Origin of the sequence: Paenarthrobacter sp. NyZ202, assembly GCF_049860755.1 — a bacterium.
Classification (GTDB): Bacteria; Actinomycetota; Actinomycetes; order Actinomycetales; family Micrococcaceae; genus Arthrobacter.
In genome coordinates this window covers 1,421,586-1,479,256 of sequence record NZ_CP187556.1, presented here as the reverse complement: position 1 = coordinate 1,479,256, position 57,671 = coordinate 1,421,586, and the positions used below count along the sequence as shown (strand labels likewise).

Annotated in this window: 48 protein-coding genes and 1 pseudogene (2 of these 49 cut by a window edge); 26 read left to right on the top strand and 23 right to left on the bottom strand. The window is 65.7% G+C overall.

The genetic code is table 11. The annotated features are described in order from the left end of the window. Positions 1 to 154 carry the end of a purine-nucleoside phosphorylase gene (locus ACPFL9_RS06960; protein ID WP_426006628.1) on the top strand. 647 nt of this gene lie to the left of the window's left edge, so only the last 154 of its 801 coding nucleotides appear in the window; its start codon lies off the left edge, out of view; the stop codon is at positions 152 to 154. On the opposite strand, the gene ACPFL9_RS06955 is transcribed toward ACPFL9_RS06960, so the two are convergent. Together ACPFL9_RS06955 and ACPFL9_RS06950 are read right to left on the bottom strand one after the other, a co-directional pair. Next, entirely contained in the window at positions 155 to 1,444 is a 1,290-nt protein-coding gene (locus tag ACPFL9_RS06955; protein ID WP_426006627.1) for an Ig-like domain-containing protein, read from the bottom strand. Next, the gene (locus tag ACPFL9_RS06950) at positions 1,441 to 2,136 is read right to left on the bottom strand and encodes a hypothetical protein (RefSeq protein WP_426006626.1); all 696 of its coding nucleotides are present in this window, start codon (positions 2,134 to 2,136) and stop codon (positions 1,441 to 1,443) included. The genes ACPFL9_RS06955 and ACPFL9_RS06950 overlap by 4 nt, the downstream gene beginning before the upstream one ends. 576 nt (positions 2,137 to 2,712) lie before the next feature. Between ACPFL9_RS06950 and ACPFL9_RS06945 the strand changes: the two genes are divergently transcribed. The 3 genes from ACPFL9_RS06945 (at position 2,713) to ACPFL9_RS06935 (ending at position 7,889) form a co-directional block, all read left to right on the top strand. Further along, positions 2,713 to 4,314 (top strand): glycoside hydrolase family 68 protein, encoded by a 1,602-nt coding sequence (locus ACPFL9_RS06945; protein WP_426006625.1) that lies wholly within the window; start codon positions 2,713 to 2,715, stop codon positions 4,312 to 4,314. Positions 4,315 to 4,397: 83 nt separating this feature from the next. Beyond that, a complete protein-coding gene (locus tag ACPFL9_RS06940) occupies positions 4,398 to 6,044 on the top strand; it encodes a glycoside hydrolase family 32 protein (protein ID WP_426006623.1) in 1,647 nt (548 codons plus the stop codon). A 96-nt stretch (positions 6,045 to 6,140) separates the two neighbouring features. After that, positions 6,141 to 7,889: a phospho-sugar mutase gene (locus tag ACPFL9_RS06935; protein WP_426006622.1), complete on the top strand. Its 1,749-nt coding sequence runs from the start codon at positions 6,141 to 6,143 to the stop codon at positions 7,887 to 7,889. Here the strand turns inward: ACPFL9_RS06935 and nirD are convergent. Further along, positions 7,886 to 8,248, bottom strand: coding sequence for a nitrite reductase small subunit NirD (nirD, locus tag ACPFL9_RS06930; protein WP_426006621.1), 363 nt, complete (start codon positions 8,246 to 8,248; stop codon positions 7,886 to 7,888). The genes ACPFL9_RS06935 and nirD overlap by 4 nt on opposite strands. Before the next feature lie 281 nt (positions 8,249 to 8,529). On the opposite strand from nirD, the gene nirB reads away from it, so the two are divergent. The 3 genes from nirB to ACPFL9_RS06915 are packed head-to-tail and all read left to right on the top strand — an operon-like array spanning position 8,530 to position 13,369. After that, positions 8,530 to 11,157: a nitrite reductase large subunit NirB gene (nirB, locus tag ACPFL9_RS06925; protein ID WP_426006620.1), complete on the top strand. Its 2,628-nt coding sequence runs from the start codon at positions 8,530 to 8,532 to the stop codon at positions 11,155 to 11,157. A gap of 9 nt (positions 11,158 to 11,166) precedes the next feature. Then, a complete protein-coding gene (cobA, locus tag ACPFL9_RS06920) occupies positions 11,167 to 12,201 on the top strand; it encodes a uroporphyrinogen-III C-methyltransferase (protein WP_426006619.1) in 1,035 nt (344 codons plus the stop codon). 10 nt (positions 12,202 to 12,211) lie between these two features. Further along, positions 12,212 to 13,369: a uroporphyrinogen-III synthase gene (locus ACPFL9_RS06915; protein WP_426006618.1), complete on the top strand. Its 1,158-nt coding sequence runs from the start codon at positions 12,212 to 12,214 to the stop codon at positions 13,367 to 13,369. Between the two features lie 16 nt (positions 13,370 to 13,385). On the opposite strand, the gene ACPFL9_RS06910 is transcribed toward ACPFL9_RS06915, so the two are convergent. The 5 genes from ACPFL9_RS06910 to ACPFL9_RS06890 all read right to left on the bottom strand — a co-directional run bounded on the left by ACPFL9_RS06910 (position 13,386) and on the right by ACPFL9_RS06890 (position 17,340). Continuing rightward, positions 13,386 to 14,666 carry a Y-family DNA polymerase gene (locus tag ACPFL9_RS06910; RefSeq protein WP_426007507.1) on the bottom strand — a complete coding sequence of 427 codons (1,281 nt, stop codon included), beginning with the start codon at positions 14,664 to 14,666 and terminating at the stop codon, positions 13,386 to 13,388. A gap of 173 nt (positions 14,667 to 14,839) precedes the next feature. Next, entirely contained in the window at positions 14,840 to 15,463 is a 624-nt protein-coding gene (locus ACPFL9_RS06905; protein ID WP_426006617.1) for a DUF305 domain-containing protein, read from the bottom strand. Between the two features lie 158 nt (positions 15,464 to 15,621). Next, entirely contained in the window at positions 15,622 to 16,089 is a 468-nt protein-coding gene (locus ACPFL9_RS06900) for a hypothetical protein (RefSeq protein WP_426006616.1), read from the bottom strand. A 77-nt stretch (positions 16,090 to 16,166) separates the two neighbouring features. Next, positions 16,167 to 16,517, bottom strand: a complete 351-nt coding sequence (locus tag ACPFL9_RS06895) for an ArsR/SmtB family transcription factor (protein ID WP_426006615.1) — start codon at positions 16,515 to 16,517, stop codon at positions 16,167 to 16,169. 82 nt (positions 16,518 to 16,599) lie between these two features. Then, entirely contained in the window at positions 16,600 to 17,340 is a 741-nt protein-coding gene (locus ACPFL9_RS06890) for an aquaporin (RefSeq protein ID WP_426006614.1), read from the bottom strand. A 46-nt stretch (positions 17,341 to 17,386) separates the two neighbouring features. On the opposite strand from ACPFL9_RS06890, the gene ACPFL9_RS06885 reads away from it, so the two are divergent. The 3 genes from ACPFL9_RS06885 (at position 17,387) to ACPFL9_RS06875 (ending at position 20,081) form a co-directional block, all read left to right on the top strand. Then, the gene (locus ACPFL9_RS06885) at positions 17,387 to 18,061 is read left to right on the top strand and encodes a metalloregulator ArsR/SmtB family transcription factor (protein ID WP_426006613.1); all 675 of its coding nucleotides are present in this window, start codon (positions 17,387 to 17,389) and stop codon (positions 18,059 to 18,061) included. Between the two features lie 155 nt (positions 18,062 to 18,216). Next, positions 18,217 to 18,639 carry an arsenate reductase ArsC gene (locus ACPFL9_RS06880; RefSeq protein WP_426006612.1) on the top strand — a complete coding sequence of 141 codons (423 nt, stop codon included), beginning with the start codon at positions 18,217 to 18,219 and terminating at the stop codon, positions 18,637 to 18,639. A gap of 44 nt (positions 18,640 to 18,683) precedes the next feature. Continuing rightward, complete coding sequence (locus ACPFL9_RS06875) at positions 18,684 to 20,081, top strand: FAD-dependent oxidoreductase (protein ID WP_426006611.1); 1,398 nt, start codon at positions 18,684 to 18,686, stop codon at positions 20,079 to 20,081. Between the two features lie 65 nt (positions 20,082 to 20,146). Here ACPFL9_RS06875 and ACPFL9_RS06870 read toward each other — a convergent pair whose 3' ends face one another. Then, positions 20,147 to 21,610, bottom strand: coding sequence for a sugar porter family MFS transporter (locus tag ACPFL9_RS06870; RefSeq protein WP_426006610.1), 1,464 nt, complete (start codon positions 21,608 to 21,610; stop codon positions 20,147 to 20,149). Between the two features lie 135 nt (positions 21,611 to 21,745). Between ACPFL9_RS06870 and ACPFL9_RS06865 the strand changes: the two genes are divergently transcribed. Next, positions 21,746 to 22,756 (top strand): LacI family DNA-binding transcriptional regulator, encoded by a 1,011-nt coding sequence (locus ACPFL9_RS06865; RefSeq protein ID WP_426006609.1) that lies wholly within the window; start codon positions 21,746 to 21,748, stop codon positions 22,754 to 22,756. On the opposite strand, the gene ACPFL9_RS06860 is transcribed toward ACPFL9_RS06865, so the two are convergent. Beyond that, positions 22,753 to 23,184 carry a LexA family protein gene (locus tag ACPFL9_RS06860; protein WP_426006608.1) on the bottom strand — a complete coding sequence of 144 codons (432 nt, stop codon included), beginning with the start codon at positions 23,182 to 23,184 and terminating at the stop codon, positions 22,753 to 22,755. The genes ACPFL9_RS06865 and ACPFL9_RS06860 overlap by 4 nt on opposite strands. A gap of 71 nt (positions 23,185 to 23,255) precedes the next feature. Next, on the bottom strand, positions 23,256 to 23,849 hold the full coding sequence (locus tag ACPFL9_RS06855; RefSeq protein ID WP_426006607.1) for a dihydrofolate reductase family protein: 594 nt from the start codon (positions 23,847 to 23,849) through the stop codon (positions 23,256 to 23,258). 123 nt (positions 23,850 to 23,972) lie between these two features. Between ACPFL9_RS06855 and ACPFL9_RS06850 the strand changes: the two genes are divergently transcribed. The 11 genes from ACPFL9_RS06850 (at position 23,973) to ACPFL9_RS06800 (ending at position 35,696) form a co-directional block, all read left to right on the top strand. After that, positions 23,973 to 24,440, top strand: a complete 468-nt coding sequence (locus tag ACPFL9_RS06850) for a hypothetical protein (RefSeq protein WP_426006606.1) — start codon at positions 23,973 to 23,975, stop codon at positions 24,438 to 24,440. A 78-nt stretch (positions 24,441 to 24,518) separates the two neighbouring features. After that, positions 24,519 to 27,278 carry a GMC oxidoreductase gene (locus ACPFL9_RS06845; RefSeq protein ID WP_426006605.1) on the top strand — a complete coding sequence of 920 codons (2,760 nt, stop codon included), beginning with the start codon at positions 24,519 to 24,521 and terminating at the stop codon, positions 27,276 to 27,278. A gap of 6 nt (positions 27,279 to 27,284) precedes the next feature. Beyond that, positions 27,285 to 29,306, top strand: a complete 2,022-nt coding sequence (locus ACPFL9_RS06840; protein ID WP_426006604.1) for a hypothetical protein — start codon at positions 27,285 to 27,287, stop codon at positions 29,304 to 29,306. After that, positions 29,303 to 30,340 (top strand): alpha/beta hydrolase, encoded by a 1,038-nt coding sequence (locus ACPFL9_RS06835; protein WP_426006603.1) that lies wholly within the window; start codon positions 29,303 to 29,305, stop codon positions 30,338 to 30,340. The genes ACPFL9_RS06840 and ACPFL9_RS06835 overlap by 4 nt, the downstream gene beginning before the upstream one ends. Then, positions 30,337 to 31,308, top strand: a complete 972-nt coding sequence (locus ACPFL9_RS06830; RefSeq protein ID WP_426006602.1) for an acetoacetate decarboxylase family protein — start codon at positions 30,337 to 30,339, stop codon at positions 31,306 to 31,308. The genes ACPFL9_RS06835 and ACPFL9_RS06830 overlap by 4 nt, the downstream gene beginning before the upstream one ends. Next, a complete protein-coding gene (locus ACPFL9_RS06825; protein ID WP_426006601.1) occupies positions 31,305 to 31,787 on the top strand; it encodes a hypothetical protein in 483 nt (160 codons plus the stop codon). The genes ACPFL9_RS06830 and ACPFL9_RS06825 overlap by 4 nt, the downstream gene beginning before the upstream one ends. Then, positions 31,784 to 32,245, top strand: a complete 462-nt coding sequence (locus tag ACPFL9_RS06820) for a hypothetical protein (protein ID WP_426006599.1) — start codon at positions 31,784 to 31,786, stop codon at positions 32,243 to 32,245. The genes ACPFL9_RS06825 and ACPFL9_RS06820 overlap by 4 nt, the downstream gene beginning before the upstream one ends. Next, a complete protein-coding gene (locus tag ACPFL9_RS06815) occupies positions 32,242 to 33,588 on the top strand; it encodes a patatin-like phospholipase family protein (protein WP_426006598.1) in 1,347 nt (448 codons plus the stop codon). The genes ACPFL9_RS06820 and ACPFL9_RS06815 overlap by 4 nt, the downstream gene beginning before the upstream one ends. A gap of 166 nt (positions 33,589 to 33,754) precedes the next feature. Continuing rightward, positions 33,755 to 34,630: an FAD-dependent oxidoreductase gene (locus ACPFL9_RS06810; RefSeq protein WP_426006597.1), complete on the top strand. Its 876-nt coding sequence runs from the start codon at positions 33,755 to 33,757 to the stop codon at positions 34,628 to 34,630. A gap of 104 nt (positions 34,631 to 34,734) precedes the next feature. Continuing rightward, a complete protein-coding gene (gene deoC, locus ACPFL9_RS06805; protein ID WP_426006596.1) occupies positions 34,735 to 35,415 on the top strand; it encodes a deoxyribose-phosphate aldolase in 681 nt (226 codons plus the stop codon). Between the two features lie 53 nt (positions 35,416 to 35,468). Beyond that, the gene (locus tag ACPFL9_RS06800; protein ID WP_426006595.1) at positions 35,469 to 35,696 is read left to right on the top strand and encodes a hypothetical protein; all 228 of its coding nucleotides are present in this window, start codon (positions 35,469 to 35,471) and stop codon (positions 35,694 to 35,696) included. 347 nt (positions 35,697 to 36,043) lie between these two features. Here ACPFL9_RS06800 and ACPFL9_RS06795 read toward each other — a convergent pair. The 8 genes and pseudogenes from ACPFL9_RS06795 to mfd form a co-directional block, all read right to left on the bottom strand. After that, a pseudogene (locus ACPFL9_RS06795) lies at positions 36,044 to 36,460 on the bottom strand (PIG-L family deacetylase); the annotation flags it as partial. 103 nt (positions 36,461 to 36,563) lie between these two features. Beyond that, complete coding sequence (locus ACPFL9_RS06790; protein WP_426006594.1) at positions 36,564 to 37,658, bottom strand: glycosyltransferase family 4 protein; 1,095 nt, start codon at positions 37,656 to 37,658, stop codon at positions 36,564 to 36,566. Between the two features lie 4 nt (positions 37,659 to 37,662). Next, the gene (locus ACPFL9_RS06785) at positions 37,663 to 38,955 is read right to left on the bottom strand and encodes a hypothetical protein (RefSeq protein ID WP_426006593.1); all 1,293 of its coding nucleotides are present in this window, start codon (positions 38,953 to 38,955) and stop codon (positions 37,663 to 37,665) included. Then, entirely contained in the window at positions 38,952 to 40,394 is a 1,443-nt protein-coding gene (locus ACPFL9_RS06780) for a lipopolysaccharide biosynthesis protein (RefSeq protein ID WP_426006592.1), read from the bottom strand. The genes ACPFL9_RS06785 and ACPFL9_RS06780 overlap by 4 nt, the downstream gene beginning before the upstream one ends. Beyond that, positions 40,384 to 41,814 (bottom strand): glycosyltransferase family 4 protein, encoded by a 1,431-nt coding sequence (locus ACPFL9_RS06775; RefSeq protein WP_426006591.1) that lies wholly within the window; start codon positions 41,812 to 41,814, stop codon positions 40,384 to 40,386. The genes ACPFL9_RS06780 and ACPFL9_RS06775 overlap by 11 nt, the downstream gene beginning before the upstream one ends. Next, positions 41,811 to 42,608 carry a glycosyltransferase gene (locus ACPFL9_RS06770; RefSeq protein WP_426006590.1) on the bottom strand — a complete coding sequence of 266 codons (798 nt, stop codon included), beginning with the start codon at positions 42,606 to 42,608 and terminating at the stop codon, positions 41,811 to 41,813. The genes ACPFL9_RS06775 and ACPFL9_RS06770 overlap by 4 nt, the downstream gene beginning before the upstream one ends. Before the next feature lie 113 nt (positions 42,609 to 42,721). Next, positions 42,722 to 43,528 carry a metal-dependent hydrolase gene (locus tag ACPFL9_RS06765; RefSeq protein ID WP_426006589.1) on the bottom strand — a complete coding sequence of 269 codons (807 nt, stop codon included), beginning with the start codon at positions 43,526 to 43,528 and terminating at the stop codon, positions 42,722 to 42,724. Positions 43,529 to 43,533: 5 nt separating this feature from the next. After that, on the bottom strand, positions 43,534 to 47,166 hold the full coding sequence (gene mfd, locus ACPFL9_RS06760; protein ID WP_426006588.1) for a transcription-repair coupling factor: 3,633 nt from the start codon (positions 47,164 to 47,166) through the stop codon (positions 43,534 to 43,536). A gap of 41 nt (positions 47,167 to 47,207) precedes the next feature. Here mfd and ACPFL9_RS06755 point away from each other — a divergent pair, with 41 nt between their 5' ends. From ACPFL9_RS06755 to nhaA, 4 genes are all read left to right on the top strand, one after another. Continuing rightward, positions 47,208 to 48,806, top strand: coding sequence for an SDR family oxidoreductase (locus tag ACPFL9_RS06755; protein WP_426006587.1), 1,599 nt, complete (start codon positions 47,208 to 47,210; stop codon positions 48,804 to 48,806). Between the two features lie 48 nt (positions 48,807 to 48,854). Beyond that, a complete protein-coding gene (locus ACPFL9_RS06750; RefSeq protein WP_426006586.1) occupies positions 48,855 to 49,352 on the top strand; it encodes a DUF2505 domain-containing protein in 498 nt (165 codons plus the stop codon). Between the two features lies 1 nt (position 49,353). Next, positions 49,354 to 49,575 carry an SCO4848 family membrane protein gene (locus ACPFL9_RS06745; RefSeq protein ID WP_426006584.1) on the top strand — a complete coding sequence of 74 codons (222 nt, stop codon included), beginning with the start codon at positions 49,354 to 49,356 and terminating at the stop codon, positions 49,573 to 49,575. A 149-nt stretch (positions 49,576 to 49,724) separates the two neighbouring features. Then, positions 49,725 to 51,023 (top strand): Na+/H+ antiporter NhaA, encoded by a 1,299-nt coding sequence (nhaA, locus tag ACPFL9_RS06740; protein WP_426006583.1) that lies wholly within the window; start codon positions 49,725 to 49,727, stop codon positions 51,021 to 51,023. Positions 51,024 to 51,042: 19 nt separating this feature from the next. Here nhaA and sufU read toward each other — a convergent pair whose 3' ends face one another. From sufU to ACPFL9_RS06720, 4 genes are all read right to left on the bottom strand, one after another. Then, positions 51,043 to 51,495 (bottom strand): Fe-S cluster assembly sulfur transfer protein SufU, encoded by a 453-nt coding sequence (sufU, locus tag ACPFL9_RS06735; protein WP_426006581.1) that lies wholly within the window; start codon positions 51,493 to 51,495, stop codon positions 51,043 to 51,045. Between the two features lie 13 nt (positions 51,496 to 51,508). Further along, positions 51,509 to 52,834, bottom strand: coding sequence for a cysteine desulfurase (locus ACPFL9_RS06730; RefSeq protein ID WP_426006579.1), 1,326 nt, complete (start codon positions 52,832 to 52,834; stop codon positions 51,509 to 51,511). A gap of 79 nt (positions 52,835 to 52,913) precedes the next feature. After that, positions 52,914 to 55,457 (bottom strand): AAA family ATPase, encoded by a 2,544-nt coding sequence (locus ACPFL9_RS06725; protein WP_426006577.1) that lies wholly within the window; start codon positions 55,455 to 55,457, stop codon positions 52,914 to 52,916. Between the two features lie 452 nt (positions 55,458 to 55,909). After that, on the bottom strand, positions 55,910 to 57,671 hold the 3' portion of the coding sequence (locus ACPFL9_RS06720; protein ID WP_426006575.1) for an AAA family ATPase. 899 nt of this gene lie beyond the right edge of the window; 1,762 of the gene's 2,661 nt are visible here — the last part of the coding sequence; the start codon falls outside the window, past its right edge; it ends in the stop codon at positions 55,910 to 55,912.

Genomic DNA, 57,671 nt, shown 5'->3' with positions numbered 1-57,671 from the left:
CGCCGGCATGGAGGTATTCGGAATCTCGCTGGTCACCAACCTGGCAGCCGGGATCAGTCCGGTTCCGCTGAGCCACGCCGAGGTCCTGGAGGCCGGGGAGGCCGCCGGACCGCGGATTTCCACATTGCTCGCGGAGATCATCGCCAAGCTCTAGCTATTCGGCAGGACCCGGATCAGGTGCAGGGATACCCACCCGGATAAACACCGGCACACTGGAAACCCCGTCCACCGTGGCCGTGATACTGGCCTCGCCTTGCCCGCCGGCCCGGACCAGCCCGGAAGAACTGACCGATACGAAGACCGGTCGGCTGGATGCCCAGGAGATTACGGGTTTGCCGGGCCTTCCGTCGCTGTACCGCACTGCCGCGGTCAGTTGGAGGCTGGCTCCCGGTTGGAGCGCGTGCGGCCCTGCGGGACTCACGACGACGGCCACCGCCACGTGCTCGACCGTCACCTTGGACTGGGCCCGCCATTCACGGCCATCCTGGTCCACATGGACGGCTTCCACCAAGGTTTGTCCGACGCTCCGGCCAGCCAGGAGTCCGGTGGCACTGACGGTAGCGACCTGCGGGTTGCTGCTGGACCAGGCCACGTCGGTTGCGGGCGCCGAGGTGCCGTCAGAGGATGCGGCGATGGCTGTCAGTTGGACACTCTGCCCTTGTTTGACGGTGACCTCGGCCGGGTCCACGGAGAAGCCGGTCACCGCAACCGGTGGCGGGGTGGTCACGGTGATGCGCGCCGTGGCCTCAAAGCCGTCGTGGGCGGCGATGATGTCCGTGGCCCCGGGCCGTCCACCGGTCACCAGGCCGTTCCCGTCCACCCTGGCTGTTCCCGGGTCCGCCGACGACCAGAAGGCTTCAGCGTTGAGTTGCCCCAAGGCCCCGTTGCTGTAGTTTCCCTCGGCCGTCAGCTGCACCTTGCCGCCCACGTCCACGGACGCTTCCCCGGGACGGATGGCCAAACCGGTCAGCGCAGCACCATCGGGCGTGGTGACAGTGAGCTCGAAACGTCCGGAGACGCCGTCGAACGTTGCCGTTACGGCAGCCGAGCCGGGCGCAACCGCCGTGACCTCCCCTGTAGCTGCCACTGCCGCTACGGCCGGATTCTCCGAGGCCCAGGCGAGCCCCTCCGTTATTGACCTGCGGGTGCCGTCGCTGTAAGCCGCCTCCGCCTCAAGTTGTGCGGATGCTCCCGGGAGCAGGGTGTTGGATGGACCGGTCACGGTCAACGACTCTGCGGCGGCAGCACCCGAAACCAGGATGCGGGCCGTCACCAGGCCGGCAGCCAGCACCAGCGCCGACACGATGACCACCACCCAAGTCCGTATCAGCCTGCGGCGGACCCGCGCCATGCCTTCGGACAGGGCGCCGTCCATGTCTGCGGGGTAGGTGCGGACATGGCTTGCAGCCTCGGCCAGCAGAAGTTCCCTAAGCTCGCCTCTCATGGCGTGCCGGTCTCCAGCGCCAGGTGCCTGGTCCGGGCACCGGCTTCGGCCAGTTCCTTGCCAACCTCTGCCGGTTTCCGTCCGGTGATGCCTGCGATTTCGGTAACGGTCAGCTTGGCGAATTCGTGAAGGACGACGGCGACCCGCTGGTCGTGCGTCAGGCCCGCCAGCAGGCTACGGTCCCGTTTGGGGTGTTTCGTCCTGCCCTCCGCCGTGAGCAGCCACTTGCGGTAGTTCCCCAGGATTTCCACGTACAGGCACAGGGTATAGACGCGCAGCTGCGGGGTGACCGGCCCCTTCCACGCACCCGAAGCCTGGGACCAGGCCGCTTCCAGCATCCGGCGTGCCTGCTCCGGGTCGCCGCACAGCAGATGTGCACAGTATTCAAGGTCGCCTTTTTGTTGCTCGAAGACGCTGCGGAATTCGGCGTGCCTGTCCTTCAACGCCGGACCCAGTTTCACGGTGGGCGTCAGCCCGAGCTCCACCTCACGGATGACGGGCATGAAGACGGCGACGGCAAGGGCAAGGAACCCGGCCCCGATGAGGACGCCTGCCTGGATGCCCACCGGAAAGCCCCAGGGATAGGCGGGCGCCAGCCAGCCGAAGGCTATGACGCCAAGGGCAAGTACTCCGATCACCAGCCGCAAGGGAGTGATCGAGGAGCGCCATCTCCGCTTGGGAACTTCACACATGGGCACCAGCCATCCGGAAGTACCGGGCCTGCCATAGCACCGGGACTGCTACTAAATTGTACGTCCATCGATTGGAGTTGAGCACCCAACTAGGTCGCATTAGTGCGCGTTTTGAGCCTCCAAAACGCGCACTAATGCGACCTAGTTGGGATGGCGGATACGGGAAGGACCACCGCGCCGTCAAGTCACATGGGCACGAAGTAAACGGACTGTAAATTCCGGGAATCCCAAGGCTCTTCGAAGAAATATTTGACCGGCCATTGCCGGTTCTGGCACGCGCGCGTGTTGGCAGTGTAAGCGCTTGCATATAGATGTCAGACAACCTCGGAAAGCTGCCGAAACACGCTTTGAGTTTGAACCTCACACGTGTTTAGCGTGGAGTGCCTCCGGTAAGTCGACGTGCCGGAGCACCGGCTGCGGGCATCAATCGGATCCCGCCGCACCCTCGAAACGATGGCGTCCCTCGAAGACGCCACCAGCGGCTCGGGCGGACACCTGACTGGAGAGCCCCCTTCACGGGGAACCAGGGCATGCGCCCCACTCCACGAAGTCCAACACTCCGCGAGAAGAGCAAGCATGAACACGCACTCAACCCCTCAACGGCCACGCCGCCGGCTGCGCAAGGCGACCGCCTTGGCAGCGGCCGCAGGCGTAGCCGGCAGCATCCTGCTGGTGACACCTGCTGCGCAGGCCAACCTGCCGGCCGACCCGCCGTCGAACACCATGCCGGCACCCACGCCCGGCTTCCCGCTGCCGACCAAGCACACGCAACAGGCCTACGATCCGGCAGCAAGCTTCACCTCCAAGTGGACCCGCGCCGACGCCAAGCAGATCATGGCGCAAAGCGACTCCACCGTGGCTCCCGGTGAGAACTCCATGAGCCCCAACGTCACCATGCCGGAGATCCCCAAGGACTTCCCGGCCATGAACGACGACGTGTGGGTCTGGGACACCTGGTCCCTGACCGACGAGCACGCCAACCAGATCAGCTACAAGGGCTGGGATGTCATCTTCGCCCTGGTCGCCGACCGCCACGCAGGCTACGGCTTCGACCAGCGGCACTGGAACGCCCGGATCGGCTACTTCTTCCGCAAGACCAACGCCGACCCCAACAAAGACAAGTGGAACTACGGCGGGCACCTGTTCCTGCCCAACTCCTCGATCGGCAACACCGAATGGTCGGGCTCCACGCGCCTCATGCAGGGCAACAAGATCAACGTCTTCTACACCGCCACCACCTTCTACGACGTGGCCGAGCGGAATGCCGGCGGCGGCGGTATTGCCCCGGACGCGGTGATCGCCAAGGCGCTGGGCAACATCCACGCCACCAAGGACGGCGTGACATTCGACGGCTTCCAGCACACCAAGCTCCTGGAGCCCGACGGCAAGTGGTACCAGACCAAGGCCCAGAACCCGGGCTTCGCCTTCCGCGACCCGTACACGTTCGAGGACCCGGCCCACCCCGGCAAGACCTTCATGGTCTTCGAGGGCAACACCGGCGGAACCCGCGGCCAGTACAAGTGCAAGCAGGAAGACCTGGGTTACCGCCCCGGCGACCCCAACGCTGAGACCCTGGACCAGGTGAACAACACCACCGGAGCCTGGTACCAGACCGCCAACGTCGGTCTCGCTGTGGCAGACAACAAGGATCTGACCAAGTGGAGCTTCCTGACCCCGATCCTGTCCGCCAACTGCGTCAACGACCAGACTGAGCGTCCGCAGATCTACATCCAGAACGAGGACGGCAAGAACAAGTACTACCTGTTCACCATCAGCCACCAGTTCACCTACGCAGATGGCATGCGCGGCCCGGACGGCGTTTATGGCTTTGTGGGTAACGGCATCCGTTCCGACTACCAGCCCGTGAACAACAGCGGACTGGCCCTCGGTTCGCCGACGGACCTGAACATGCCCGCCAACGCCCCGGAAGGTCCGGACCCGCGCCAGAACGGCCGCCAGTTCCAGGCCTACTCGCACTACGTGCAGCCCGGCGGCCTGGTCCAGTCGTTCATCGACAACGTGGACGGCGTCCGCGGCGGCTCCCTCTCCCCCACCGTGAAGATGAACTTCAAGGCCGGCGTGACCCAGGTTGACCGCAGCTTCGGCAAGAACGGCCTTGGTCCGTTCGGCTACCTCCCCACCAACGTCCGCGTCGGCGGCGAGGGTCTCTACAAGTAATACCCGGCCCACAAGGCCCGGCGGGGGTTCGCCGGTCACCAGCCGGCGCACCCCCGCCATCCCCCCAACCCCAGGATTTACCCATGACTTTCCCCAGCCACCGCCTGTCCCGCCGCCAACTGCTCGCAGCAAGTGCCGCCGTCGTGGTTTCCTTCACGGCCGCCTCCTGCACCGCGCCACGCACCAGTGAAAGCACGACGCCGGTACCCGCCTTGGGCGGGCCGCAGTCTTCCGCGTCGGATCCCTGGCGGCCTGCCGTCCACCTGACGGCCTCGAAGAACTGGCTCAACGACCCCAACGGCCTCGTGTTCCACGACGGTACATACCACGCGTTCTACCAGTACAACCCGCGCGGAAACTCGTGGGGCAACATGTCCTGGGGGCACTCCATCAGCAAAGACCTGGTGCACTGGGAGGAACGTCCCGTGGCCATGGAAGCGGGACCGGAAGAAGAGATCTTCTCCGGCTGCATCGTGGTGGACAAAGACAACGCATCGGGCCTGGGATCCGCGGAAAATCCGCCCATGGTGGCCCTGTATACGAGCGCCTACGGCAGGAACGGCAGGCTTCCCCAGGGTGCGCAGGCGCAATCGGTGGCGTTCAGCCTGGACAACGGGACCACGTGGAAGAAGTACCACGGCAACCCGGTCCTGAACCTCCAGCCCACCAACAACAACTTCCGCGATCCCAAGATCACCTGGTATGAACCGGGCCGCTACTGGGTCATGACCACGGTGGTGGCCGACGCCCAGGTGGTGAAGATGTTCAAGTCCACGGATCTGCTGCAGTGGGACTTCCTCAGCGACTTCTCCGGCGTCGGCGCCCAGGGCGGACTGTGGGAAGTACCTGAACTGCTCCAGATGCGGGTCGAAGGCTCCACGGCCAGGAAGTGGGTGATGCTGCTCAGCATCAATCCCGGTGGCATCGCGGGAGGGTCGGGGATGCAGTACTTCGTGGGTGAGTTCGACGGCACCACGTTCACCGCGGAAAATGCCGCCGCACCCGATGCACCCCTGACCGAATCCCAATGGCTGGACCATGGTGCCGACTACTACGCCGCCAACTCGATCACCGGCGCTCCCGGCGGCAAGCCCATACTGCTGGGCTGGATGGGCAACTGGGACTATGCCCAGCACGTTCCCACCACGCCCTGGCGCGGATCCATGGCGATTCCACGTGAGCTCACCCTGGTCCGCGGGGAGCAAAGGCTTGAACTGCGCTCGGCGATTGCCGCGGCAGCCGTCAGTGCGCTGGAAGCCAAGGGCGGGGCCGACGTCAAGGACCTCACCGTCGATTCCGAGGTGCGGGAGCTGCCGCTCACGGCACGGAGCCAGCTCCTGGATGTGGAACTTGACCTGGGTACCGCCACCGAAGCCGGGATACTCCTCCGGCGTGCATCCCATGATGGCCCGGGGGAAGGCGCAGATGGAGGGCTGAGGATTTCCTGGAATGCCGGGTCCCGCACGTTGAAGGTGGACCGCTCGCAAGCCGGCACCACCAATTTTTCGGAGAATTTCAGTCCCTGGCACGAGGTCCGCCTCCCAGCCTCGGAGCGCACAGTCCGCCTCCGGATCCTGCTGGATTCTTCGTCCGTTGAGGTATTTGCGGAGGACGGCCAGGCCGTGGTTTCGGACACCTTCTTCCCAGGCTGGGACAACCTGGGCACGGCCGTCTTCAGCATGGACGGCGCCGCCTCCTTCAGCGTCAGGTCGCGGACACTCCAGCCCTGACGTGGGACGGCACCGTGCCCGCGGGCAACCCGACTTCCCCCTTTTGCGACCGGAGGGGGAGGCAGGACCCCCATGCGTCGTTGTAGTTTGGTGCTTATGACATCGAGCGATGCCACCCTTGACCAGCTGATCGACCAGGCCCGTGAGTGGGCCGCACAGGACCCGGACCCCGTCACCGCCGCGGCCCTCCGCGATCTGGCCCACGCCGCCGGAGCCGGTGACGCCGGTGCAGCCCAGGAACTGGGTGACAGCTTCAGCGGCACCCTGCAGTTCGGCACGGCCGGGCTCCGTGCAGCCCTCGGCCCCGGCCCCAACCGGATGAACCGCGTGGTAGTGCGCCGGGCAGCGGCGGGTCTGGCGGCTTTCCTGGCCGAAACGGTCGGGGCGGCTTCACCCGGAACCCGGCCGCGCGCCGTCGTGGGCTTTGATGCACGCTACAACTCCGATGTCTTTGCCCGCGAGACGGCGGCAATTTTCACGGCCGCCGGGATCGAGGTGTTCCTCATGCCGGACGCCCTGCCGACGCCGGTACTCGCCTATGCGGTCCGTGCACTGGACTGCGACGGCGGCGTGATGGTGACCGCCAGCCACAACCCACCGCAGGACAACGGATACAAGGTGTACCTCGGCCGGCACGCCGTGAGCGAGAGTGGCCGCGGGGCCCAGATCGTGGCTCCGTACGACTCCGGGATCGCGGCAAAGATCGATGCCGTAGGAACACTGGATTCCATCGCGCTGGCAGATGAAGGCTGGACCGTGCTGCCGGATTCGATCGTCAATGACTACCGGTCAGCCATGGCGGACCTGGTGGACAGGGAGCACTTCCCCGCCCGCGACCTCAAGATTGTGCTGACTCCCATGCACGGCGTAGGCGGTGACACTGCTGTGTCTGTCCTGCGCGCTGCGGGCTTCACCGATGTGACCCTGGTGGCAGAGCAAGCCCAACCGGATCCGGACTTCCCCACCGTCGCGTTCCCCAATCCCGAAGAGCCAGGCGCGCTGGACCTGGCGCTGGCCACAGCGGCGGACCTTGGCGCGGATATCGTCCTGGCCAATGATCCCGACGCCGACCGGGCGGCCGTTGCTGCGCTGGACCCGGCGACAGGTGCGTGGCGGATGTTGCGCGGTGATGAGGCAGGTGCCCTTCTGGGCGCCCACATCGCGGCACGGCTGGCTGCGAACGCCACAGGTGACGAAGCCCCCGAAGGTGTCTTCGCGAACTCCATTGTGTCCTCACGGCTGCTGTCCCGGATCGCCGCCACCGCAGGCTACGCCCATGTGGAAACCCTGACGGGCTTCAAGTGGATCTCCCGCGTTCCCGGACTGATTTACGGCTATGAAGAAGCCTTGGGCTATTGCGTGGCACCGGACCTGGTGCGCGACAAGGACGGCATCTCCGCGGCCGTCCTGATCGCTGAACTGGCTGCCGCTGCCAAGGCCGGGGGCAGGACGATCTTCGACACCCTTGACGAGCTGTATTTGGTCCATGGGCTCCACGCCAGCGACCAACTGAGCATCCGGGTGGCAGACCTTGGGTTGCTGGATGCCATGATGAACCGCCTGCGGGTCACCCCGCCCGAAGCGTTCGGAGGGTCCGCCGTCGAGGTATTCACGGACCTCGCCGAAGGCAGCGCGGACCTGCCGCCCACCGACGGTTTGCTGTACCAGACCCGCGACCAGAGCCGCGTGATCATCCGGCCCAGCGGCACCGAGCCCAAACTGAAGTGCTACCTGGAAGTCATCCAGCCCGTGGAATCCGCCGCCGAACTTCCGGCGGCACGCCAAGCAGCGCGGACATCCCTGGACGATGTCCTCCGGGATGTCCGCGAAGCGCTGGGGCTCTAGAGCCCGATCTCGATGAACCCGTCCACCAGGCGCGTGGCATAGGTCGCGAGCTTGAGCTCCGGGTTGGTGAAGCACTCGCCCGTTTCGAGGTCGTAGACCTCCTTGTGCAGCGGCGAGGCGATGGTCGGGCGGCTGCCGCGCGATCCGATGATGCCCCGCGCCATGACGTTGGCCAAGGTTGCAGGGTCCTGCTGGGCGACGGCGAAGACCTCACCCGGGGCGGTCAGGAACAGGGCCACTTGCGTGCCCTGGATCAGTGCCGCCTCGCCCCAGGCCGGTTCGAGCTCGTCCACCGGGCACACGCGGTGCCAGGTTGCTGTGGCGGACAGGTTCTCTGCGCGGTCAAGAATTACGGTCATTTCAGCCCCTCTCGCTGTGTCCGGACGCCGGCATCTTCCACCTGCACTCCCCCGGACGGGCCACGTTCGCGGCCACTCCTTCACGCTAGGACGCGGGTGTTTCATCAGGTGTCCGCGTATGTGTCCAGCGCGTAAAAGAGACCTCACGCGGCCGGAAACGCGTTCGTGATGCAGAAGTTAAGATCACGAAACAAACGGGAAACTGAAGCGAAACTGCCCCTCCCTAGGCTGGTTCCACAAGTTGCGGAGATCCGTCTGCGACCTTTGCGAAAGGCCCACCAGTGACCGGACACACTTCAAGTACAGAAAACCTGCGCCGCATCGTGGTTGTCGGAGGCGGCCCTGCAGCCCACCGTTTCACCGATGCCATGGTCAACCGTGGGCTTGAAGGTTGGCAGGTAACAGTGCTCACGGAGGAAGCCCACCTTCCCTACGACCGTGTGGCCTTGAGCAAGGCCCTCACCGAGACCGGCGTGGACCTCACCCTGGGTGCGGCGTCCATGTGGGACCACGAGGCAGTGACGCTCAAGACCGGCGAGCGCGCCGTCAAGATCGACACCGTAGCCAAGAGTGTCCTCACCGCTTCCGGCAACAAGTATGAGTACGACCAACTGGTGGTCGCTTCCGGCTCGGACGCAGCCCGGCTCCCCATTCCCGGTGCGGAGCACACGCATGTTTACCGCACGCTTGAAGACGTGTGGGCCATTAATAAGGCCATTGCGGAACTCGGTGCAAAGCTCGGCCGCAAGGTCAACGCCGTCACCATCGGCGGCGGCCTGCTGGGCCTGGAGTCCGCCGCCGGAACCGAACAGCTCGGCGCCAACCCTGTGGTGATCAACGGCTCACCGTGGCTCATGAACACCCAGCTGGACGAGGGCGCAGGCCAGGCGCTGGGGCGCCTGATCGAGGCAAAGGGCTTCGAGGTCCACGGCGGCGTCTTCCCTTCCGAAGTCGTAACGGACGACGACGGCCAGGTCACCGGCGTGCTGATGGCGGACGGCCGCACCATCCCCGCTGACCTGGTGATCGTGGCCATCGGTGTGAAGCCGCGCGACGAGCTTTTCCGTGCCGCCGAAGGCGAAGAGCAGCTCTTCAGCCTCGGCCAGCGCGGCGGTGTAGTCATCAATGACTTCTGCGCCACCGAAGTGGAGAGCATCTGGGCGATCGGCGAGGTAGCGAACTTCGGGGGCATGTGCCTGGGCCTCGTGGCCCCGGCCAACACGATGGCAGAGATCGTGGCTGACCGGCTGCACGGCGGCCAGGCAACGTTCCCTGGTTTCGATACCGCCACCAAACTGAAGCTCTCGGGTGTGGACGTTGCCAGCTTCGGCGACGCTTTCGCCCGCACGGAACATTCCCTGGAAATCGTCTACGCCGACCCTGCCCGCGGTGTCTACCAGAAGATTGTCACCACCGATGATGCCAAGACGCTTCTGGGTGGCATCTTCGTGGGCGACGCTTCCCCTTACATGAGCCTCCGCCCGTTGCTGGGCCGTGAACTTCCGGCTGAACCGGGTGCCTTCCTGAGCGCTGCCGGTGGTGGCGAGGCTCCGGAAACCGAACTTCCGGACGACGCGATCCTCTGCTCGTGCAACAACGTGGCGGCCGGTTCGATCCGCGACGCCATCAACGGCTGCGGCACCTGCGAAGGAAACGCTCCGGTGCAGGAACTCGGTGGCCTCAAGGGCTGTACCCGGGCCGGCACCCAGTGTGGATCGTGTGTTCCCATGCTCAAGAAGCTCCTTGAAGGCGAACTCAAGAAGTCCGGGATCGAGGTTTCCAAGGCTCTTTGTGAGCACATCAGCCTCTCCCGCCAGGAACTCTTCGACGCCATCCGGGTCCTGGAGCTCACGTCTTTCGAAGACATCATGGCCAAGTACGGTACCGGCGCCGGCTGCGACATCTGCAAGCCGACCATCGCCTCCATCCTCGCCAGCCAGCACTCCGCCTACGTCCTTGATGCCGGCCGTGGCACCCTGCAGGACACCAACGACCGGGCTTTGGCGAACATGCAAAAGGACGGCACCTACTCGGTTGTCCCCCGGATTGCCGGCGGTGAGATCACGCCCAAGGGCCTCGGTGTCATTGCCGCCGTGGCCGAAAAGTACGGCCTCTACACAAAGATCACCGGTGGGCAGCGCATTGACATGTTCGGGGCACGCCTTGAGCAATTGCCCGAGATCTGGAAGGAACTGGTGGACGCGGGCTTCGAGTCGGGCCAGGCCTATGGCAAGAGCCTGCGCACCGTGAAGTCCTGTGTCGGTTCCACGTGGTGCCGCTTCGGTGTCCAGGATTCCGTGCAGATGGCCATCGCCCTCGAACTGCGCTACCGCGGCCTGCGCAGCCCGCACAAGCTGAAGATGGGTGTTTCCGGTTGCGCCCGGGAATGCGCAGAGGCCCGCGGCAAGGACGTGGGAGTCATCGCCACGGCCGACGGCTGGAACCTCTATGTGGGTGGTAATGGCGGCGCCACTCCGGCCCACGCCCAGTTGCTTGCCAAGGACCTGGATGACGAAACCCTCATCAAGTACATCGACCGTTACCTCATGTACTACATCCGCACGGCAGACCGCCTGCAGCGCACCGCCCGGTGGCAGGAAGAACTCGACGGCGGGCTGAAGCACGTTGAGGACGTGGTGGTGAACGATTCCCTGGGTATTGCCGAGGAACTTGAAACCGCCATGGCCAAGCACATCGACACCTACGAGGACGAGTGGGCCGAGACCCTGAAGGACCCGGAACGCCTCCGCCGTTTCCGTTCGTTCGTCAACGCTCCCAACCAGAAGGACGACTCCATCGCGTTCGTTCCCGAGCGTGGCCAGATCCGACCCGCCACCAACGAGGAAAAGGGCAGCGTGCTGATCGCTTCCAGCATCCCCGTCCGCAGCACCGCCGGCGCAGAAAATTAGGGGTAACCAATGCAGCTCACCATCGACCTGACCGACCGGGACGTCCTTGTTGCCGGTTCCGACACCATGGCCCGCCAGGCCGTCCGCCGCTACCGGAACGCCGGCGCCGTGGTGCACAGGATCAGTGTGCCCTCCGCCGCCGCCTGTGACGGTCTGCTCGCCCGCCGTCCGTTCCTGGTTGCCGTGGTGGACGACGGCGATGCCGGCTGGCTGCCGCTGGTGGAAGGCTGCAAGGAAGCCGGCATTCCCGTGGCCTTTGAACCGGCAGCCGGCGAAGAAGGGCACGTGACCCTGGTGGGCGGAGGCCCCGGCGCACTGGACCTCCTGACGGTGGGGGCGCTGGATGCCCTGCGGGATGCCGACGTGGTGTTCTATGACCGGCTGGCGCCCTATCAGGAACTGGCCGACCTCACCTCCGCAGAGCTGGTAGACGTCGGCAAGCAGCCGGGCCACCACAAGGTGACTCAGCGTGACATCGAAAAGCTGATGGTCGAGGCCGCGCTTCTGGGCAAGAACGTGGTGCGACTCAAGGGCGGCGATCCCTACGTCTTCGGGCGCGGCGGCGAGGAAGTGGCAGCCTGCGTTGCCGCCGGCGTCCCCGTGCGGGTGGTCTCCGGCGTTACCAGTGCGATCTCCGTTCCGGCGGCGGCCGGGATCCCCGTGACGCACCGCGAGGTCAGCCACATGTTCACCGTGGTCTCCGGCCACGCACCACTCACTGACAAGGAGCACCTCCACTTGGCAGGCCTTGGCGGGACCATCGTGGTCCTGATGGGCATCGGAACCCTCCCCCAACTGGCCGCCGGGCTCCGCCGGGCCGGTATGAATGCCGATATGCCCATGGCTGTGGTGGAGCGCGGATACCGCCCCGGCCAGCGCACCACAATCGCGGACCTGGGTACCATCGAGACGGCTGCAACCGGCTGCAGCAACCCGGCCGTGCTGGTCATTGGCGAGGTGGTCAGGGTGGCTGAAGCCAACCGCAATCATGCCCAAGCCTCTGCCGAACTGAGCCGACTCGCCGCTTCCCTCCTTGAAGCCTGAAGGTAAAACCATGACTGTTACCCGTGCCCCTGAAGCACAGGATGCCGTAGCTTCACCTGATGCTGCCGAATCAGCCGAATCTCCCTTGGACGGTTTCCGCATCGGCGTCACCTCGCACCGCCGTTCCCGGGACCTTATCGAGGCCCTCGAACGCCGCGGTGCGAGCGTGCTGCATGCCCCTGCCCTGAAGATCGCTCCAGTCCAGGAGGACCTGGTGTTGATCGAGGACACCCGGACCATCATTGAGGCCAGGCCGGACATCTGCATCGCCACCACCGCCTACGGCATGCGCCGCTGGTGTGAAGCCGCCGACTCGTTCGGCATCGGCGAACAACTGCTGGAGGCACTTTCCGCCTGCCGTATGTTTGTCCGGGGACCCAAAGCCCGCGGTGCCGTGCGCGCGGCCGGGCTTGCCGACGTCGGAATCAGCAGCGACGAAACCACGGCTACCCTGGTGGATATGCTGCTTGCTGAAGGCGTCCGCGGCAAGACTGTTGCGGTGCAGCTGCACGGCTACACCGACGTCCGGCAGCTGGAACGACTGCGCATGTCCGGAGCCAACGTCCTGACCGTGACGCCGTACCGCTGGGTCAAACCGGACGGGGAAGACAAACTCCCGCGCTTGATCGAGGCCGTGGTCAGCGGAAACCTGGATGTGCTGACCTTCACCAGCGCACCGGCTGTGGATGCCCTGTGGAGCACCGCCCATGAGATGGGCCTGTACAGGCAGGTCATCGAGGCCCTGAAAGGACCGGTGACCGTAGCCGCCGTCGGGCCTGTGACCGCGCAGCCGCTGGTTGATGCGGGCCTGACGCCCCTGATCCCGGACCGGTTCCGCATGGGAGCCTTGATCCGGCTGGTCACCGAGCACTTGTCCCTGAACCATGTGCGCCGCGTGGAAACGCCCTCGGCCACCATCGAGCTGCGCGGACGGTGCCTGCGGATCAACGGCGATGTGGTGGACCTGGCTCCTGCTCCCCTGCTTCTCCTGCGGGCTTTGCTGGGGGCCGGCGGCGCTGTGCTCTCCCGTGAGGCGTTGTCCGACCTTCTTGATCTTCGCGGTTCCGTCCACGCTTTGGACATGACGGTCAGCCGGCTGCGGTCCTCGCTGCCGGACGGGAAGCTGGTGGAAACCGTGGTGAAGCGCGGGTACCGGCTCCGCATCTAACTGGTGGTGCACCCCGCTACGCCGCCTTCACCAGGGGAAGCTCATCCCAGTTGGTGGTGTAGCGGGGGCTCAGCATGCCCCGTTTCATGGACCAGTCCGGCCCGCCCCTGATGCCGGCATGGCCCAGGCCAATGGAGCCGCGCCCGTAGCGCTTGCTGACAGTTTCCAGCAGCGTTCCGATTCCACGTTCCTCGTGGCGGTTCTCGAAGACCTCCAGCGGCTTTTGGTTGCCGCTGGGACGGAGGTCCGTGACCATGATGCCCGCCTTCGCGTAGCGGACGCCGTCCTGGATCCTGGGCAGCAAGGCGTGCGCGGCCTTGGTCAGGAGTACCGGGTCCGCGGTGGGCATGGGCAGCCGCACATTGACGCTGGGGAACGATGTGTCCCGGGGGTTGTACACGGATGTGGCAGCAAAAGCGGTGAGGAGTTTGGCTTGCAGATCGTGTTTGGCAAGCCGGGCACTGGCCATTTGGCCATAAACGCTCAGCACCTGCCGCAACTCCGCCGCACTGGTGATGGGCGTTGAAAACGAGCGAGAGAAAATCAGTTGGTCGCGTCCTATCCGTTCCTCCTCCATGGGGATGCACGGGGTGCCCTGCAGTTCCAGGACGGTCCGCATCATGACGATCGAGAATTTGTCCCTGAGGGCAACCGGATCCGCCCTGACCAAATCCAGGATCGAGAAGATGCCCATCGCATTCAACCGCTTGGTCAGCCGGGTAGCCACACCCCAGATTTCAATCACGGACAGCCGCGCCATCAGGGCTTCCCGCTGCTCTGCGGGTACCGATTCCCAACGGCACACACCGTCGAACGCCGGGTTGTGCTTGGCCCACTTGTTGGCGAGCTTGGCGAGCGTCTTGGTGGGAGCAATCCCCACGCACACAGGGACTCCCACGTGCCTGCGGCAGGCGTCCTTGATGGTCCGGCCGAGTTCCAGGAGTTGGTTTGGGCCACCCTTGACCCCGAGGAAGGCCTCGTCAATGGAATAGATCTCCTGCCATGCCGAGTACCGGCCCAGCAACTCCATCACCCGCGAGCTGATGTCCCCATACAGCTCGTAATTGCTGGACAGTGCAACGAGTCCCCACTCCCTGGCCCTGGGTGCCAGCTTGAACCACGGGTCCCCGAGCCCGATCCCCAGCTTCTTGGCTTCCGGGGATCGGGTGACGGCGCATCCGTCGTTATTGGAGAGCACAATGACGGGTTTGCCTTCCAGCGCCGGGTTGAACGCGCGTTCGGCAGAGGCATAAAAGCAGTTGATATCCACATGGGCGATCTCCTGCATCCGGTGCATGATGGTTGGCTTGGACACTTTCCCTCCCGGCTCTACCAGATGAACGTTCGCGCGGTGAAGCGCGACACGGCTCAACTCGAACAAATATTCGAATACTTCCACTGTAGATCGGGGCACCGACAAAAAGGGAGCACCCGGCTGCCGGCCATGGTCGGACGGCAGCCGGGTACGGCCTAGAGGTTGGCCAGCAGCTGCTGCATTTCCTTGATTTCAGCTTCCTGGGCGGCCACGATGTCCCTGGCCAGTTGCACCGCCTCGGCGTTCTTGCCATCGGCGGTTTCGGCCTTGGCCATCGTCACGGCCCCCTCATGGTGGGCGACCATCTGGCTCAGGAACAGCTTCGCGGCCTCCACGCCCTGGGCCGCTTTGAGCCTGGACAGGTCTTCTTCACTCATCATGCCGTCCATGCCGTGGTCGCCGGTCATCATGGTGGGCTCGTTCCAGCTCTTCAACCAGCCGGTCATTCTCTCGATTTCAGGTCCTTGGGCGTCCTTGATCCGGGTCGCCAAGGCGCTGACGTCGGCAGGGATTCCCTGCTTGGCAAGGATCATCCCGCTCATCTCCACCGCCTGGGCATGGTGCGGGATCATCATCCGGGCGAACATCGCATCAGCGGCGTTATGGTCACCCGCCGCCGTGGCGGAGGACGAGGGCATCATGGATGAGCCCATGCTGCCATGGTCCATGCCCGGCATGGAGGTTCCGGACGATCCCGGGGTATTGGTGGAACATCCAGCCAGCGTTATGGCTGCGGCGACGGCAACGGCAGAGAGGGACAAGAACTTCTTTGTGTTCATCAAAAGATCCTTCACAAACGGTCACGGCGGCACGGCCCCCATGACAGGTATCAGCGGAGCTCTGCCCGAGGGATAAACCCGTCCAGGGCAGAAAGGAGTGACTGCCAACGGCAGCAGACAAAAGAAAATTGCACCGGGCATGGGCCGGCCCGGGGTGTCTATGTTCTGCTGATCGACAAATCACCCGGTGAAGGACTACCGGGCTGGTACGACCACATCGATCCCGCATGGCTGGACACGGCACGGTGCGCCGGGGAAAGGAACGATGCGCGTTCGGGTAACGGAGCTGCGAGACTGGCTGTTTTGGGGGACGGGATGCAGGAGCTGCCCATGGCGTGCCCTGTTGAGCAGTTTCCCTGGCACATGCACTGTGCCGGGGCGGCCGTGCCGGCCCCGGTATCAGCGGAGGTGGCGTGGCCGGTATGCCCGGCTGCTGCGTGCCCTGCCGCGGTGGCATGGTTCACGACGGCGGTGCTGGCCGCCGTGCCAACGGTCGCGGCTTGATGGGTGGAGTGGGCTCCGCCGACGAGGATGTGCATGCCCAGTATTCCGGCGATCAACGCCAGCACGGCCGTCAGGAGCCCGCCGCCCAGGAGGTACTTCGTCCATCCCGACTGTGCTGCCATGACGGTCCCTTTCCCCGCTGCGCGGCTGTTTTTTCCCGTTCCAGACTACCGGCCCGCGAACTGGTCCCGGCGGCCGTTCACAGCCGGGCCAGGATCCCGGCGACATCATCCAACGCACCGGGGACCAGGGAGAAGTACGCCCATGTGCCGCGTTTTTCCCGATGCAACAAGCCGGCATCAACCAGGATCTTCAAGTGGTGCGACACAGTGGGCTGGCCAAGGTCCAACGGTTCGATCAGGTCACACACGCATGTCTCGCCGGCGGAGGAATTCTTGATAATGGACAGCAGGCGGAGCCGGTTGGGATCCGCCAGGGCCTTGAAAACCGCCGCCTTCTGCCTGGCCGCCCCCTCGCCCAGCACCGTCTCCCCTGCAGGGCCGCAGCAGGGATCGGAGGTGGCCGGTTGGAGGACAGGCAGCGTGGTCATCCATCCATTATGCCCGAACATTGACTGCTATCAATATAGTCGGCGCCCCCCTCCTGGCCTGGAGCCACGTCATCACCCGCGGTCAGGAGCCCGGCTTCTCCAGCGGGTGCGGGATGACGACATCGTCCGCGCCCTGTGGCGCAGCAGGGAAAAGGACAGCCAGGACGCCGACGCCGATGGCCGCGCCAGCCAGTTGCGCGACGATGAAGCCGGGCACGGAGCCTGGAGCGATACCGGCAAACGTGTCACTGAAGATCCGACCGACCGTCACGGCGGGATTGGCGAACGCCGTCGAGGAAGTAAACCAATAGGCCGCGCCGATGTAGGCGCCCACCGCCGGGGCCGCGAAATGGCCGCGCCTGGTGGCGGCCAAGGCGAAGATCAGCAAAAGCAGCCCGGCGGTGGCCACGACTTCGCCCAGCAAGTGACCGCCACTGAGCCGGTCCTTCGTGGAGATGGTCGTGCCAACTTCGAACATCGCGTTCGCGAGCACGCTGCCCCCGATGGCCCCGGCGGTCTGCACCACCACATAAACACCCAGGTCGGGAAGCGACAGGCCGGTGCCCGCCTTACGGCCGAGGAACCAGTCGGCCAGGGAAACGACCGGATTGAAGTGCGAGCCGCTGACCGGCCCGAACACCAGGATCAGAACGGTCAGACCCAGCACCGTGGCGGTGCTGTTCTGCAGCAACTGCAGGCCCACGTTGTCCGGAGACAACTGCGCCGCGGCGATCCCGGACCCGACGACGACGGAAACAAGCAGGGCGGTGCCGAGGAACTCGGCGACGGCGCGACGCCACAACGGCGGTTGGGGAGGTGTCATGGCATCCAGCTTGACCCACAAATTTATCTCAGTCAAAATTGAACCAATGGATACTGAGCGAATGAACCAGTTTGAAGCGCGGGTCGCGATCCATGCCGCCCTCGCAGACCCCGCACGCCTGCGGATCATCGACCTGCTCACCCTGGGTGATTATTCGCCCACGGAACTGCAGGCCGAACTCGGCATTCCTTCCAACCTGCTCTCCCACCACCTCCGGACCCTGGAAGGTGCCGGCCTGGTCACCCGCCACCGCTCGGAAGCCGATAAGCGGCGCAGCTACGTCCGCCTCGCCGCTGCAGCGCTGGACGGTTTGGCGCCCGGGCGTGAACACGGCGCGAGGCGTGTGTTGTTTGTCTGCACGCGCAACAGTGCCCGCTCCCAGCTCGCGACCGCGCTCTGGCAGCGCGCCAGCGACATCCCCTCCATCTCAGCTGGAACGCACCCCGCCGACCGCGTCGCCCAGGGCGCGATCGACGTCGCGCACCGCCATGGCATCAACCTCGGCACCCCCACTCCGCGGCAGCTCGGCGACGTCGCCGAGGACGCGGACTTCATCATCACCGTCTGCGACAACGCCCACGAAGAACTCCCCGGCCTGGGCGGAATCCACTGGTCCGTCCCCGACCCCATCCGCGCCAATACGACCGACGCCTTCGACTCCGCCTTCGAAGACATCAACCGCCGCATCAACGACCTCGCACCCCGCCTCCACGCCGCCTGACCACAGCGCCGCACCAGCCCGCAAACCCTTTCCCGGGTGAATATTGACAATCATCAATACATCGACCGATACTCGTTACATCGACGATCATCAATGTCTATCCGGTGTCAGCCCAACCAAACCCAAGCTCCAAACCGATTCCAGGAGAAACCACCATGAGCACCGAAACCAGCAAGAAGCCTTCCGTTCTGTTCGTCTGCGTCCACAACGCCGGCCGGTCACAGATGGCAGCAGCGTTCCTGACCACCCTCGGCAAGGGGGAAATCGAGGTCCGCTCCGCCGGATCCCGGCCCGCGGACAAGGTCAACCCTGCCGCCGTGGAGGCCATGGCCGAGTTGGGCATCGACATGTCCGCCGAGATCCCCAAGGTCCTCACCACCGAGGCTGTCCAGGACTCCGATGTCGTCATCACCATGGGCTGCGGCGATGAATGCCCGTACTTCCCCGGCAAGCGTTACGAGGATTGGGTTCTTGAGGACCCTGCCGGGCAGGGCGTCGACGCCGTCCGCCCCATCCGCGATGAGATCAAGACCCGTATTGAGGGCCTGATCGCGTCGTTGATCCCGGCCACAACGTAGTCATACACCCGGTAACGTCGCAGGAGAGAACAGCAGAGGACAGCATGGATTCAACGAAGAACCTTCCCGTCGCCGTGATCGGGGCAGGGCCCATCGGCCTTGCCACAGCCGCCCACCTCCTGGAACGCGGGCTGGAACCGGTCATCTTCGAAGCAGGCCCGACCGCCGGTGCGGCCATCGAACAATGGCGGCACATCCGGCTGTTCTCCCCGTGGCGCTTCAACCTCGACGACGCTGCCGTCCGCCTGCTCCAGGCGACGGGTTGGGAGCAACCCCGTCCCACAGCCCTGCCTTATGGCGGCGAACTCATCGACAACTACCTCACCCCCTTGGCCGCCACCACAGCAATCGCCACCCGCCTCCAAACCAGCGCGAAAGTTGTCGCTGTGACCCGCCAGGGCCTGGACAAAACCCACGTACGTGAGCGGGACACCACCCCGTTCGTCGTCCGCGTTGAACACGACGGCGGCGTGATCCGCGACCACGTGGCCGCTGCCGTGATCGACGCCTCGGGCACCTGGTCCACCCGCAACCCCCTCGGCACCTCCGGACTGCCCGCAATTGGCGAAGAAGAAGCCACCGGGCGGATCTCCTTGCCCCTGCCTGACGTTGCAGGACGGGACCGTGCCACGTTCACCGGTCGCCGTGTCCTCGTCGTCGGAGCCGGCCACTCAGCAGCGAACACCCTGATCAACCTCGCAGACCTCGCCAAGGACGCACCGGACACCACTATCCTGTGGGCCGTCCGTGGCGCGTCGGCTGAGAAGGTTTACGGTGGTGGTGACGCCGACGGGCTGCCCGCCCGCGGCCAACTCGGGTCCCGGCTCCGCCGCCTGGTGGAGCGCGGAACCATCGAACTCCACACCGGGTTCGGCATCGCCGCCTTGAAATCCCTCGGCACGCGCGTCACGGTTGAAGCGGTCGACGGACGCACTATCGACGCCGACGTCATTGTGCCCTGCACCGGGTTCCGGCCGGACCTGGACATCCTGCGCGAACTGCGTCTGAACCTGGACCCGGCAGTGGAAGCACCCACCGGGCTGGGGCCGCTGATCGATCCTGAGTTCCATTCGTGCGGCACCGTTCCACCCCATGGAGCGGCATTGCTCGCCCACCCGGAAAAGGACTTCTACATCGCCGGCATGAAGTCCTACGGTCGCGCCCCGACGTTCCTGCTCGCCACTGGCTACGAGCAAGTCCGTTCTGTTGCCGCAGCCCTCGCGGGTGACCACGCAGCAGCCAACACCGTTCACCTGGAACTGCCCGAAACCGGGGTCTGCTCCACTGACGCCGGCACCAGCTGTGACGTCCCCGCAGCGGGCGCCACCACGGCATCCCAAAACGCCGGATCCCAGGGCGGATGCTGTGTGACTCCGGAACCCGCATTTGCCGGCTTCCCGACCGGGCTCGCCCACGGCCGTTCCGGCGGGCAGACACTCTAGACCAGCACAGAGCAGCGCAGCACGTCCGGACGTGCTGCGCTGCTCTGTTCCCGGGCCTTCAGGGGTCAGGAGTTCACGGATTCTTTCCGGTGCACCAAGTAGATGGCGCCGGTGGTCACGTCTTCCTCAAGCGCCTCCAGGGTACGGCCGCGGGTTTCCGGAACCTGCGTGTAGATGAAGACCAGGGCAAGGATGCCTACCACCCCAAACAGGAAGAACGTTCCGGTGATACCAACGCCCGCTACCAGGGTCGGGAAGAAGAGGCCCAGGAGCGCATTGGCGATCCACAGGCAGAAGACCGACAACCCGATAGCGAAGCCACGCACGTGCAGCGGGAAGATTTCGGACAGCATGACCCATACGGCGATGTTCAGGAAAGTCTGCATGGATCCAACGAAGGCCACCACCAGGAAGAGGATCACGAACGGACGCGCCCCGCTGCCCACGGGGAGCAGGATGGAGGCGATACCGATCAGGAAGTGGCAGACCGTGGTCAAGGTGAACCCAAGGAGCAGGGTGGTGCGGCGGTTCATGCGCTGCATCAGGGCCAGGGCTATCACGCCGCCCACCACCGCGATAACGCCGGGGGCAATGTTGGCGATGAGGGCCGCACTGGAGTCGAATCCCGCTTCAACGAGCACGGACTGGCCGTAGTACATGATCGAGTTGATGCCTGTCAGCTGCTGGGCAACACCCAAGCCGATGCCCACCAGGATGATGCGCAGGATCCACTTGTCCTTCAGCGCACCCCAGGAGGTCGCCTTCGAAGCCCTCTCCTCGTCGGCCAGATGCTTGACATCCGCCATTTCCGCTTCTGCGCGTTCCTCGGAGCGGATGGTCTTGAGGACGGCAAGCGCCTCCTGGCTGCGGCCCTTGGAGATGAGCCAGCGCGGTGATTCCGGCATCCGGAGCATCCCGAAGAACAGAGCGACGGCCGGCACCGCGGCCACGGCGAGCATGATGCGCCAGACTCCGCCGAATTCGCCCCAGAGGTTGCCGATGATGGCATTAACCACGAATGCGGCCAACTGACCGATAACGATCATGAGTTCATTGCGCCCTGCCAGGGAGCCACGGATTTCATAGGGTGCCAGCTCCGCCAGGAAAACAGGAACCACGGTGGATGCACCGCCCACTGCGAGGCCGAGGATGATCCGCCCCAGAACCATGACTTCAAAACCCGGAGCGAAGACGCAGGCCAGGGTTCCGGCGAAGAACAGGGTGGCAAGCAGGATGATGGTCTTCCGCCGCCCCCATCCGTCGGAGAGCCTGCCGCCGGCGACTGCCCCGGCGGCCGCCCCGAACAGCAGCGAGCTGGTGACAATCCCTTCCGTGAGCGGGGTGAGGGAAAGTTCGGCCGTCATTGGCCGGAGGGCGCCATTGATCACGCCCGTGTCATAACCGAACAGCAGGCCACCGAAGGTGGCGACCAGGGCGACGAGACCGAGGCGCTTGCGGTGCGGTCCCCCGGTGAGGGGAGGAAGTGATAGGCCGGGCGCGCCATCCCGCTGCATTTGCGTAGCAGACATCAGGACTCCTTTGTCAGTGTGGTGCGGGTCATAACCACCCGCTCTGAAACAAGACTAACGCGCGAAAGGTTTAAATGTAAGGTCAAACTAACAAATGACGAACAAGTGACGTCGCGGGCGTGGGAGGATGGGTCCATGGCACCCGACCATCAGCGACGCCCGGCCACGCAGAACGATGTGGCGCGTGAAGTTGGAGTGTCCCGGACCTTGGTTTCCTTCGCCTTCCGCGGAGCCCCGGGGGTCAGCGGCGAAACCCGGCAGGCAATCCTGGACGCCGCAAAGCGTCTGGGTTACCGACCCAACGCGGTAGCCGCGGACCTGGCACGCAAGCATCGCTCCGCCGTCGGGCTTTACCTCATGGATATCCGCAACGATGTCTACGCAGACATCCTCAACGGCGTCCGCAGTGCATTGCCCCATGAGCGCAACCGGCTGATCCTCAGCGTTTCGCGGACCCTCGACGGCGTGGACCGGGGTGCGGTGGATTCGTTGATCGAGGCGCGGATGGGCATCATCATCGCCGCTACCCTGCTGGACACCGACCAGCAAGTGCATGAGCTTGCACAGGTGGTACCCCTGGTCAGCGTGGCGCGCAGGGTGGAGGGCGTGGACAGCATCTACTCCGACGACGACGCCGGCGCCCGCGCGGCCACCGAACACTTGCTTGCACTGGGCCACCGGCGCATCGCCCACGTCGCCGGACCGGAGCACCACGGCCATACCGTCCGCCGCAAAAGCTATGAACGGACCATGACCGGCGCCGGGCTGGTACCGCACGTGGTGACCGCAGCGGACTACACCCAGGAAGCCGGCGAACGGGCCGCTTACACCCTTCTCGACACGCCGGATCGACCCACGGCGATCTTCACCCACAACGACCAATTTGCGCTCGGTGTCCGGGAGGCCGCGTTCGCACGCGGCCTGAAGGTTCCCGGCGACCTGTCCCTGGTGGGTTACGACAATTCCCGGACAGCCCGCCTGCACGGCATCGACCTGACGTCCATTGACCTTCACGCCCTGGACTTGGGCCGACTGGCTGGAGAGACCGCACTGGAGCGGCTCAACAACCCCGACGCCCCGGTCACGGACAGGCGCCTGATGCCACAACTAGTACTGCGGAACTCCACAGCCGCCCCCGCCCCTTAAACGTGGTGCAGGCACGTGGTGGCCACACCCCAAATGGTCAACTCGGACAGTGCGGGCACCCGGATATCCGGATACTTGGGGTTGTCCGCCTGGAGCACCACGCCGGACGGCGTAATGCGAAGCCTTTTGATGGTCAGCTCGCCATCCAGAACGGCCACCACCACGGACCCATCCTTGGGTTCGAGCGCCCGGTTGACGATCAACTCATCTCCGTCACTGATACCGGCGCCCTCCATGGACTGGCCGGTCACCCGCACCACGTAGGTACTGGTGACGTCCTTGATCAAGTGCTCGTTCAGGTCTATGCGCCCGTCAAAGTAGTCCTGGGCCGGCGATGGATAACCGGCCGGAACGGCCACGGGAGCCAACAGCACCGACACAATGGATAAGCCCGCATCTATCACGCGGGGGCCGACTATCACGCCCACAACACACCTTTATTCGAATATATGTTCGATATTTGAGTGTACAGCGGATGCCGGACATTACGGTCAGCTGGTCAGCCCACCTTGTAGCGAAGGTGGGACACCAGGCGTGTCCCACGGACTTCCAGGGGCTCAAGCTTCAGGTCTCCCACACCATCGAGCAGACGCTCGCCACCGCCCAGGACGATCGGTGCGACGTGGAGCCGGAGTTCGTCGATGAACCCGGCAGAAAGGAACTGCCTGGCCGTCGACGCCCCACCCGCAACAGCGACGTCCTTGCCGCCTGCTGCCTCACGGGCCTTGGAAAGAACGGCTTCAATACCCTCCGTGACAAAGTGGAACGTGGTTCCGCCCTGCATCTCCAAGGACTTTCGGGGATGACGGGTCAGGACGAATACGGGCGCGTGGTACGGCGGTTCCTCACCCCACCAGCCGCGCCAGTCCGCCGACCACGGCCCGTTTCCAGGCCCTGCGAACATGTTCCGCCCCATGATGTACGCCCCGGCGTCGAGAATGCCCGCCACCTCCGCTGCATTGGCCTCGCGTTCCTCGAACTGCCACCGGTGCAACGTTTCGCCGCCCGCACCCAGCGGTTCTTCCAGGCTCTGGCGTGGTCCGGCAACGTAGCCGTCAAGGGACACTGTGAGATCGCAGGTGACTCGGCTCATGCGCATATCCTGCCACCGCTTCCGGGCGTGGTCACGGCCTTGCGGAAACGGAGCAACAAAACCCTATGCAGTGCAGCGCCCGGGTCCTAGCCTGAACCTGTTCGCACGCGAGAGAGGACAGTGATGGCACGGGAACCACAACCCACACTGGATCAACTGGACATCCTGGTCGGCGAATGGGAAACCACCATTCCCAGCGCCGAAACGAGTGGTCGGACGAGCTTCGAATGGCTGGAGGGCGGGGGCTTTCTGATCCAGCGTGCCACGGTCCAACGGCCCGAATACCCCAACGCGGTCAGCATTATCGGGGCTACCGGCTCCGACGGAGCATTCCAGCAGCATTACTACGACTCGCGGGGCGTCGCCCGGATTTACGACATGACCCTCAAGGACAACGAGTGGATCCTTTTCAGGGACGGCCCGGATTGGCCCCAGCGCTTTATCGGCCGCATCAGCAACGACGGCAACACCATCACCGCCCGCCTGGAACGTGGCACGTACCCGGGCGGGCCACTGGAGCATGACTTCGACATGGTGTACACGCGGATTACTCCACCTCATGGACAGAACCGGGGCCCGGTGGGAACATAAGGGCCAATAGTCCGCGGAGGCATCGCCCGGCCACGCACGGCATGTCTTCAGGTCAGTTCTCCTGTGAGAGGAACGGCCATGGGTCGTCTGGGGACCGGGAACACTGGGGATGCGGGATACCGAACCGCCGATGATGCTCCACGCCGCAGCAACGGAACGCCGGAAAAAGTGGACGCCGTGGTGGTGGGCTCCGGGTTCGGCGGATCCGTGGTTGCCCTTCGACTGGCAGAGGCGGGCCAGTCGGTGGTGCTCATGGAGCGCGGCAAACCGTACCCGCCGGGGAGCTTCGCGCGTTCCCCTTCCGAGATGGGCCGCAACTTCTGGGACCCGGACCGCGGGTTGTACGGGCTGTTCGACGCCTGGACATTCCGGGGCACGGAGGGGCTGGTATCCAGCGGGCTGGGCGGCGGCTCGCTCATCTACGCCAACGTGTTGCTCCGCAAGGATGAAAAGTGGTTCGTCAAGGAGTCACCGGTCCCGGGTGGTGGCTACGAGAACTGGCCCTTCACGCGAGCCGACCTCGACCCCTACTACCAGGCCGCGGAGGAGATGCTCCGTCCGGTCCCCTATCCTTACCGGGACACGGCCAAAACGCTCGCCATGGAGAAAACAGCCGCCAACCTCGGACTGAACATCTCCCGGCCGCCCATCGCCGTCACCTTCGCCGCCGAACGGGACGGTGAGCCCCGGACCAACCAACCCCTCAGGCTGCCGGACTATGGCAGTATCCACGGTCCCGGCACGGTGCGGACCACCTGCACGCTCAGCGGCGAGTGCGACATCGGCTGCAACGCGGGCGCCAAGAACACCCTGGACCACAACTACCTTTCCGCGGCCGCTGCCCTGGGCGCGGACATCCGCACGTTCCATGATGTCCGCGGCATCAGGCCACTGGACGGCGGCGGCTACGAGGTACGGTTCGTGGTCCACCGGCCGGATAACCGGGGTGGTCTGCTCACCGAACAGATCATCCACTGCAAGCGGCTCTTCCTGGGCGCGGGGACGTTCGGCACCAACTTCCTCCTGCTGCGGAACCGGGGTTCCCTGCCCGCGCTCAGCGACGCCCTGGGGACCCGGTTCAGTGGGAACGGAGACCTCCTGACGTTCGTGATGGGCGCCAAGACACCGGCACAGAACGGTTCACCGCCCGGCGTGCGGACACTCACCGGCAGCCGCGGCCCGGTGATCACCACAGCCATCAGGGTGCCGGATGTTAATGACGACGACGGCGACGGCCGGGGCTACTACGTGGAGGACGCCGGGTATCCGGCCTTCATCAACTGGCTCATGGAAACGGCCCAGCTCGGAACCACGGTCAAGAGAACGGCAAAGGTGGCAGCCCGTTTGCTCAAGGACAGGCTCTTCGACGCGGGCCGTTCCAACGTTTCGGCGGACCTGGCGGCTGCGCTGGGAGACGGCCGGTTGTCCTCGAGTTCCGTGCCGCTGCTGGGCATGGGCCGGGACATTCCCGACGGCGTCTTGACCCTCCGTGACGGACGGCTCGCGATCTCGTGGACCATGGCTACCTCCAAGGAGTATTTCACCCGGGTCCGGGCAACCATGGAAGCGATCGCACAGGATCTGGACGGCGACTTCATCGACAATCCACTGTGGTGGGCCAAGCGCGTCATCACAGTCCACCCGATCGGCGGAGCCCCCTCCGGACGCCACCCAGGCGAGGCCGTCTGCGACTCCTACGGTGAGGTCTTCGGGTACCCGGGCCTGTTCGTGGTGGACGGTGCGGCCATGCCCGGCCCTGTAGGCGCCAACCCTTCCCTGACCATCTCGGCGTTCGCGGAACGCACCTGTGCCCACGTCCTCGACGTCCCGGACACCCCGCGCCACCGCGGCATCACTCCGGCAGACGCCGTCGGACCGGACGCTAACGGCCGGACAAGCAGTGCAGGCGACCCCGGCGGAACGGTGACCGTTCAGCGGGAAGCTGCGGGCGCCGTCGTCGACGCCGGTGCGCTGGCTCCGCGGGCCTTGGCGCCGGACGCGACCAAAGGGAAAGCGGCCCCCGAGGAAAAGCCGGCAGCCCGGACGGAACCCGAACCCCGCGTCCGGAGCCGGAGCCTCGGCCCCGCAATGGCCGGAAATCCACAGGAAGCGACATCGGTACGCTTCACAGAACAGATGCACGGATGGTTCAGCCCCGGCGTGACCGACCCCGAACGGGGCCGCAGCCTGGGGCGGGACCGCAGCCGCAAAATCATGTTCGAGCTGACGATTACGGCCCGGGACATCGACGCCTTCGTGGCCGACCCGCGCCACCCCGCCCACGCCGAAGGCTACGTGTTGGCCGACTACTTCGGCGGCCGCATGCCGGTGGAACGCGGCTGGTTCAACCTGTTCGTCGAGGACGCCTCGCCCGACGGCCGCCCCGCCCGACGCATGCTGTACCGGCTGTGGCTTCGGGACCCCGGCGGCACACCCTTCACGTTCACCGGTCACAAACTCATCCACAACGAGGCCGGATTCGACCTGTGGCCGGACACCACGGTCCTGTACGCCACCATCCTCCGCGGCCACGTCCCGGAAGAGGCTGCCAGCGAACCAGCCGCGTCCACTGCCACGGAACGGGAGGGCGTGGTGGGAGCCGGCATCCTCTACATCCGGCCGCTGGACTTCGCGAGGCAACTGACCACATTCCGGGCCGAAGGGCCCGCACCGGCAGCGGGCCTGGCGGCGTTCATGAAGCTGTTCGGCGGGGAACTCCTGCAGGTGTACGGCAACGGCGTCCCACGTGTTCCCTTCCCGCTCCGGGGCGGTCCCCGCGGGACAGCCGGGACATCCGGTAGAGCCGGGACGCAGCCCCGGCCCCGGCGAGGACGCTGACCACGAATGAAAAGCCGGGAGCTCACCCACCACCGTGCCGCACTCGGATTCACCCCGCAGCCGGCGGTCCGCTGGCTCTCACCCGCATCGCTGGCAAGGACAGCCCTCAAAGTGGCGGCAGCTACGGTTTTCGCCGACTTCGGTGACAAACGCGAGCTCGAAGGAAGCTTTCCCGCCGACCACCTCAGCCTGCACACGCTCCCGACACCGGGCCAGCCCGCGCAGCCACCCGTCGGAAGCCGCGGCCTGCCCCACCCCCGCGAACTTCAAAGTCGCGGCAACAACCCGGACACCGGACCTGAAGAGCTCTGGCTCGACTTTACGGCAGACCTGGGCGACGGCTTCGACGCCACCTACACCGTTGCGTGGCTCCTGGCCCAGGAAGCGCTCGCGGTCAACGGACGTGAACTGCCCAGGGGCCAGGTCCTGGTACTCGGCGGCGACGAGGTCTACCCGGTCGCCTCCCCCGCCGCCTACGAGAACCGGATGGCCGGGCCGTACAGGACAGCCTTCCCTGCCCGCCCGTTGCCGTGCCCGCAGAACGGCCCAAATCAGCCGGAAAACGCGCAGAGCGGACCCAACAACAAGCCACCCATCATGCTGGCCCTGCCGGGGAACCATGACTGGTACGACGGCCTGACGTCCTTCATCCGCGTGTTTACCCGCCAGCGGGCCATTGGCAGCTGGCGGACGATCCAAACCCGAAGCTACTTCGCCGTGCGCCTCACGGGCCGGCCCCCAACACCCGATCTCCCCGGCACCCCGGGCTGGTGGCTCCTTGGCCTGGACAGCCAACTGGGCCAATACATCGACGAACCACAGCTGGACTACTTCTACCAAAACGTCACCCGACAACTGCAGCCCGGGGACGCCATCATCCTCTGCGTCGCAGCTCCCTTCTGGGTTGACGCACCCGCCACGAGCCCGGACGCCGCCGGAGACCATCACAACGAATTCAGGCAGGTGCACTTCTTCGAACAGGACTACCTTCGGCGACGCTTCAACCCGGAGACCGGCCTGTTCGAACCCACCGGAGCGGAAGTCCGGCTCTGGCTGACCGGCGACCTGCACCACTACTCCCGGTACGCCGAAGACCTGACCGGAGGCCCCCAGCCCACGGCGACGCAGCTGATCACCTGCGGCCTGGGCGGCGCCTACCTCTCCGACGCCCGGGGACTACCAGGCCAGCTGGCCCTGCCGCCCCACGCAGCAACCGCCCACCACTCCGCCGGACCGCAGACCAAAACGGCGCCAGGCAGCCGCCTGTTCACCAAGGCCCCCGCCGGCTACCCGCGCCCGGAGGACTCCCACGTGCTGGGCGCCCGGCTCGCCAACCCCCTGTCGTCCTCGTGGCTTCCCCTCCGCAATCCAGGCTTCGGCGCCTCGCTCGGAGTCCTGCACGTCGTCGCCGCGCTCACCCTCTGGACAGTCCTCAGCGCCTTCCACGGCGCATCCTACGTGGACACGCTCCGGGACATGGCCCGCAGCACCAAACTGCCGGGCCTCGCAGTCCTGGTCCTTGCCATCCCCCTCCTGCTGGCGCTGGTCTCCCTGGCAGCCAGGGCCATGGGACAGGCCGCCGCCGGGGTCGTGGTCTTTGCCCGGGGCGCGCTTTACCAGCTCTGCGCGCTCGCGGTGAGCGCCGCCGTCGTGATCATCATCCCCTGGCCCGGCACGTGGCCGGACGTCGTGGTCGTGGTCCTGGCGTTGGCACTGTTCCATGCCGGCGGGTGGACGCTGGGCAGCGAAGCCTTTGCCCTGTTCATCCTGGCAACGCCCAGCGGCGAAGTGGCGTCCTGGAGGATGTCCGGGCAGTCGATCGAGGACCACAAGGGCTTCCTCCGCCTCCACCTCGCCGCGGACGGCACGCTCACGGTCTACCCGCTGGTGGTGGACACCATCTGCCGTGACTGGCGGTTTGCCGACAACGACGACGACGGCGCGCGGCTGGTCCCGGAGGCCGGCCCGCCCGCCGTGGAACTGCTTGAAGAACCCATCACCATCGCACGGAAGGGAACCGCACCATGATCATCACCCGTGCCGAGCACCGGACCGAGGTCATCCCGTTCCGAGCCCGGGACAACACACCGCTGAGCCTGGTCCACGTCACGTCGCCGGCGGAGGCAAGCAAAGGACCGGTCCTCCTTGTCCATGGGTCCGGAGTCAGGGCCGAACTGTTCAGGCCCCCGGTCCGCACCACCGTGGTGGACGTCCTGCTGGAAGACGGGTGGGATGTCTGGATGCTGAACTGGCGGGCATCCATCGATCTTGAGCCGCTGTCCTGGACCCTCGCCGACGCTGCCGTATACGACCATCCCGCGGCCGTGGACCACGTACTCCAGGCCACCGGAGCCCGCAGCCTGAAAGCTGTCATCCATTGCCAGGGCTCCACGTCCTTCACCATGTCGGCGGTCGCTGGACTGTTGCCGCACGTTGACACCATCGTGTCCAACGCCGTCTCCCTCCACCCCGTGGTGCCGGCGTTCTCCCGGCTGAAGATCGACTACCTTACACCGGTCGTCAAAGCCTTCACTCCATACCTGTCCCCCGCCTGGGGCTACAAATCCCAGGGCTACTTCACCCGGGCGATCCGCGGGATGGTCAAGGCCACGCACCACGAATGCGACAACACGGTCTGCAAGATGGTCAGCTTCACCTACGGCAGCGGGCGTCCGGCCCTTTGGTCCCACGAAAACCTCAGCGACCAAACCCACCAATGGCTCAGCGGTGAATTTGCCGAAGTGCCGGTGACATTCTTCGAGGAAATGGGCCGCAGCATCCGCGCCGGCCACATGGTCGCGGCGGGGAACCACCCCGAACTGCCGGAGGACTTCACCGCGCAGGCGCCCCGCACGGACGCCAGGTTCGCCTTCATCGCGGGCCTGGACAACCGGTGCTTCCTCCCCGAAAGCCAACAACGCACCCATGCGTTCTTCCAGAAGCACCGGCCCGGGAAAGACACACTGCACCTCATTCCCGGCTACGGCCACCTGGACGTCTTCTTCGGCGACCAAGCATGGCAGGACACGTTCCCGGTGATCGTCAAGGAGTTGAACTCGTGAAAACACTCACCGAACTGGCCACCCCGCTGCTCAAACTCATGCCCTCCCCGGTCCCCCGGCGCCAGGAACGCCTGCGGGGCCACCATGCACTGGCGGACGGCATCAAATACACCATGCCCGTCAACTCCGACGACTCCCCTGTGCTCATGGCCGCCTTCCCGATCAACAAGAAAGCGGCCGCCGCAGCCCTGCCCGGTTCTGAACTGCGGCCGTTCAGCCTGGGTGGCAAAGGCCTGTTGGTGGTCACCGTGGTCAACTACAAGTCAACGGACATCGGCAAATACATCGAGTATTCGCTGGCCATCGCCATCACGCACGGCCACAGGCCTGCACCACCCATCCTTCCGCTGTTGTTCCAGAAGACCTTCCGCCTGGGACAGTTCGTGGTGGACCTCCCCGTCAGTTCGGAAATCTCCGTCAAGGGAGGAAAAGGAATCTGGGGCATGCCCAAGCACCAGGCCAACCTGGACTTCGTGGTCACCGACTCCACGGTTTCCGCGCAGTACGACAAGGACGGCCAACTGGGCTGCTACGTCGAAATCGAACGGCCCGCAGCACCGGGCCCAACAGGGCTGCCGCTCAAGCTCGCCGCTTCCAACTACTGCGTCTTCCGGAACATGCTCTGGAAATCGGACATCTACTTCGAAGCCACCGGTGACATCGCCCTGGGGTCCGCGGCCAAGGCCCGGCTCGTCCTCGGTGACGCCCCCGGCGTCGAACCACTCAAGAACCTGCAAGTGGAACCCAAACCGGTCTTCACCGCCTGGCTGCCGCAAGCCCACGGCGTCCTGGACGACCACTACGAGGCCTGGTTCCTCACCGCCCCCACAGAAGCAGGCGCCGCAGGGCTCCGGGGAGGAGAGATGCTGGACAGCGTGGTGAACCTGGGGCAGGGCCAGGAATGGCTGGCCCCACCGGACCGGAGCCGCGTCACCGGCGCTGTCCACCCGGGAGGCGGTGCCCAATGAACTGGCTCCTCCTTGCCAATGCCCTCTACTTCCTGTTCGGCGCCACCATGTACGTGGGCACCATGTGGGTCCTGAAGCTCTTCCTCTACCCCACCTGGCACGGCCTGTCACGCGATAACGTTGACACCTACTTCGGGATTCCCACGCACGCGGCTACCAGGTTCTTCACGGCGGTGGTCCCCCTCATGTTCATCTCCGGGGGCATCCTGGTCTGGTCCGAGTGGGGCACTCTTCGCCTGGTCCCGGCCATCATCTGCCTGGTGGGGATCGTGGTGCTGACGTGGGTGGGCCAAGGCCTCATAATCCCCATCAATGTCCGGATCCGGGGTGGCGACTTTGCCGACGACACGGAACTGCGGTCCCTCCTCAAACGCTGGATGCTGCTGAACGACATCAGGTTCTACGTTTCCACGCTCACCTGGGCAGCAATCGTGTGGCTCCTGGTGGACCGCGGCAAGCTGTGGGAGACGTTCGCATGACCGCCCACCAGCCCGCCTACCCTGCGCGGCAGGGCAGCGTTCGCGCCTGGACCCGGGCCGACCCCCTGCGGGCCGTCCTTGCTGCGATCGCGGTCATCACCATCCTCACCGGAGCCTCCCAGATCCCCTTTGGTTCCACCATCCTGCGGCTCATCGGAGGCGACCCGACTCCGGGTGCGGTCCAGCTCTTCGGGACGGTGGGCATGTTCATGGTGGTGGTGGGCGGCCTGCTCCTCCACACGCTGCTGGCCGCCCGGCCATCCCCCGAAGTCGTCCTGTGGTCGGGCGTCCAGAAAGCAGGCGCCTTTGGCGCCGTCGGCATCGGGGTCCTGAACGGCGTGTTCTCTCCACTGGCCCTCCTGGTCGCGTTCTTCGACCTCGCGACGGCGGCGCTCCTCTTCGCATACTGGCTTCGCATCAAGCCCGGCAGCCAGCGGCCTCAAAGCCTGGCCCCATGAAACGCTCCCTGGTGCTGGCCGGCGGCGGGATGAGGGTGGCCTGGCAAGCCGGGGTCATGAAGGCACTCGATGAGGAAAACCTGGCGTTCCACCATGTTGACGGCACATCCGGCGGCATCCTGACGGCGGGAATGCTGCTCTCAGGTATCGGACCTGCCGACATGTGCAGCCGGTGGTCAGCGGTGGACGTGAAGGATTTCGGCTCCGCCCTCCCACTGGGCAACTACCTCAAAGGGCCGTGGTCCCTCCCTGCCCTGGGAGATGCTGACGGCATCCTGCAGAAGGTCTTCCCTGCCCTGGGGATCAACGACGCAACCATCCGCAGCCGGGCGACGGAACCGGGCGCCGTCGAAGGTTCCTTCAACGTCGTGGAATTCACCGAAAAGCGGTGCCACGCGATCGACGCCACCCGGATCGACGCCGGGTTGATGGCCGCCGGGATGTCGCTGCCCATCTTCCTGGCCCCGCTGGAGCGTGACGGACGCGTGTGGACCGATGCCGTATGGATGCGCGATGCCAACGTCCAGGAGGCGCTGCGGCGGGGCGCCGACGAAGTCTGGCTCATCTGGTGCATCGGAAACTCGCCGTACTGGGGCGACGGTCCGTTGGAGCAGTACGTGCACATGATCGAAATGAGCGCCATGGGTGCCCTGCTGGCGGACTTCGAAGCCGCTGCCGCTGCCGGCCGCGACTTCATCCTGCACGTGATCCGGCCGCAGCACCCGTTGCCGCTGGACCCTGAGTTCTACCTGGGCAGGATCAATGCCGACACCCTCGTAGCCATGGGATACCGCGACGCCCGGCAATACCTCGACACCATGGACCCCGATGGCGTTGCCAAGGACCACACCTGCACCGCCATGACCGACCCCGCTCCGGGGGTCCGCTTCACCGACACCCTGCGGGGCGATGTCGGCGGCCAGCCGCTCACTTTCAGCGCCACAATCATCCTGCCCTCGTCACCTGACGGCGGAAACCCGCAGCTCACCGGTTACCTGGACCACCCCCGGTTCAACGGACGGACCTTCCTGGCGGGCGGACATGTGGAAACGGACGGCAATGACATCACCTACCGTGCACGGACCAGGTTCGACGGCGGGTGGCAGGACGTCGCCGTGACGCGCACCCTGCACGACGACCCCGGTCCGGACGCCTGGATGGACTCGCGCCGGGCCCGGCTGAAGGTCGGGGATGCCACTGCTGAACTGACAATGTCCCTGGCGGATGCTGCAGGCCTGTTGGGCTCCGTGGAGCCGGTGGGCGCCCACGGCCTCGCAGACCGGGCGGGCGCCGTGGCGGGGTTCGCCGCGAACGGGCTGCGGGAGCTGCTGCGGAGGTACTGACAAGGGCTGTCCTGCAGCGGATGTGACGCACGTTATTACCGGCCGGTAAACGGCACGCTACGGAACAACGAAAGATGGCAACAGCCGGGAAACACCAGCGAAAAAAGGGCACTCTACGCTGAAAACCAACAGCACCAAACAGGTCTTACCAGCGAAAGGACCCACCATGTCCGCCACCTCCTCCGCAGCTTCCCTCCACATCGTCATCGCAGGGGCGGGCCCCGCAGCCCAGGCCCTCGTGCGGCGCCTCGCCGGTCAGTCCATCCCCCGCCAGCAACCTTTCAACGGCACCGTCACTGTCCTCAGCAACCGTGACGACTGCCCGGAGGAGTTACTGGAACTCGCAGAGCTGCCGCAGGTATCCGTCCGGTTCGGCCAGGCTGCCAGCTTCATCGACGCCGACGCCAGGAGGGTCACCACCGTGGACGGCATGGAGTTCGCCTACGACCAGCTGGTCATCGCCACTGGTTCCGCCCCGGCCCTGCCACCGGTCACGGGAGCCTACTGCGGCCTGAACTACTCCACCATCGACGACGCCGGAGCGATCGGCGAGGCGGTCAAGGACGTCACCCGGATCGTCGGTCGCCGTCCCCTCGGCATCCTGGTGGGCACCGGGCCGGCAGCCGGACAGGCCGAAGCCGTGCTTCGCGCCCGCGGTGTCCGTCCCGTACGCACCACGCTGCGCCCGGCCGCCGTCGTTCCCTCCATGGCAGGTTCCCCGCTGCCGGCTACAGGCATACTCTTCGAGGACGGCAGCAGCATGAACGGTGACCTGGTGGTCCTGGCCGAAGAACGCACGGCCCGCAGCGAGTTGGCCGCCAGCGCCGGTCTCCGCACAGCCCCCGACGGCGGCATTGCGGTGGGACGCGACCTCGCCACCTCGGTACCCGGCATCTGGGCGATCGGGGACGCCGCCTCCTGCGACGGCCTTCGGCTCGGGCTCCTCCTCACGGCAGAATCCTCAGCTTCGCTCTGCGCGTCCGGACTCCTGGGTCGCCGGGACTCCCTGGGCAGCAGGGAACCAGCCGGCGCGGCCGCCTGAGCAGGGCCGATGCCGGGTCCGGCCCATATGGCAAGATGGTCCTTTGACGGGCAGTGACAACCCTGCGGCCACCGGGCCGGCCACGCCCGGCACGGAAGGATTCCATGAGCAACCAAGCCGGCATCGCCTCCTACATCGACCACACCCTGCTGAAGCCCGAGGCCAGCGAAGCTGAAATCCTGAAGGTGTGCGCCGAGGCCGTCGAGTACAAATTCAAGTCCGTCTGCGTCAACCCCATCTGGGTCAAGACCGTCGCCAAGGCCCTCAAGGGATCCGGCGTCCTGACCTGCGCGGTGGTGGGTTTCCCGCTCGGCGCGACACCCACGGACGTCAAGGCGTTCGAGGCACGCGGCGCAGTCCTGGACGGCGCCAATGAGATCGACATGGTGGTCAACATGGCTTCCGCCCGCGAAAACGACAAGGGCGCGCTGGTGGAAGACATTGCTGCCGTCGCAGAAACCGTGCACGCCGGCGAGGCCATCCTGAAGGTCATCATCGAGACGTCCATGCTGACGGACGAACAAAAGGTGACCGCCTGCCAGGCCGCCGTCGAGGCCGGGGCAGACTTCGTCAAAACCTCTACGGGATTCAACGGTGGCGGAGCAACGGTGGAAGACGTTGCCCTGATGCGCAGCACTGTTGGCCCCGGGGTTGGCGTGAAGGCCTCGGGCGGCGTACGGTCCCTGGCCGATGCACAGGCTATGATTGCTGCAGGTGCAACACGTATCGGCGCCAGTTCCGGCATTGCCATCGTCAAAGGTGAACAGGGTTCATCCGCGTACTGAGGCCACCGGTGACCGCCACAGATTTTGAGCCCTTCAGGGCTGAGGAGGAACGAATGTCCAAGAACGCTACCAGCGCCCCGATTGAAAAAGAGAACAGCCTCGGCACCAGCCTGGTCCTGTTCGCCGTGATCATCGTCTGCTTCCTTGGCGCCATCTACTCGCTGTCCTTCCTCACCCTGGACAACGTCTGGCCTATGGCTGTCTGCCTCGGCTTGTTCGCTTTGGCGTTCTGGATCCCCCAGACCATCCTCGGCCGTTCGGATTCGGCCGGCGAAAGCTGAGTTTCCTGATACAAGATGCGGTCCGGGCCCAAAGCCCGGGCCGTCTTGTGTTTAAGGCTCCGGCTGAGATGCCCTGACACGTAGTATGTTTCCGGTTTGACCGGGATTACGCCGTCGGGAAAGAGGGCCCCGACCTGGGTGCCGTAGTGCCGGATCCATCCCGGCTTGAACTCGATCCCTTCTTCCCATGTCCACGGCTCCAACCCTCCCAGGAGCGCCGGGTCCGGGTGCGACAGGAGGTCGTAGGGAAAATCGGAATACAAGACCATCTTGTCGCGGTGCCCGGCACCGGCTTCCCGCGTCATCAGGTGGTCCACGTGGTTGCCGACACCGGCCGGACAGAACAGAAGCTCCGCTCCCGACACGGCCATGAGGTCGTCGACGGCGGCCCGGAGGTCCTGCTGCAGACTCCGGTCCCCTTTGGCGATCCGGCCGAGGGCGATATCGAAACGGTAGGTGGGATAGAGGTGCGTCAGCTCCGGCGCGAAGCGTTCTGCTGCCATGGTGGTGATCGCGGGGAGCAGGCTCCAGCCGGGGGTCCGCCGCCTGAACAGCGCATCCACCGCACCCAAATGGATGGACTGCGCCCCCAGTGCGGATAAAACCGCATGATCCTCGGCCCGGCGGTCCTCGAACAGCCGCCCCGCGTCATGGGCACCGCACTGCCGCATGAAGGACAGCGCGGCCCGGGTGTGGGGCGGAGGCGATGCCTCCGTGAAGACCGTGGCCACAACGATGTCGCGCTTCCCCGCCTGGGCTGCCATGAGCGCCGCACAGGACAGCACGGCGTCGTCCAGGTGGGGTGAGAGGAAAAGCCACGGGGCGCCCTGCTCCTCCCGGCGTTCAACGGGAAAGCCGAATGTCATGTCATGCCGCCGTCGCGCTGCGGTAGGCGCGGGCCTGCAACTCTGCCAGAGAGTCCCAATCGAACCGCCGGGCAAACTCCCGGCATGCCCCGGCCAGGTCCTCCGTTCCCGCCTGCGGATACCTCAGGACCAGTTCGTCGGCGAGCGCTGCGGCGTGGAAAGGCGGAACCAGCCAGCCCGTTCCCTCCGGAACGATCTCCCGGAGGCAAGGAATCCTGAAGGCAACCACGGGCGTTCCCACGGCGAGCGCCTCAAGGGCCACCAGGCCGAAGGTTTCCTGCCTGGACGGAACAACCACCAACCGGGCGTTGGCCATGGCCCGGAACTTCGGTTCGCCGGACAGCCACCCCATCAGCCGCACCCGACCGGATAGTCCGGCCTTCATGATTGCCCCACGCAGCTTCTCCTCATCCGGGCCGGTCCCGGCGATCAGCAGGTTACCGTCCATGCGGTCGATGCACTGCCGCCACGCCTCGATCAGCAGGTCAAGGCCTTTGGCCCCGAATTCCAGGCGGCCGATGTACAGGACATCGCGACCGGGTCGTGGGTCCTGCTTCCAGGCTTCAGGGTCAACGCCGTTGCCGATCACCTCTGTGTGCAGCGCCGGATTCATGGCAGCGAGCCGGTCTGCGATGCCTTGGGACACGGCGATAGCCCGCCGATGCCGGCGTACCCCCATCAGTTCCAACCAGTGGAGGGGCAGTTTGTACTGCCTGGCTTTGTCCCGGGCGTGGAGCCACTGGACCATGGCAAGGGTTGGCCTGCCGGTCCAGGCCGGAGCCGCCATGGTGGAGAACGGTGCGAAGAAGTCCTCCACCACCAGGTCCATGCCGTCCCTGCGTTGACGGGATTCGACGGGGAGGCGAAGGATGTAGGAAAGCAGCCTCGTGAGCCGGTTCCTCCCCTGGCCGAAGCCAATCGGCACATAGTGCACCCCGTCCTGTGTCCGTTCCGCCCACCCCGGGTACCGCGTGGTCAGCACGGTGATGGAGAATCCTTGGGTGGCGAGCCGCCGGTTGATCTCGTGCGTCCTGACCGAACCGCCGCCTGCCCCAGGCATGGCGGGGTCTTCAAAGCCCAGATGCAGTATTCTCATGCTCCTACCGTTCTGTTCCGGAGTCCTTGGACGGGGACCCAACGTTGGTGGCAGCGGCTTCCTTCAAATCCTGCCCGTCCACCCACCACAACGTTGTCCGGCCGTTGGTGGGTCCGGAAGCGCTGAAGACGGCCACAGCATGTTCCTCAAGCCATGCCAGCATGGTGGGGTTGGCATAGCCATATCCCTGCAGTGTGGGTGCTGATTGGGTGAGGATGTAGCTGGCGCCGTGTGCCTGCATCAGGGCCGCGGATGGCCAGACGCCGAACCGTGGATCGTGCTCGAAGATGTGCTTGCCGGTGCTGTTGGTGACGCTGACGCGGGCATCGGCGGGCAGATGGGTCCGGACCCATTCCCTGGCCTGGACAAAGCCGCTGTCCACGGTGGCGACGGTCCTGGTTCCCAGCAGGATGGTCATGGCGACGAAGCAGGCTGCAATGGCGGTCAAGACCCTTCGTCCCCGAGTGAACCGGTGCCGCAGCTCCGTCACCGCCAATACCGCGCAGATGACGCCGGCAACCATGACACCGTAACCGTACTGCTCTTCGAAGGTGCCGAAGAGGGCACTGTAGGCTCCCGCAGTGCCCAGCCCCAGTCCCACGAGGCCAAGCAGCCGGCACGGCGCGCTGAGGCTGAAACACAGCAGGAGTCCCGCGATCGGACACAGCGCCAGCAGGACATAACTGGTTCCGAAGGTGGCGCTTTGCTCTACCAGCCTGTCGACGATGCTGGGCGAACCTTCCGCGGTGAAGCCCGTGCTCTTCTCCACCCCACTCACCCTCAACAGTCCTTGGCTCTTGGCCTCCCACCACGAGGGAAGGAATCCGTTGAGGGCCACCACCATCAGGTAGGCCGTGTAGGGCACTGCAGAGGAAGCCAGAACCACACCGGCCTGACGCCAGGGCAGGGTGCGTTTCCAGACCGCAGCCAGCACCAGCGGGGCGGCAGTACAGATGATGAAGAAGTCCTTGCACAGAATGCCATAGCCCGAGATCACCGCCGCCTCAAGCAGGAAGTACCCCGGCGGATGCAGGAAGAACGGCCCGTCCGGCAGGGTGGGAAAGTGGCCGGCGCTGACTGACTGCCCCAACTGGACGTAGAGGAGCTCATCGACCCACACCTCGAAGGCACGTTCCAACCCCACAGCGCGGACGCACAACGCCCCGGCACCCACTGCGAAAGCACCAAAGATCCGGCTGCTCACCAGGCGCAGAACCATGCTTCCGGGTTGCCGGCCGATGCTTGAGACCCAGGCCAGGGACTGCCGGTGCAGCGACCTCCGTCCCGTTGCCGTCATGGCCGTCCTCCGGCATGCCGTTGATGTGCTGCCGCCGACGCGGGTCGCGGTGCCCCCTGCCCGCGCTGCCGGATCAGTGCTGCTGCACCCACGGCGGCAGCCAGAATGAGCCAAACAACCGGATGCAGCCAGGCTGCCGCTGCCAAAGCAGCAACCACTGCGACGGCGAGGCACAGGGGCCTGGCCCGGTTTCTTTTCCCGGATCTGCCGTTCATCACGGGCCGGGCCATTGCGGCGAGCACCAGGGCTGCAGCCACGGAACCCAGAGCCGAACCGATCGTCAGCCCGGCCACTCCCTGCAACTGCCAGCCGCCCCATAGCGCAGCCAGGATCAGCGCCGTGGCAAACACAAGACCCAACTGGCAACGCCGGTAAGCTCCCAGGGCCAGCAGAATCGTGGACAACACCATGATGACGGCGTAGCCAAGACCGGCGGCAGCCAACCACGGCAGCGAAGCGAGCGAGCCATGGTATTTCGCCGGGATGATGATTCCCGCCACGGTGTGAGGTGCCGTGGCAATGATGGAAAAGGCCACGACTGCCAGCTCGCCGAATGACGTAAACGCATCCGTCAGGACCTGCCGGATGTCCGCGCCAGGGGTGCGAAGCAGCGGAAAGGCCACCAGGGCCGTCCCTGCTGCAACGTACACCGGCCCCTTGGCAATGGTGGCCAGGGCCTGGAAACCGGCAGCGGGCACCGAGCCACCGTCAAGGAAACCGACCACCACCACGTCCAGGCCCACCAGCACGGAAACAACGCACAAGACCGACGCGATGTCGCCCGTTTCGGCCCATCTCCCCCTCTCCCGCAACACGCTGGGCCGCCACTGCAGGTCGCGGTAGAAGGACGCTGGAACTACCAGCGGCACCACGGAGCCCACGGCGAATCCAAGCACCGCTCCCCCTGCGCCCCAGGCAAGGGCCACCACCAGGAGGCTGAACAGGAACCGGGCCAGGACTTCTCCGACATTGGTCACGGCGTACCAGGAAAATCGAAGTTCACCCTGCAGCCACCCGGCTGGTGCGGTGACCGCGAAGATCGCCATCGACCCCAGCGCCACCGCCCCTGCCAGAGAAGGAGAACCCAGGGCCAGGGTGATCGTCCCGGTCACCAATGCAGCAGCAACACCGGCAAGGCCGGATACAAAAACCGAGAAAGCCATACCGTCCCTGCGTTCCAGCGAACCTGCGGGGTGGACGGCCACCACGTGCGACAACGGCAACGGCACCAGCGCGGATGCCACAATCCCCACCATGCCCAGCATCATGGCGGCGGCGGCGAACCTGGTGTAGTCAGCCGTACTGAGCATGGTGGCCATCAACAGGGTGCATGCGTAGCTGAGCACGCCGACTACACCTGCCGATACAGCCAGCACTCCGCTGCTGCGGGCAATTTTTGCGGCGGGCGGCGCGCCACCGGTCCTTCCCTCAGTGCCCATCAGCCGAATCTGCCAAGGTGGAAGCGTCCCGCGGCCCCGCCACGAGTACATTGCGCCCGGCCGCCCTGAGTTCCGGAGCCGTAACACCGATCCGCTGCAGCACGGCAAAGGCTTCGAACTCATCCCTCCCTTTCAACAGGACGGTGACCTCACCCGCTCCGTTGTCCCTGACTTCGTCGGTGGGCCCTAGGATGGTGCGGAGATCCACCCCATCGGGCATCCGGAACCGGGCCAGCGTTGACATGTCGGAGGCGGGGCGGAGGCCGGGAGAGCGTTGGCGGAGTACTTCCTCCATCACGACACCGGCCAGCAGGGCCGAACTCCGGTCCCAGGTAAAGCACTGCGCCCAGTCGCGGCATTGTGCAGTGATGGTGCGGGCCGCGGATGGGTCTGCCATGGTGTCCAACGCCACCAGCAAGGCGGCACCGAACTCCTTCGGTGTGTCAACGAGCCATCCGGTCCGGCCGTCGACCACCGAGTCCCTGATGCCCGGAACCCTCAGCGCAAGGCAGGGAACGCCCCACGCGGCGGCTTCAATGACAGAGCAGCCCCATCCCTCCGAGGCGGACGTGGAGGCGGTCAGCCATGCCCTGCCAAGCAGGCGGTCCCGTTCCTGGTTGGGCAGATAGCCATGAAAAGTCACCATGTGGTCCAGGCCAAGGTCGGTCGCCAGCTGCTGCAATCGCGGCCGTTCCGGTCCGTCGCCCACAATGTCCAGCTTCAAGGTGTGGATGTCCCGGGCTGCCGCGGCCACCTGCCCCAAAAGCAGTTCCAGCCGCTTATGCGGCACCAACCTGCTGACTACGGCAATAGTGGGGTCGGCAGCCTTGTCACCTGCCACCGTGGGCAGGTCGATGCTGCCGTTCGGCACCACGTGGATAGGCCCGGAAAAGCCGAGCTTGCGCAGTTCCATCCTGGTGGACGGGGACACGGCCGCAATGGCCCTCTGGCCGTAGGCAGCCTTCGCTCCCGTGCTTTCCAGGAAGCGTCCCAGTGCGGCCAGCGGCGGGGAGAACCTGGTGCTGAACTGTTCCTGGTGCACATGGTGCACCACCTGGACGATCGGCGGACCGCCCTGGACAAACAGGGGCGAAAAGAAGGGGATTCCATTCTGGCAATCCACGATTGCGTCAAAGTGGCCGCGGGTGCGCAACAGCCGCAACGCGGCGTAGGCGTAGACGGCCAGTGTGCCGCCGGAGCGCAGGATACGGATGCCGTCAATGGTGTCTTCGGCGGATTGGCCGTGGTCGCGTCCGGTATACCACGTGACCCGTGCACCGGCCTCGACCCATCGGCGCGAGATCTGGTGCATGTACTGTTCTGCGCCACCTGCTTGTGAGTGCCTGATGTCCCGCCAGTTGAGTACCAGCACACTCTTGCCGGCGAGGTCGGCATTACGTGCCACCGGCATCGGACTCATGGCTTGGGCTTCTGGAGTTGAAGAACGGAAGCGAAGCTCGCAAGTCCGTCCTGGACAGGCCGGAACGTGGATGCTTCCCCGTCCGTCCAAGCCACGGGCAACTCGATGATGCGGGCGCCCTGGTGCTGCAACCGGAGCAGGAGTTCGACGTCGAAGGCAAAGCCCGTGGCACGGCATTGGACCATTGCGGCCGTCAAGGCGTCGCGCTCAAAGAACTTGAACCCGCACTGCGTGTCAAAGATGCCTTTGACCTTTGACCTGGTCAGTACCCGGAATGCTTTGCCACCCAGCCGACGTCCAAACTGCTGGCGCCGGATCAGCCGGGAACCGGGGGCGTGCCGCGAACCGATCACGGCCGGCGCGCCAAGCTCGAGGTGGGACATGACTTCTGTCAGGGTTTCCAGGGGCGTAGCCAGGTCCGCATCGAAGAAACCCGTGTACTTGGACGTGCCGCTCAGCAGGCCGCGGCGGACGGCAGCCCCTTTGCCGCGCCGTGAACATCCGATAACCGAAACCGGGACCTTGTCCCCCGCCTCCCGCGAGAGACGCCGGACCAGCGCGCCGGTCTCATCCACGCTGGCGTTGTCCACCACCACGATGCGTGAAGACCACGGTTGCTGTGCCAGGAAGTCGACGGCACGCTGGAGCGTGAACTGGATCCGCGAAGCCTCGTTGTAGGCGGGAATCACCACCTCGAGGTCCACACGCGAGCGCCGCAGCGACATCGTGGCGTGGCGGGTATGGGGACTTTCCACAATAGCGGCGTGCGTGCTGCGCGCATGCAGCGGTACCATCTGATCCTCCATCATCCCGAACCCACTTGGCTGTTGGGCTGGTGCCCTCCGCTAGGGAGTGGAGACAGGAGGCATTACATGACGCCATTGATGAAGGCTCAAGCGATTGGTGCTCAGCCGTTGGAGAAGGCCATCAGCGCGGCCAGGACGCCGGGCCAGTGTTGCTCAGCCAAAGCCCACGCGGACGTCGCCATGCCTACCATGGCGTAGCCACTCACGGGAATAAGGACCAGCCACTCCCGCCGGGACCCCGCACGGCCCAGCAGCGGAATCGAGAACGCCCCGTTGGCCCGCCAGATGCCGCTCACCAGCGACTTCCTGAGGAACTTGGGTGGCTTGATGACGATCGGCCACAGCAGGGGCACTCCGCCCACCGTGATCATGTCCCCCACGATGTGGACAACGACGCCGGTCAGCATGGACAGCGGCAGCCACCCCCACTGGCCGGGCGCGAACCAGGTCACCAGACCGGCCATGGCCAGCGCGAACAGCCAGTTGGTGATCCACCCCGATTTGGGAAACAGGTTCAGGGCCTTGGCAGCCAGGTTGATCATGAACATGCACAGCAGTCCGGCGCCCACGGAGAGCTTGCCCACGGGGGTAACCACCTGGAACTGGGCCGCCATGGCCGCCAGCACCACGAACGCCGAGGCACCCAGCAGCGAGTGCGTCCCCTGCCGGTGCCCGCCGCTGGCCTTCTCGATGCCCACCGCGATGACATTGGACAGTGGCGGCAACGAGTTGGCGATCGTGCTGTGCCGGTGGTCCCAGTCGCACACGAGCGCGGTGCCCGCCGTCGCCATGGCTCCAATCAGGATGCCGGTGGAATCCAGCGGATACCAGCCCAGGGCATAGGGGCCGGTCGAGGCAATGGCGATCCACGCCGCGGCTCCCGACGCGGCGTGGTGTCCTCCCATCATTGAAGCTAGCCAGCCTTTACGGGTACGTCGGTGAAGATGGCCTCGATCACGCTATTGGCCCACTCGAGGATCTGGGCGTCCTGCAGGTCGCGGCCACCGATCCGGGCGGTCTTGGGCTTCGGAATGAGGACAGCGTCAAGCGCGGGCTTGACCTGCGAACCCGGGTACATGCGGTTGAGGCGCATGACTTTGGATTCAGGCAGTTGCGCTGGCGAGAAGCGGATGAAGTTGCCTTGGAGCGCGACGTCGGACAGGCCGGCTTCGCGCGCGCCCACACGGAAGCGGGCCACGGCAATGAGGTTCTGCACAGGCAGCGGCGGCTCACCGTAGCGGTCCACGAGCTCGGCCAGGACCTCGTCGATGGCCTCGTTCGTCACCGCAGCGGCCAGCTTCCGGTACGCCTCGAGCCGGAGCCGTTCGCCGGGCACATAGTCATGTGGCAGGTGCGCGTTGACGGGCAGCTCGATCTTCATTTCTGCAGCCTTTTCTTCGGCCTCGCCCCGGTACTCGGCCACAGCCTCGCCCACCAGACGGATGTAAAGGTCGAAACCCACACCCTGGATGTGGCCGGACTGCTCACCGCCGAGCAGGTTGCCTGCACCACGGATCTCCAGGTCCTTCATGGCCAACTGCATGCCGGCGCCCAATTCGTTGTGCGCCGCCACGGCCTTGAGACGCTCCAGTGCCACCTCGCCCAGCGGCTTCTCCGAGGGGTAGAGGAAGTAGGCATAGGCCCGCTCGCGGCCACGGCCCACGCGGCCACGGAGCTGGTGGAGCTGGGACAGCCCGTATTTGTCCGCGCCGTCGACGATGAGCGTGTTGGCGTTGGAGATGTCCAGGCCGGTCTCAATGATGGTGGTGCACACCAGGACGTCAAAGCGCTTCTCCCAGAAGTCCACGATGATCTTTTCCAGGCGGCTCTCGGACATCTGGCCGTGGGCCACTTCCACCCGGGCTTCGGGAACCAGTTCACGGATCTGAGCGGCAACGCGCTCGATCGAGGAGACCCGGTTGTGCACGAAGAACACCTGCCCTTCGCGCATGAGCTCACGCCGGATGGCTGCCGAGGTCTGCTTGTTGGTGAAAGGACCGACGTATGTCAGCACGGGATGGCGTTCTTCCGGCGGCGTGGCCAGGGTGGAGGTCTCGCGGATACCCGTCAGGGACATTTCCAGGGTACGCGGGATCGGCGTGGCACTCATGGCCAGCACGTCCACGTTGGTGCGCATCTTCTTGAGCGCTTCCTTGTGCTCCACGCCGAACCGTTGCTCTTCGTCCACGATCACCAGGCCAAGGTCCTTGAACTCGAAATCCTTGGACAGCAGGCGATGGGTTCCAATCACCACATCCACGGAGCCGTTCTTGACGCCCTCCGCCGTCTCCTTTGCTTCCTTGCTGGTCTGGAAGCGGGACAGCGGCTTGACCCGCAGGGGGAAGCCGGAGAACCGCTCAGTGAAGGTTTCGTAGTGCTGCTGGGCCAGGAGGGTGGTGGGCACCAGGACCGCCACCTGCTTCCCGTCCTGGACGGCTTTGAAGGCAGCACGGACAGCGATCTCGGTCTTGCCGTAGCCCACGTCGCCGGACACCAGCCGGTCCATGGGGATTTCGCGTTCCATGTCCGCCTTGACCTCGTTGATGGTGGTCAACTGGTCCGGGGTCTCAACGTAGGGGAATGCTTCCTCAAGTTCACGCTGCCACGGGGTGTCCGGGGCGAAGGCGTGTCCGCGGGAGGCCATGCGGGCCGAGTACAGGCGGATCAGTTCGCCCGCGATTTCCTTGACGGCCTTGCGGGCCTTGGACTTGGTGCTGGCCCAGTCCGCGCCGCCCATCTTGCTCAGCGCCGGTGTATCGCCGCCGACGTAGCGGGTCACTTGGTCCAGCTGGTCCGTGGGAACGAACAGCCGGTCGCCGGGAGCGCCACGCTTGGAGGGCGCGTACTCCAGGACAAGGTACTCGCGAAGGCCCGCATCCGAGGCCGACGTTCCCGCCACCTTGCGCTGGATGAGTTCCACGAACTTGCCGATGCCGTGCTGCTCGTGGACCACGAAGTCGCCTGCGTGCAGTTGCAGCGGATCCACGGCGTTCCGCCGCTTGGACGGCATCCGGCGCATGTCCTTGGTGGAGCTTGCGGACGCGCGTCCGAGAAGGTCGGCTTCGGTGAGGAGGCCCAGTTTGAGGCCGTCCAGCACAAAGCCACGCCCGACGGCGGCACAGGTCACCTCGATGATTCCCGGCTGGGGTTCTGTGTCCAGGGAATCCACGCGGCTGCACGGAATGTCGGCGTCGTGGAACAACTCGGCCAGGCGCTGCGCGGGGCCCGGGCCATCCGTCACCACCACCACGCGCCATTGGTCACGGACCCGGCCACCGATGAAGTCCAGCATCTCCGCAACATCGCCCTGGTATCCGCGCGGCTCCCGGGCATGCAGGTTGAGGACGTCGATATCGAGGACCAGGTCCTCGTCGGATGCCAGTGAGGTGATGGACCACCAGGACACATCGTGTGCCAGGGCAGAGGAACGGGTGTCCGTGAGGGAACGGAAACTGGCCGCATGCAGGTCCGTGGAGGCGCGGGACAACAGGGCAGTGTCAAGCGCCAAAGGTGCGGTCCCGCCGTCGGACGCTGTTGACCAGGCCGCCTCAAGGAATTCTTCGTTGGTCGCCGCGAGATCGTGTGCGCGCGTGCGCACCTTCTCCGGTTCGATCACCACGGTCAATGAACCTGCCGGAAGCTGGTCCACGAACGGAACCATGGCGTCCACCAGGACCGGCGCCAGGGACTCCATGCCTTCCACGGCGATCCCACCGGCGATCTTCTCCAACATGTCCGCCGCGGCAGGCATGTCTGCCTTCAGCTTGGCCGCACGGGACATGACCGAGGGCGTGATGAGGATTTCGCGGCACGGCGGTGCATGCAGTTCGGTGGGGTGGTGGATACCGGGGGCGGACAGCGAGCGCTGGTCGGCGACCGCGAACCAGCGCATCTGGTCTACCTCGTCGCCGAAGAACTCCACGCGGATCGGGTGGTCCTCGGTGGGCGGGAAAACATCGAGGATGCCGCCGCGGACTGCGAATTCGCCGCGGTGGGTCACCATGTCCACGCGGGCGTAGGCGGCGTCGGACAGTGCCCTGACCACGTCGGTGAAGGATCGCTCCTGGCCCACCTTCAGCGTGACGGGGACGAGGTCACCCAGCCCGGCCACAATCGGCTGGACCACGGCGCGGACGGGAGCAACCACCACACGCAACGCCGCCGCCGTCGAGCTTTCCGGATGGGCCAGGCGCCGCAGGACGGAAAGCCGGCGCCCCACGGTGTCCGAACGCGGCGAAAGCCGTTCGTGCGGGAGGGTCTCCCAGCTGGGGAAGGTGGCCACTGACTCTGCCGGAAGGTAGGAGGCGAGCGCGGCCGTCAGGTCCTCGGCCTCGCGGCCGGTGGCTGTCACGGCAAGCACCACGGGGTTTTCCGGGCCACCGGCCAGGGCATCGGCCATTTCAGCGAGCAGGACAGACCGCATGCCCGTCGGCGCGCTGATCTGGTAGTCCGTGCTGCGCGACGCGAAAGGCCGCCCAGCCTCTGTCCGGACGCGCGCAAAAGTCTTGTCCTCCGCCAACGCGCGGCGCAGACCGTTGAGGCTCATGGCTGAAACTCCTAGGGTGGGTCCAAGGGCAGGCAACACAAATGCCCGGAAATTCAAACGAATTGCCGGGTCATTCCAGCCTACCCCTCCCTCCGGCCCCAGGAGTTCCCTTGCAGCCAACCGAAGGAAAGCGGTCCCGCACAGTGCAGCAGCCCAGAACAGTCCTCGTCACCGGAGCCACCGGCTATATCGGAGGCCGGCTGGTGCCCCGGCTCCTGGAGGCCGGCCATCGTGTCAAGGTGGTGGTCAGGACGCCTCAGAAAATCGCCGACGTGCCGTGGCGGCAGGATGTGGAGGTGATCCAGGACTCGTTGTCGGACGGCGCCGCCCTGGAAAAGGCACTGGCGGACGTGGAGGTGCTGTATTACCTGGTGCATTCCATGGCCTCCGGCAGCGGGTTCGAGGCGAAGGAAGAGTCCATGGCCATGTTGGTCGCCTCCGCGGCTGCGGCGGCGAAGGTGGACAGGATCGTGTATCTGGGCGGGCTGCATCCTGACGATGCCCTGCTGTCAACGCACATGCGCTCCCGGGAAAAGGTGGGCCGGGTGTTCCTCGACTCCGGGGTGGACTCGATCGTGTTCCAGGCCGGCGTGGTGATCGGGTCCGGCTCTGCGTCGTTCGAGATGATCCGCCATCTGGCTGACACCCTGCCCGTGATGCCGGCACCCAGTTGGGTCAACAACCGGATCGAAGCCATAGCCGTCCGGGACGTCCTGCACTACCTCGTTGCGGCTGCCACGCTCCCGGACCGCCTCAACCGGACCTTCGACATCGGTTCCCGTGACGTCCTGAAATACAAGGACATGATGAACGAGTACGCAGTGGAACGCGGTTTGCCCCGCCGGCTGGTCATCGCCTTGCCGGTGCCTGCGCCCAAGCTGGCCGGGCTCTGGGTTGCGTTGGTGACGCCCATCCCGTTGTCCATGTCCTTGCCGCTGGTCCAGTCGTTGCAGCACGACGCTGTGTCGCGGGAGCACGACGTCGACCGTTACATTCCCCAGCCCGACGGCGGCCTGACGCCCTACCGCCGCGCTGTCGCCCTGGCGCTCGGCAAGGAACGCGACGGCCAGGTGGAGACCACCTGGGCCAATGCCGGCATTGACGCCGATCCTCTGCCGAGCGACCCCGACTGGGCCGGCTACAAGGTCTACACGGACACCCGCACGTTCCACAGCACAGCCCGGCCGGAGCACGTATGGACCGTGATCGAGGGCATTGGCGGGAAAAACGGTTGGTACTCGCTGCCGCTGGCGTGGCGGGTGCGGGGGTGGCTGGACAAGCTCCAGGGCGGTGCGGGCCTGCTGCGCGGACGCCGCCACCCCAAGACGCTCGGCACGGGCGAGGTGGTGGACTGGTGGCGCGTGGAGGCCATCGACCGGGGGCACCTGCTGCGGTTGCGGGCGGAGATGCGCGCGCCCGGGCGCGCCTGGCTCGAGTTGGCAGTGGAGCCCGACGGCGGCGGGAGCCTCTACAAGCAACGCGCCATTTTCTTCCCCCGCGGTTTGGGCGGAAGACTGTACTGGCTTGGTGTCTATCCGTTTCACGGCGTCATTTTCCCATCCATGGCACGGAACATTTCCGCCGCTGCCATCACCCTGCAGGAAGCTGCCGGTTCAGAGGTCGCCAAGGACACCCCGTAGGATGTTGGGAGCTAAAAGAGCTCCATAACCCCAATCCACGGAGGACCCATGGCCCTGAGTGCATCCACCACCCTGCCGCACAGCGTAGACCGCGTCACCGCCGTATTCGTCAACGAGGACTTCCTGCGCCACACGAGCGAACTGGTGGGCGGCTCCCTGGAATCGTTCACGATCGACGGCGACACCGCCGGCGCCTTCAGCACCACCACCGTCCGCACGCTTCCCACGACGCGCCTTCCGGATATTGCGCGCAAGTTCGTCGGCGAGAGCCTCACGGTCACCCAGACCGAGCAGTGGGAAGCCCCCGCTGCCGACGGTTCGCGTGCCAGCACGATCGCCCTCAAGGTGGCCGGCGCACCGTTGGACGTCACCGCGGTCCAGCGCCTCGTGGCCGAGGGTGGCAGCACCCGCATCGAACTCGAAGGCAACGTCAAGTCTTCGGTGCCGTTCCTCGGCGGCAAGATCGCCGATGCCGCGGAGCCGATGGTGGGCAAGGCCCTGAACATCCAGTCGCAGCAGGCCCAGGCCTGGCTCGAAAGCCACTAGCGTGGACATTCCCGCGATCCTGGCGGTCATCCTGATCATTGCGGGTGTGTGGTCGCTGGTCGTGTGGCCGCAGTTCCTCAAGCGCGTCATGAAGGACCCGCGCGCCCGCGACGCCGCCGGCAAGGCGACGAAGTTCCTGACCGTGCACGTGGTCCTGGTGACCATCTCCATGGTGCTGGGCCTCGCGACGGCTGTCATCGGCGTCGCAGGCCTCCTCGCCTGACCCCTCACCCAACTGGGTCGCAGTAGAGCGCGTTTTGACCGTTCATAACGCGCTCTACTGCTACTTACTTGGGTAAGATGGGTGTTGGTGTGCCGGGAAGTCTGGTCGGCGGAGTCATTGTGATACCCCGAACCAGCCAAGGAGCCCGCATGGCCGAACCCAGCACACCCAGCAAGATCTTCGCCCGTTCCAGCTATCCCGAGTACCGCCGCATCCTTGCGATCCTGCGGACGGAGACAGTAGGCGGGGCCCTCCTCCTTGCAGCAACTGTCGTGGCGCTGGTCTGGGCCAACTCCCCCGCTGCCGGCTCGTACTTCGGGCTGCGCGACCTCAAGGCCGGCTACGAACCCTGGCACCTGGACCTCAGCCTGGGCCACTGGGCCTCCGATGGGCTGCTTGCAGTCTTTTTCTTCCTGGCGGGCCTTGAACTCAAACGTGAATTCGTTGCCGGGGAACTCCGCAAACCCGCACGTGCCGTGGTCCCGGTGGCAGCGGCCGTGGGCGGCGTCATGGTCCCGGCGCTCATCTATGTACTGTTCAACCTCGGCTCGGGACCGGAGACCCTCAAAGGCTGGGCCATCCCCACGGCAACGGACATCGCCTTCGCCTTGGCCGTCCTCGCAGTCATCAACACGCATCTCCCAGCCGCCCTGCGGACGTTCCTGCTCACCCTCGCCGTGGTCGATGACCTCATCGCGATCGGCATCATCGCCTTCTTCTACTCCTCCGGCCTCCAGCCGCTCATGCTTTTGGCCGCGCTGGTGCCACTGGGGATCTTCACCTTCCTGGTGCAGAAGCGCATCCGCAACTGGTATCTGCTGCTCCCCCTGGCCCTGGCCACCTGGGCACTCGTCCATGCTTCCGGGATCCATGCCACGGTGGCCGGAGTGCTGCTGGGGTTCGCCGTCCCGGTCTTTGCCAGCGGAAGGAAAGGCGAGCCCGCCGAAGGACTCGCCGAGTACTTCGAGCACCGACTGCGCCCCTTCTCCGCAGGATTCGCTGTTCCCGTCTTTGCCTTCTTCTCGGCCGGCGTTGCCCTGGGCGGCGCGGAGGGCATGGCATCGGCACTCCGCGACCCCGTAGCGTTGGGGGTTGTGGCAGCTCTCGTGGTGGGCAAGGCCGTGGGCGTCTTCGGCACCACGTTCCTGATCACCAAGTCCACCCGCGCCAGCCTGGACTCAAGCATCGCCTGGATAGACCTCTTCGGCCTGGCACTCCTTGCCGGCATCGGTTTCACGGTGTCCCTGCTGATCGGCGAGCTGAGCTTCGGTGCCGGTTCGTCCCACAACGACCACGCCAAGGTGGCCATCCTGGCAGGTTCCCTGCTTTCGGCGCTGCTGGCCGCCGTCGTGCTTAAGGCCCGCAACCGGCACTACCGGCAGGTGGCGGCTGAGGAAGTACGGGATGACGACGGCGACGGCGTACCTGACGTTTTCAGCCGCACCTGAGTCCGCGTCGGGAGGGCGGCTAGGCTGTGGCCTGCTTCAGTGCGTCCTCGGCGGCAACCCAGGAGATCATGGCGCATTTGACCCGGGCGGCGTAGCGGGCCACACCCTCGAACGCGGCCGCGTCGCCCAGGATTTCAGGGTCGGCCGGGACCTTGCCCCGGGATCGCAGGACCTCGCGGAAGTTCTCAATTACGGCCTGCAGTTCATCAACGGCCATGCCCTCGCCCATCTCGCTGAGCACGGACGCCGACGCCATGGAGATCGAGCACCCCGCTCCGTCCCAGCTGATCTGCTGCACGGTCCCGTCTGCTACGGCCAGGCGCAGGGTGACCTCATCGCCGCAGACCGGGTTCAACTGGTGGGACTGGCCCGTGGCCGCTCCGGACGGTGCCGGGGTGCCTGCCAGGCCGCTGCCGTGGCGTTGCTTGGAGTGGTCCAGGATGATCTGCTGGTACAGCTGGTCAAGACTCATGGGGTTCTGCCTTTCAGGCCTGGAAGTACGCCCGCACGCCGGAGACGGCGTCGAGGAAAACGTCGACGTCGTCCGTGGTGTTGTACAGGTAGGTGCTGGCACGGGTAGTGGCCGTCAGCCCCAGCCGGCGGTGCAGAGGCTGCGCGCAGTGGTGGCCCACACGGACAGCGATGCCGCGGTCGTCCAGGAACTGTCCGACGTCATGGGCATGGACGCCGGCGACGTCGAAGGCGGCCAGGCCAATCCGTTCAGCGCCGGATGCCGGACCCAGGACACGAACGCCGTCGATGCTCTCCAGGCCGGCGACCAGGCGCTGTCCCAACGTTGTTTCCCAGGCGTGGATCCGGTCTACACCGGTTTCCGTCAAATAGTTCACCGCTGCGGCGAGGGCAACAGCCTGGGAAATCCGCTGTGTCCCGGCTTCGAAACGCTGCGGTGCCGGCAGGTATTCGGCACGGTCCATGGTGACCGTGGTGATCATGGAACCGCCGGTCAGGAAAGGCGGCAGGACATCCAGGAGGTCCTGCTTCCCGTACAGGACGCCAACGCCCGTGGGAGCCAGCATCTTATGGCCGGAGAACACGGCGAAGTCGACGTCCAGGTCCTTGACGTTGACGGGCAGGTGAGGGGCGGACTGGCAGGCGTCCAGCACTACCAGTGCCCCCACCTTGCGGGCCAGTGCCACAAGCTCCGGCACGGGATTGATGGTGCCCAACACATTTGAGGCATGCGTAAAGGCCAGCAAGCGGGTGCGCTCCCCCACGATCGTGGCTGCCGCATCCAGTTGCAGTGCACCCTGGTCTGTGATGGGGATGTATTTCAGGGTGGCTCCTGTGCGGAAGGCCAGTTCCTGCCACGGAATGAGGTTGGCGTGGTGTTCCATCTCCGTCACCACGATCTCGTCGCCCGGACCGATCGCGAGGTCCTTCAGGGCGGCAGCACCCCGTCCCTGCGCGGCCCATAGCGCCGCGTTGGACAGGGCATAGCTGATCAGGTTGAGGCCCTCCGTGGCATTGGATGTCCACACGGTTTCCTCATACTGCGCACCTATGAAGTCCGCCACCGTCTGGCGGGCGTTCTCGAAGGCATCCGTGGCTTCCACGGCAAGGTGGTGGGCTCCACGGTGGACCGCGGCATTGCGTTGTTCGTAGAACTCCTGTTCGGCTTCGATGACGCTCAGCGGGTTCTGCGACGTTGCGCCTGAGTCCAGATACACCAGGGGCTTCCCATGGACCAACTGGTCCAGCACGGGGAAGTCGTTCCGGATCCGCAGGACCTCCGCATTGTCCATGGCATGCACGGACGGCTGCAGTGACGCGGGAGTTGATACGACGGTCAAGGGGCGCTCCTTGGGAATCCTTCAGGGACAATCAATTATCCCACGCCCGGCTGTTCCGCCCGATGTGCCATTGCCCACGTCAGCAGCGTGCAGTGCCCGGCTGCCATCCCAACGGTGGAACGGCTTCACTGCCGAATGCGTTCCGGAGCCGCTCCAGCAAGAGGGTGACCCGGCGGCTTGCAGCGGTGCGGGTCCGGGACTCGTAGCCCGTGGCCGCCCGGGAATAGCAAAGGGCCGCTTCCGCGAAAAGCCTGTTAGCTGAGAGGCTGCGTCCTGCAGCCTCAAGAACCTTGGGATCATCGGCCAGCAGCGCCGTGGCGAACAACCGTGTAGCTTCGCCCTGCGGCCCTCCCAGCGCACCGCCCAGTTCCGCCAGCCGCTGCAGGAAGGAATTCCCGACGCCGGTACCGCTTGCGTTCAGTGCCAACAGGGACAAAGCCGACGCCTCCATCAACGGGGCCCGTCCCGATTGGAAAATGTGCGCCAGATCCAGGAGGGTGCCCGGATCGCCGGATGATGCAGCCAGGGCCGCAGCCCGGTACAACGCCGTTGCCTGCTGCAGGAGCCCCCCGGCGGGCTCCGCCTGTTCATCGGGCACCTTCCGGATCCGGTCCCCCGCCTGGGCAGCATCACCGGCGCATGCCTCGGAGTAGGCCAGCAGGACCGATGCCAGTGCGTGGACGGGCGGCAGGCCGGCGTCGTGAAGTTCAGCAACAACCGGTTCCAAAATCTGCCGCGCAGCCCCGGGCAGTCCCTGGCTGATGCGCGCGTACCCCCGGGCAACCTCCAGGCTCCACGCCATGTGCGCCGGTACGGCGTAATCCCAGGGACAAGCGGACGCTTGGTCCAGTTGGTCCCACGCCAGTTCGCTGCGGAGGCACATCATGTGCCGCAGCAGGGCACCGGGCCGGAAAACCTCCAGGTCCGGGTCTCCGTCAATCAACGACATCGCTGCAGTGGACGCGGCCAACGCGGCCGTGGCATCGCCTGACGGAAGCAGGCGCTCGGCACTGTGTATCCTTTCCACGACCATCATGCCGGGGTCATCCCCGCCCAGCCCGGACCCGCCGTCGGATTCCCGCGTTTCCGTACCGGCAGATCCTTGGCCATTCACCGGCCAGCCTGGACGTGCTCCTCCAAGAAGATCCAGCGCCATAAGCCGGTGCCTGGCATCAACCTGGACTGCTGCGACGGGCCCCGGGACTGCCAGTCGCTGCAATTCGGAAGCTGCTTTTTTCAGAAGGCCTTCGGCCACAAGCGCCCTGGCCTTGATCAGCCGGGCTTCGTCGCGGTGTTCCGGATCGCTGACACCTTCGGCTGCCCGCAACGCCAGCGCAGCCGTGGCCGGCTGGTCGGCGGCGGGGGCCGCGGAAAGGATCAGGTCATCGGACACGCTCAGTCCTGCATCCAGGGTCCAGGCCATCCAGCGGACCATGGCAGGGGCGGACTCCCTGGTCACCGCGGGCTGGGTGATACCGAGCCGGAGGGCCCTGCTCCTGGAAGGGGGAACCGACAACCGCGTGCCCTCGCCACGAAGCCACGAATGCGTCCTGACCTGGAACGGCTTACCCGGCAGCAAGCGGATGCAGCGCAGGGACAGCAGGTGTTCCACCGGCTTCTGACCGAAGCTGCGTTCCACGATGTCCAACTCCAAAGGCTCGGCGAGAGCGATCAACTCCAGCGCATGGCGTTCGTCTGCCGGCAGGAGCGCATTTTCGCCCTGTACGTAGTGCGTCACCCGTGGCCAGGAACACCGGGCCCCCAGATCCACCGTCCAGTATCCGTCGTGCCGGACCAGCAGGCCGGACCGGCGGGCGTCCTCCACCGCAAGGCACATCAGGCCCACGTTGAAGCCACTGATCGCCGCCAGCAAGGCACTGGTGCGCCGTTGGACCTTCCCGCCAAGAACGTCCCCGCACAGGGTGTGGGCTTCCGCGAACGTAAGCGGCGGCAGGAAGTACTGCTCCAGGAAACCGTCCTCCCATAGCTGGTAGAGGTCCTGGGGCAGGGGCCTGTGGCTGTCCGCTGTTGCCACCAGCGTGGCCCCGAAGCCGGGAAGAAGCTGGAGCAGGACGGCCAGGGAAGACGGATCCACGAACTGGATATCATCCACCAGCAGCACCAACGGCCGCCGGGTCGGCGGCACCGCCGGGCGCCTTCCCCGGCGCCGTCCCGGAGGTGGGGTGTAGAGGTGTTCGGCCGGGCCCAAGGTTCGGGTGAAAGCGCGAAGGATGCCGAGCCCGGGATGCCCCGAAGGATCGTTGTCGGGAGGGGGTCCGGCGTCTGCTTCCATGGCTGCGGCCGCGGCTGCGAGAGTGGCGTAGCTGGTGTTTTCCTGTCCTGCTTTGCCGGCAAAAGTCCGGACGTCAATGGTGTCCGGGAGTCCTGATTTGATGGCCAGCAGCAAATGGCTCTTGCCCGATCCCCTGTCCCCGGTAACTACGATGCCGTTGGTTGAGGGTGACGGGATGGCGGCGAGGATAAGCTCCAGCAGTTGCTGACGGTCGGGAAATGGTGTCGGGCTCAGTCCGGCTGAGACGGTCTCTTCGTCCAGCCAGGGGTCCGGCAGCATGCACACTCCAAAAGCAGCAGTCCCTTGATCCGGGAGGTTGATCGGTTCCACGATTGCGGTTTCCCTGGCCTGGAAGCCGGCGACGGCTGGGGGGAGAGTCTCGGTCTCAGAAGACTCTGTCGCCGCCGGCTTCGTCCAGGGGCCGGACCGCCTTTCAGCGGCCGGAGCATCGGCTCAAAGAGACCACCGATGCGGTGTTGCGTTGGTGGAGATCCGGCGATGCTTGGGGCTGACCGTCCTTCCAAGAAACAGTTAACCGCCCGGCGAAAACCGGGGCACCAGTAGTTGGTACTCGATTAGTTCCAGCGCTTTTGGGTGCCGGCACTCGCTGGTACTCAGTCACTCATGGCGGCGCTACTTGGTCCCACGACGGACAGGCGGGGCATTACTCCAGTGTTTGGTGGTATCTCCGATCGCATCGGACACCACCTAGCCGGGGCATGCCTGTCAGCGGTACTTGGCGGGCTACCCACGGGTGTCCGCCAGTTATGTCCGGTTGCCCGCTAGTTGCGGACGGCAGCTCCAAGATCTTCCCTGCGCCGGATTCCCAGCTTTGCGTAACTGCGGTAGAGATGGCCCTCCACTGTGCGCACGGACACCATGAGCTTCTCCGCGATTTGCCGGTCGGTCAGTCCCGACACCGCGAGCGCCACGATGTCCTGTTCACGCCGGGTCAGCGGCACGGACCGGTCGACTTCCGTGTGGGGGTCCCGGGCCACGGAGTCGCCAAGGCTGGCTTCGCTGACGTCCCGCAGCACAGCCGCCTGGCGGGCTTCCGGGCGTTTCCCTTCGGCATCGAAAGCGAGCGCCGCTTTATCGAAGGCAACCGCCGCCGGACCCGGCATTCCGCCGGCCGCCAGCAGGTTGCCTGCATTCACCAGGTCGTCCCCGGCCCCGTCCGCCTGGGCCGTGGCCAGCGACAGCCAGCCACCCGCCCAAGTCCCTGCCATGTCCGAGGCAGTCTCCCGGATCTCGTCCATTGCCTGCTGGTCGCCGAGTTCGGCCCGGAGGACCAGGTTCTGCAGCAGCACGCCGGAGAGGTGGTGCATGGGGGCGCTTCCAGGCAAGGTCCGGAGTCTTTCCAGGCCGGTGCCCCTTTGCAGGTGCTCGTGGCCGGCCAGCGTGAAAAGCTCGGCCAGGGCTTCAACATAGGCACCGCCGGCGGCGGGGACCTCGGGTTCGCCCGCCAACCGCAGGGCCAGTTCTGTGTTGCCCGAACGGGCGGCAGCGTAATAGGCCAGGGCGTTTCCTAGCCGGCGGAGGCGTTGCGGGTCCTTCACCCGCAACGCCTCCACCGCCGGCGTCAACTGGGCGCTGGCCTGTTCCAAGCGCCCTTGCCGCAGGAACGACAACCCCTTGAGTGCCTGGATGTCGCCGCCGAAGGTGATCAGCCCCATGGCCGAGCTAGCGGCATAACGGTTCAAGGCGCCCTCGGCCGCTGCCCACTCGCCGACTTCCAGGGCGGCCAAGGCATAGCGGACCATGATGAAGTCGCTGAAGTACAGGAGGTCGTCGTGGTGTTCGTCAAGGAGCACCAACGCTTCCCGACCTTTGTCGAGCGCCGCGACGGCCTGGCCCTCAACGGTCAGGAGCTCACACTCCATGGCCAGCAGGAACAGGCGGTTCATGACGAAGTCGGGCTGCCCGGGTTCCAGGCCGGCAGCGAAAGTCTCCAGGCCCCGGCCCAGTTCCCGGTACTGGCCGTCGTTGGCCAGGGCCGCAAGTTCCAGGGCGTCGGTGTGCCGATGGAGTTGCGACAGGACAGGATCGTCATCCGAACGCCCCTCGGCCCTCAGGGCAGCAGCCGACCGGGCATCGGCCACGATGTCCGCGGAGGAGTCGCCCAGGGCCGCCCGGGCCGCCGCCCACAGGAGCCCCGCACCCAGCGGACCGGTGGGATCCACGTCCAGGAACCCCGCTTGTTCCTCAAGCAGCCGCGCAGCAGTGCGGTAGTCGCCGTCGTTGTAGTTGACCATGGCCAGCACAGCACGGGCGCGCGGCCGCAGGGCCTCGGAACGCACCTTGTCCGCCGCGGCGCGGGCCAGCGGGTTCTGGAGCAGCTTGGCCGCAAGGAAGGCCGCTTGCAGAAGCTGTTCATCCTCGACGTCGGCACCACAGTCCAGCGCCCAGCTCACCATGCGGAGCAGGCCCTCAGCGGTGGCGGGTTCGGCGCCCAGGTGCTGCACCATCCGCTGGCGGATCTGAAGGCTGCGGGCGGGCGATACGATCTGCCGCAAGGCCTCACCGTACATGGGATGCCACATT

Bases quoted from the DNA above. Each gene is read 5' to 3' on its own strand.
- deoC (WP_426006596.1), top strand. From the start codon at position 34,735: ATGAGCAACCAAGCCGGCATCGCCTCCTACATCGACCACACCCTGCTG.
- ACPFL9_RS06855 (WP_426006607.1), bottom strand. From the start codon at position 23,849: ATGAGCCGAGTCACCTGCGATCTCACAGTGTCCCTTGACGGCTACGTT.
- ACPFL9_RS06950 (WP_426006626.1), bottom strand. From the start codon at position 2,136: ATGTGTGAAGTTCCCAAGCGGAGATGGCGCTCCTCGATCACTCCCTTG.
- ACPFL9_RS06765 (WP_426006589.1), bottom strand. From the start codon at position 43,528: ATGATGGGAGGACACCACGCCGCGTCGGGAGCCGCGGCGTGGATCGCC.
- ACPFL9_RS06895 (WP_426006615.1), bottom strand. From the start codon at position 16,517: ATGACCACGCTGCCTGTCCTCCAACCGGCCACCTCCGATCCCTGCTGC.
- ACPFL9_RS06840 (WP_426006604.1), top strand. From the start codon at position 27,285: ATGAAAAGCCGGGAGCTCACCCACCACCGTGCCGCACTCGGATTCACC.
- ACPFL9_RS06915 (WP_426006618.1), top strand. From the start codon at position 12,212: ATGACTGTTACCCGTGCCCCTGAAGCACAGGATGCCGTAGCTTCACCT.
- ACPFL9_RS06850 (WP_426006606.1), top strand. From the start codon at position 23,973: ATGGCACGGGAACCACAACCCACACTGGATCAACTGGACATCCTGGTC.
- ACPFL9_RS06785 (WP_426006593.1), bottom strand. From the start codon at position 38,955: ATGACGGCAACGGGACGGAGGTCGCTGCACCGGCAGTCCCTGGCCTGG.
- ACPFL9_RS06905 (WP_426006617.1), bottom strand. From the start codon at position 15,463: ATGAACACAAAGAAGTTCTTGTCCCTCTCTGCCGTTGCCGTCGCCGCA.
- ACPFL9_RS06955 (WP_426006627.1), bottom strand. From the start codon at position 1,444: ATGAGAGGCGAGCTTAGGGAACTTCTGCTGGCCGAGGCTGCAAGCCAT.
- sufU (WP_426006581.1), bottom strand. From the start codon at position 51,495: ATGAGTCTTGACCAGCTGTACCAGCAGATCATCCTGGACCACTCCAAG.
- ACPFL9_RS06945 (WP_426006625.1), top strand. From the start codon at position 2,713: ATGAACACGCACTCAACCCCTCAACGGCCACGCCGCCGGCTGCGCAAG.
- ACPFL9_RS06755 (WP_426006587.1), top strand. From the start codon at position 47,208: ATGCCCGGAAATTCAAACGAATTGCCGGGTCATTCCAGCCTACCCCTC.
- ACPFL9_RS06790 (WP_426006594.1), bottom strand. From the start codon at position 37,658: ATGAGAATACTGCATCTGGGCTTTGAAGACCCCGCCATGCCTGGGGCA.
- ACPFL9_RS06870 (WP_426006610.1), bottom strand. From the start codon at position 21,610: ATGTCTGCTACGCAAATGCAGCGGGATGGCGCGCCCGGCCTATCACTT.
- ACPFL9_RS06780 (WP_426006592.1), bottom strand. From the start codon at position 40,394: ATGGGCACTGAGGGAAGGACCGGTGGCGCGCCGCCCGCCGCAAAAATT.
- ACPFL9_RS06835 (WP_426006603.1), top strand. From the start codon at position 29,303: ATGATCATCACCCGTGCCGAGCACCGGACCGAGGTCATCCCGTTCCGA.
- ACPFL9_RS06810 (WP_426006597.1), top strand. From the start codon at position 33,755: ATGTCCGCCACCTCCTCCGCAGCTTCCCTCCACATCGTCATCGCAGGG.
- ACPFL9_RS06845 (WP_426006605.1), top strand. From the start codon at position 24,519: ATGGGTCGTCTGGGGACCGGGAACACTGGGGATGCGGGATACCGAACC.
- ACPFL9_RS06865 (WP_426006609.1), top strand. From the start codon at position 21,746: ATGGCACCCGACCATCAGCGACGCCCGGCCACGCAGAACGATGTGGCG.
- ACPFL9_RS06885 (WP_426006613.1), top strand. From the start codon at position 17,387: ATGGATACTGAGCGAATGAACCAGTTTGAAGCGCGGGTCGCGATCCAT.
- ACPFL9_RS06815 (WP_426006598.1), top strand. From the start codon at position 32,242: ATGAAACGCTCCCTGGTGCTGGCCGGCGGCGGGATGAGGGTGGCCTGG.
- ACPFL9_RS06900 (WP_426006616.1), bottom strand. From the start codon at position 16,089: ATGGCAGCACAGTCGGGATGGACGAAGTACCTCCTGGGCGGCGGGCTC.
- ACPFL9_RS06775 (WP_426006591.1), bottom strand. From the start codon at position 41,814: ATGAGTCCGATGCCGGTGGCACGTAATGCCGACCTCGCCGGCAAGAGT.
- ACPFL9_RS06935 (WP_426006622.1), top strand. From the start codon at position 6,141: ATGACATCGAGCGATGCCACCCTTGACCAGCTGATCGACCAGGCCCGT.
- mfd (WP_426006588.1), bottom strand. From the start codon at position 47,166: ATGAGCCTCAACGGTCTGCGCCGCGCGTTGGCGGAGGACAAGACTTTT.
- nhaA (WP_426006583.1), top strand. From the start codon at position 49,725: ATGGCCGAACCCAGCACACCCAGCAAGATCTTCGCCCGTTCCAGCTAT.
- ACPFL9_RS06750 (WP_426006586.1), top strand. From the start codon at position 48,855: ATGGCCCTGAGTGCATCCACCACCCTGCCGCACAGCGTAGACCGCGTC.
- ACPFL9_RS06820 (WP_426006599.1), top strand. From the start codon at position 31,784: ATGACCGCCCACCAGCCCGCCTACCCTGCGCGGCAGGGCAGCGTTCGC.
- ACPFL9_RS06800 (WP_426006595.1), top strand. From the start codon at position 35,469: ATGTCCAAGAACGCTACCAGCGCCCCGATTGAAAAAGAGAACAGCCTC.
- ACPFL9_RS06890 (WP_426006614.1), bottom strand. From the start codon at position 17,340: ATGACACCTCCCCAACCGCCGTTGTGGCGTCGCGCCGTCGCCGAGTTC.
- ACPFL9_RS06880 (WP_426006612.1), top strand. From the start codon at position 18,217: ATGAGCACCGAAACCAGCAAGAAGCCTTCCGTTCTGTTCGTCTGCGTC.
- ACPFL9_RS06875 (WP_426006611.1), top strand. From the start codon at position 18,684: ATGGATTCAACGAAGAACCTTCCCGTCGCCGTGATCGGGGCAGGGCCC.
- ACPFL9_RS06825 (WP_426006601.1), top strand. From the start codon at position 31,305: ATGAACTGGCTCCTCCTTGCCAATGCCCTCTACTTCCTGTTCGGCGCC.
- cobA (WP_426006619.1), top strand. From the start codon at position 11,167: ATGCAGCTCACCATCGACCTGACCGACCGGGACGTCCTTGTTGCCGGT.
- ACPFL9_RS06770 (WP_426006590.1), bottom strand. From the start codon at position 42,608: ATGGTACCGCTGCATGCGCGCAGCACGCACGCCGCTATTGTGGAAAGT.
- ACPFL9_RS06910 (WP_426007507.1), bottom strand. From the start codon at position 14,666: ATGCACCGGATGCAGGAGATCGCCCATGTGGATATCAACTGCTTTTAT.
- ACPFL9_RS06940 (WP_426006623.1), top strand. From the start codon at position 4,398: ATGACTTTCCCCAGCCACCGCCTGTCCCGCCGCCAACTGCTCGCAGCA.
- nirD (WP_426006621.1), bottom strand. From the start codon at position 8,248: ATGACCGTAATTCTTGACCGCGCAGAGAACCTGTCCGCCACAGCAACC.